This window comes from Paenibacillus sp. J31P190 (assembly GCF_059692075.1).
The window spans coordinates 461,371-519,041 of record NZ_JCAUAS010000002.1 but is presented as its reverse complement, the minus strand read 5'-3'; the positions used below and the strand labels follow the sequence as shown (position 1 = coordinate 519,041).

General features: G+C 44.8%; 60 protein-coding genes (2 of these 60 only partly in view). 42 read left to right on the top strand and 18 right to left on the bottom strand.

Annotation, left to right across the window (positions count from 1 at the left end):
• The 13 genes from AC58U0_RS05830 to AC58U0_RS05770 all read left to right on the top strand — a co-directional run.
• Positions 1–207, top strand: the 3' end of a protein-coding gene (locus AC58U0_RS05830) for a polysaccharide deacetylase family protein (RefSeq protein WP_497378055.1). The gene continues 663 nt to the left of window position 1, outside the view; only the last 207 of its 870 coding nucleotides appear in the window; its start codon lies beyond the left edge, outside the window; it ends in the stop codon at positions 205–207.
• 418 nt (positions 208–625) lie between these two features.
• On the top strand, positions 626–1,207 hold the full coding sequence (locus tag AC58U0_RS05825) for an RNA polymerase sigma factor (protein ID WP_047674226.1): 582 nt from the start codon (positions 626–628) through the stop codon (positions 1,205–1,207).
• A gap of 6 nt (positions 1,208–1,213) precedes the next feature.
• Positions 1,214–1,843: an anti-sigma factor family protein gene (locus tag AC58U0_RS05820; RefSeq protein WP_057301792.1), complete on the top strand. Its 630-nt coding sequence runs from the start codon at positions 1,214–1,216 to the stop codon at positions 1,841–1,843.
• Between the two features lie 51 nt (positions 1,844–1,894).
• Positions 1,895–2,476 (top strand): histidine phosphatase family protein, encoded by a 582-nt coding sequence (locus AC58U0_RS05815; protein WP_497378054.1) that lies wholly within the window; start codon positions 1,895–1,897, stop codon positions 2,474–2,476.
• A 141-nt stretch (positions 2,477–2,617) separates the two neighbouring features.
• On the top strand, positions 2,618–3,772 hold the full coding sequence (locus AC58U0_RS05810) for a hypothetical protein (RefSeq protein ID WP_497378259.1): 1,155 nt from the start codon (positions 2,618–2,620) through the stop codon (positions 3,770–3,772).
• A gap of 178 nt (positions 3,773–3,950) precedes the next feature.
• The gene (locus AC58U0_RS05805) at positions 3,951–4,139 is read left to right on the top strand and encodes an IDEAL domain-containing protein (protein WP_047674234.1); all 189 of its coding nucleotides are present in this window, start codon (positions 3,951–3,953) and stop codon (positions 4,137–4,139) included.
• A gap of 156 nt (positions 4,140–4,295) precedes the next feature.
• Positions 4,296–5,327, top strand: coding sequence for an LCP family protein (locus tag AC58U0_RS05800; protein WP_497378053.1), 1,032 nt, complete (start codon positions 4,296–4,298; stop codon positions 5,325–5,327).
• Between the two features lie 70 nt (positions 5,328–5,397).
• Positions 5,398–5,829 (top strand): DUF2487 family protein, encoded by a 432-nt coding sequence (locus AC58U0_RS05795; RefSeq protein ID WP_497378052.1) that lies wholly within the window; start codon positions 5,398–5,400, stop codon positions 5,827–5,829.
• A 282-nt stretch (positions 5,830–6,111) separates the two neighbouring features.
• Positions 6,112–6,657: a QcrA and Rieske domain-containing protein gene (locus AC58U0_RS05790; RefSeq protein ID WP_057301788.1), complete on the top strand. Its 546-nt coding sequence runs from the start codon at positions 6,112–6,114 to the stop codon at positions 6,655–6,657.
• A gap of 17 nt (positions 6,658–6,674) precedes the next feature.
• Positions 6,675–7,346, top strand: coding sequence for a menaquinol-cytochrome c reductase cytochrome b subunit (gene qcrB, locus AC58U0_RS05785; RefSeq protein ID WP_029193037.1), 672 nt, complete (start codon positions 6,675–6,677; stop codon positions 7,344–7,346).
• A 19-nt stretch (positions 7,347–7,365) separates the two neighbouring features.
• Positions 7,366–8,253 carry a c-type cytochrome gene (locus AC58U0_RS05780; RefSeq protein WP_497378051.1) on the top strand — a complete coding sequence of 296 codons (888 nt, stop codon included), beginning with the start codon at positions 7,366–7,368 and terminating at the stop codon, positions 8,251–8,253.
• 68 nt (positions 8,254–8,321) lie between these two features.
• Positions 8,322–8,981: a DUF1405 domain-containing protein gene (locus AC58U0_RS05775; protein WP_497378050.1), complete on the top strand. Its 660-nt coding sequence runs from the start codon at positions 8,322–8,324 to the stop codon at positions 8,979–8,981.
• A gap of 66 nt (positions 8,982–9,047) precedes the next feature.
• Positions 9,048–9,926 carry a sporulation protein YpjB gene (locus AC58U0_RS05770; RefSeq protein WP_497378049.1) on the top strand — a complete coding sequence of 293 codons (879 nt, stop codon included), beginning with the start codon at positions 9,048–9,050 and terminating at the stop codon, positions 9,924–9,926.
• A gap of 54 nt (positions 9,927–9,980) precedes the next feature.
• On the opposite strand, the gene AC58U0_RS05765 is transcribed toward AC58U0_RS05770, so the two are convergent.
• Positions 9,981–10,853 (bottom strand): YitT family protein, encoded by an 873-nt coding sequence (locus AC58U0_RS05765; RefSeq protein WP_497378048.1) that lies wholly within the window; start codon positions 10,851–10,853, stop codon positions 9,981–9,983.
• 111 nt (positions 10,854–10,964) lie between these two features.
• On the opposite strand from AC58U0_RS05765, the gene AC58U0_RS05760 reads away from it, so the two are divergent.
• The 14 genes from AC58U0_RS05760 (at position 10,965) to AC58U0_RS05695 (ending at position 24,509) form a co-directional block, all read left to right on the top strand.
• Entirely contained in the window at positions 10,965–11,303 is a 339-nt protein-coding gene (locus AC58U0_RS05760) for a nucleotide pyrophosphohydrolase (RefSeq protein WP_057301784.1), read from the top strand.
• 64 nt (positions 11,304–11,367) lie between these two features.
• Entirely contained in the window at positions 11,368–11,871 is a 504-nt protein-coding gene (locus AC58U0_RS05755; RefSeq protein ID WP_497378047.1) for a tetratricopeptide repeat protein, read from the top strand.
• Positions 11,872–11,903: 32 nt separating this feature from the next.
• Positions 11,904–12,707: a 4-hydroxy-tetrahydrodipicolinate reductase gene (gene dapB, locus AC58U0_RS05750; RefSeq protein ID WP_497378046.1), complete on the top strand. Its 804-nt coding sequence runs from the start codon at positions 11,904–11,906 to the stop codon at positions 12,705–12,707.
• A 26-nt stretch (positions 12,708–12,733) separates the two neighbouring features.
• Positions 12,734–13,153 carry a methylglyoxal synthase gene (locus tag AC58U0_RS05745; RefSeq protein ID WP_057301781.1) on the top strand — a complete coding sequence of 140 codons (420 nt, stop codon included), beginning with the start codon at positions 12,734–12,736 and terminating at the stop codon, positions 13,151–13,153.
• A 1-nt stretch (position 13,154) separates the two neighbouring features.
• Positions 13,155–13,847 (top strand): bacillithiol biosynthesis deacetylase BshB1, encoded by a 693-nt coding sequence (bshB1, locus tag AC58U0_RS05740; protein ID WP_497378045.1) that lies wholly within the window; start codon positions 13,155–13,157, stop codon positions 13,845–13,847.
• An 18-nt stretch (positions 13,848–13,865) separates the two neighbouring features.
• Entirely contained in the window at positions 13,866–15,038 is a 1,173-nt protein-coding gene (gene bshA / locus AC58U0_RS05735) for an N-acetyl-alpha-D-glucosaminyl L-malate synthase BshA (protein ID WP_497378044.1), read from the top strand.
• Positions 15,039–15,064: 26 nt separating this feature from the next.
• Entirely contained in the window at positions 15,065–16,384 is a 1,320-nt protein-coding gene (locus AC58U0_RS05730) for a CCA tRNA nucleotidyltransferase (RefSeq protein ID WP_497378043.1), read from the top strand.
• Between the two features lie 535 nt (positions 16,385–16,919).
• Positions 16,920–17,888 carry a biotin--[acetyl-CoA-carboxylase] ligase gene (locus tag AC58U0_RS05725; protein WP_497378042.1) on the top strand — a complete coding sequence of 323 codons (969 nt, stop codon included), beginning with the start codon at positions 16,920–16,922 and terminating at the stop codon, positions 17,886–17,888.
• Positions 17,889–18,132: 244 nt separating this feature from the next.
• The gene (panB, locus tag AC58U0_RS05720; protein WP_497378041.1) at positions 18,133–18,990 is read left to right on the top strand and encodes a 3-methyl-2-oxobutanoate hydroxymethyltransferase; all 858 of its coding nucleotides are present in this window, start codon (positions 18,133–18,135) and stop codon (positions 18,988–18,990) included.
• Between the two features lie 23 nt (positions 18,991–19,013).
• A complete protein-coding gene (gene panC, locus AC58U0_RS05715; RefSeq protein WP_497378258.1) occupies positions 19,014–19,877 on the top strand; it encodes a pantoate--beta-alanine ligase in 864 nt (287 codons plus the stop codon).
• A 5-nt stretch (positions 19,878–19,882) separates the two neighbouring features.
• On the top strand, positions 19,883–20,266 hold the full coding sequence (panD, locus tag AC58U0_RS05710; protein WP_497378040.1) for an aspartate 1-decarboxylase: 384 nt from the start codon (positions 19,883–19,885) through the stop codon (positions 20,264–20,266).
• Between the two features lie 80 nt (positions 20,267–20,346).
• Entirely contained in the window at positions 20,347–20,940 is a 594-nt protein-coding gene (locus AC58U0_RS05705; RefSeq protein WP_497378039.1) for a tetratricopeptide repeat protein, read from the top strand.
• Between the two features lie 90 nt (positions 20,941–21,030).
• The gene (gene dinG / locus AC58U0_RS05700) at positions 21,031–23,886 is read left to right on the top strand and encodes an ATP-dependent DNA helicase DinG (RefSeq protein ID WP_497378038.1); all 2,856 of its coding nucleotides are present in this window, start codon (positions 21,031–21,033) and stop codon (positions 23,884–23,886) included.
• 2 nt (positions 23,887–23,888) lie between these two features.
• Positions 23,889–24,509 (top strand): redox-sensing transcriptional repressor Rex, encoded by a 621-nt coding sequence (locus tag AC58U0_RS05695; RefSeq protein ID WP_029193054.1) that lies wholly within the window; start codon positions 23,889–23,891, stop codon positions 24,507–24,509.
• A gap of 41 nt (positions 24,510–24,550) precedes the next feature.
• Here AC58U0_RS05695 and AC58U0_RS05690 read toward each other — a convergent pair whose 3' ends face one another.
• Positions 24,551–25,552, bottom strand: coding sequence for an inorganic phosphate transporter (locus AC58U0_RS05690; RefSeq protein ID WP_497378037.1), 1,002 nt, complete (start codon positions 25,550–25,552; stop codon positions 24,551–24,553).
• A 64-nt stretch (positions 25,553–25,616) separates the two neighbouring features.
• Entirely contained in the window at positions 25,617–26,243 is a 627-nt protein-coding gene (locus tag AC58U0_RS05685) for a DUF47 domain-containing protein (protein ID WP_497378036.1), read from the bottom strand.
• 245 nt (positions 26,244–26,488) lie between these two features.
• On the opposite strand from AC58U0_RS05685, the gene AC58U0_RS05680 reads away from it, so the two are divergent.
• From AC58U0_RS05680 to AC58U0_RS05645, 8 genes are all read left to right on the top strand, one after another.
• Positions 26,489–27,784 (top strand): amidohydrolase, encoded by a 1,296-nt coding sequence (locus AC58U0_RS05680; RefSeq protein ID WP_497378035.1) that lies wholly within the window; start codon positions 26,489–26,491, stop codon positions 27,782–27,784.
• A 42-nt stretch (positions 27,785–27,826) separates the two neighbouring features.
• Positions 27,827–28,321, top strand: a complete 495-nt coding sequence (locus AC58U0_RS05675) for a cell wall elongation regulator TseB-like domain-containing protein (RefSeq protein ID WP_497378034.1) — start codon at positions 27,827–27,829, stop codon at positions 28,319–28,321.
• A gap of 114 nt (positions 28,322–28,435) precedes the next feature.
• Complete coding sequence (locus tag AC58U0_RS05670) at positions 28,436–28,966, top strand: hypothetical protein (RefSeq protein WP_497378033.1); 531 nt, start codon at positions 28,436–28,438, stop codon at positions 28,964–28,966.
• Positions 28,959–30,464, top strand: coding sequence for an AAA family ATPase (locus tag AC58U0_RS05665; protein WP_497378032.1), 1,506 nt, complete (start codon positions 28,959–28,961; stop codon positions 30,462–30,464). Before AC58U0_RS05670 ends, AC58U0_RS05665 begins: the two co-directional genes overlap by 8 nt.
• 322 nt (positions 30,465–30,786) lie before the next feature.
• On the top strand, positions 30,787–31,659 hold the full coding sequence (locus AC58U0_RS05660) for a 3-hydroxyacyl-CoA dehydrogenase family protein (protein ID WP_497378031.1): 873 nt from the start codon (positions 30,787–30,789) through the stop codon (positions 31,657–31,659).
• Positions 31,656–32,864 carry an acetate/propionate family kinase gene (locus AC58U0_RS05655; RefSeq protein ID WP_497378030.1) on the top strand — a complete coding sequence of 403 codons (1,209 nt, stop codon included), beginning with the start codon at positions 31,656–31,658 and terminating at the stop codon, positions 32,862–32,864. Before AC58U0_RS05660 ends, AC58U0_RS05655 begins: the two co-directional genes overlap by 4 nt.
• A 143-nt stretch (positions 32,865–33,007) precedes the next feature.
• Entirely contained in the window at positions 33,008–34,297 is a 1,290-nt protein-coding gene (gene asnS, locus AC58U0_RS05650; RefSeq protein WP_497378029.1) for an asparagine--tRNA ligase, read from the top strand.
• Positions 34,298–34,339: 42 nt separating this feature from the next.
• Positions 34,340–35,014: a DnaD domain-containing protein gene (locus AC58U0_RS05645; protein WP_497378028.1), complete on the top strand. Its 675-nt coding sequence runs from the start codon at positions 34,340–34,342 to the stop codon at positions 35,012–35,014.
• Positions 35,015–35,071: 57 nt separating this feature from the next.
• On the opposite strand, the gene AC58U0_RS05640 is transcribed toward AC58U0_RS05645, so the two are convergent.
• The 9 genes from AC58U0_RS05640 to AC58U0_RS05600 all read right to left on the bottom strand — a co-directional run bounded on the left by AC58U0_RS05640 (position 35,072) and on the right by AC58U0_RS05600 (position 45,391).
• Positions 35,072–35,581, bottom strand: a complete 510-nt coding sequence (locus tag AC58U0_RS05640; protein WP_497378027.1) for a hypothetical protein — start codon at positions 35,579–35,581, stop codon at positions 35,072–35,074.
• Positions 35,582–36,189: 608 nt separating this feature from the next.
• The gene (mtnB, locus tag AC58U0_RS05635) at positions 36,190–36,831 is read right to left on the bottom strand and encodes a methylthioribulose 1-phosphate dehydratase (protein WP_497378026.1); all 642 of its coding nucleotides are present in this window, start codon (positions 36,829–36,831) and stop codon (positions 36,190–36,192) included.
• On the bottom strand, positions 36,828–37,490 hold the full coding sequence (locus AC58U0_RS05630) for a 2-hydroxy-3-keto-5-methylthiopentenyl-1-phosphate phosphatase (RefSeq protein ID WP_497378025.1): 663 nt from the start codon (positions 37,488–37,490) through the stop codon (positions 36,828–36,830). Before AC58U0_RS05630 ends, mtnB begins: the two co-directional genes overlap by 4 nt.
• The gene (locus tag AC58U0_RS05625; RefSeq protein WP_497378024.1) at positions 37,487–38,755 is read right to left on the bottom strand and encodes a 2,3-diketo-5-methylthiopentyl-1-phosphate enolase; all 1,269 of its coding nucleotides are present in this window, start codon (positions 38,753–38,755) and stop codon (positions 37,487–37,489) included. Before AC58U0_RS05625 ends, AC58U0_RS05630 begins: the two co-directional genes overlap by 4 nt.
• Positions 38,756–38,798: 43 nt before the next feature.
• On the bottom strand, positions 38,799–39,668 hold the full coding sequence (gene proC, locus AC58U0_RS05620) for a pyrroline-5-carboxylate reductase (protein WP_497378023.1): 870 nt from the start codon (positions 39,666–39,668) through the stop codon (positions 38,799–38,801).
• 28 nt (positions 39,669–39,696) lie between these two features.
• The gene (locus AC58U0_RS05615) at positions 39,697–40,944 is read right to left on the bottom strand and encodes a glutamate-5-semialdehyde dehydrogenase (RefSeq protein ID WP_497378022.1); all 1,248 of its coding nucleotides are present in this window, start codon (positions 40,942–40,944) and stop codon (positions 39,697–39,699) included.
• On the bottom strand, positions 40,937–42,676 hold the full coding sequence (locus AC58U0_RS05610; RefSeq protein ID WP_497378021.1) for a proline--tRNA ligase: 1,740 nt from the start codon (positions 42,674–42,676) through the stop codon (positions 40,937–40,939). The genes AC58U0_RS05615 and AC58U0_RS05610 overlap by 8 nt, the downstream gene beginning before the upstream one ends.
• A 25-nt stretch (positions 42,677–42,701) precedes the next feature.
• Complete coding sequence (proB, locus tag AC58U0_RS05605) at positions 42,702–43,802, bottom strand: glutamate 5-kinase (protein ID WP_497378020.1); 1,101 nt, start codon at positions 43,800–43,802, stop codon at positions 42,702–42,704.
• A 386-nt stretch (positions 43,803–44,188) separates the two neighbouring features.
• Entirely contained in the window at positions 44,189–45,391 is a 1,203-nt protein-coding gene (locus AC58U0_RS05600; protein WP_497378019.1) for a pyridoxal phosphate-dependent aminotransferase, read from the bottom strand.
• 154 nt (positions 45,392–45,545) lie between these two features.
• On the opposite strand from AC58U0_RS05600, the gene AC58U0_RS05595 reads away from it, so the two are divergent.
• The 3 genes from AC58U0_RS05595 to AC58U0_RS05585 all read left to right on the top strand — a co-directional run bounded on the left by AC58U0_RS05595 (position 45,546) and on the right by AC58U0_RS05585 (position 48,704).
• Positions 45,546–46,073, top strand: coding sequence for a DUF1572 family protein (locus tag AC58U0_RS05595; protein ID WP_497378018.1), 528 nt, complete (start codon positions 45,546–45,548; stop codon positions 46,071–46,073).
• A 79-nt stretch (positions 46,074–46,152) separates the two neighbouring features.
• On the top strand, positions 46,153–46,953 hold the full coding sequence (locus tag AC58U0_RS05590; protein ID WP_497378017.1) for a carbon-nitrogen family hydrolase: 801 nt from the start codon (positions 46,153–46,155) through the stop codon (positions 46,951–46,953).
• A 368-nt stretch (positions 46,954–47,321) separates the two neighbouring features.
• On the top strand, positions 47,322–48,704 hold the full coding sequence (locus AC58U0_RS05585) for a glycine--tRNA ligase (protein ID WP_057301750.1): 1,383 nt from the start codon (positions 47,322–47,324) through the stop codon (positions 48,702–48,704).
• A gap of 62 nt (positions 48,705–48,766) precedes the next feature.
• On the opposite strand, the gene AC58U0_RS05580 is transcribed toward AC58U0_RS05585, so the two are convergent.
• Both AC58U0_RS05580 and AC58U0_RS05575 read right to left on the bottom strand, forming a co-directional pair.
• Positions 48,767–49,258: a cysteine dioxygenase gene (locus tag AC58U0_RS05580; RefSeq protein WP_497378016.1), complete on the bottom strand. Its 492-nt coding sequence runs from the start codon at positions 49,256–49,258 to the stop codon at positions 48,767–48,769.
• Positions 49,259–49,592: 334 nt separating this feature from the next.
• Positions 49,593–49,751, bottom strand: coding sequence for a hypothetical protein (locus AC58U0_RS05575; protein ID WP_497378015.1), 159 nt, complete (start codon positions 49,749–49,751; stop codon positions 49,593–49,595).
• 81 nt (positions 49,752–49,832) lie between these two features.
• Here AC58U0_RS05575 and AC58U0_RS05570 point away from each other — a divergent pair, with 81 nt between their 5' ends.
• The gene (locus AC58U0_RS05570) at positions 49,833–50,270 is read left to right on the top strand and encodes an SgcJ/EcaC family oxidoreductase (protein WP_497378014.1); all 438 of its coding nucleotides are present in this window, start codon (positions 49,833–49,835) and stop codon (positions 50,268–50,270) included.
• Positions 50,271–50,285: 15 nt separating this feature from the next.
• Here AC58U0_RS05570 and AC58U0_RS05565 read toward each other — a convergent pair whose 3' ends face one another.
• From AC58U0_RS05565 to AC58U0_RS05550, 4 genes are all read right to left on the bottom strand, one after another.
• Positions 50,286–51,158, bottom strand: a complete 873-nt coding sequence (locus AC58U0_RS05565) for an SDR family NAD(P)-dependent oxidoreductase (protein WP_497378013.1) — start codon at positions 51,156–51,158, stop codon at positions 50,286–50,288.
• Between the two features lie 422 nt (positions 51,159–51,580).
• On the bottom strand, positions 51,581–52,549 hold the full coding sequence (locus AC58U0_RS05560) for a helix-turn-helix transcriptional regulator (RefSeq protein ID WP_497378012.1): 969 nt from the start codon (positions 52,547–52,549) through the stop codon (positions 51,581–51,583).
• A gap of 21 nt (positions 52,550–52,570) precedes the next feature.
• The gene (locus AC58U0_RS05555; protein WP_497378011.1) at positions 52,571–53,464 is read right to left on the bottom strand and encodes a LysR family transcriptional regulator; all 894 of its coding nucleotides are present in this window, start codon (positions 53,462–53,464) and stop codon (positions 52,571–52,573) included.
• 227 nt (positions 53,465–53,691) lie between these two features.
• Positions 53,692–53,838: a lmo0937 family membrane protein gene (locus AC58U0_RS05550; RefSeq protein WP_156389871.1), complete on the bottom strand. Its 147-nt coding sequence runs from the start codon at positions 53,836–53,838 to the stop codon at positions 53,692–53,694.
• A gap of 201 nt (positions 53,839–54,039) precedes the next feature.
• Here AC58U0_RS05550 and leuC point away from each other — a divergent pair, with 201 nt between their 5' ends.
• The 3 genes from leuC to AC58U0_RS05535 all read left to right on the top strand — a co-directional run.
• Positions 54,040–55,461, top strand: a complete 1,422-nt coding sequence (gene leuC, locus AC58U0_RS05545; RefSeq protein WP_057301746.1) for a 3-isopropylmalate dehydratase large subunit — start codon at positions 54,040–54,042, stop codon at positions 55,459–55,461.
• A gap of 69 nt (positions 55,462–55,530) precedes the next feature.
• Positions 55,531–56,136, top strand: a complete 606-nt coding sequence (gene leuD / locus AC58U0_RS05540) for a 3-isopropylmalate dehydratase small subunit (RefSeq protein ID WP_056838865.1) — start codon at positions 55,531–55,533, stop codon at positions 56,134–56,136.
• A 296-nt stretch (positions 56,137–56,432) separates the two neighbouring features.
• Positions 56,433–57,671 carry the 5' portion of an N-acetylmuramoyl-L-alanine amidase family protein gene (locus AC58U0_RS05535; protein WP_497378010.1) on the top strand. It continues 198 nt past the right edge of the window, so 1,239 of the gene's 1,437 nt are visible here — the first part of the coding sequence; the start codon lies at positions 56,433–56,435; its stop codon lies beyond the right edge, outside the window.

Here is a 57,671-nt window from a genome sequence, read left to right as displayed (position 1 = left end):
GGAAGCTATGATGATGTTACGATTTCATATCTTCAGGAAGCTGGAGTTAAGTTTGCCTTTACAACTAAACCAGGTATAACTATGAAGGATACGGATCCTATGCAAATCCCACGAATCAATGCAGGCAGTCCATTCATTCGACCACATTCCATAAATAATTTGATTAAGCAAGCCATGAGGCATCAAATACAACCCCTTCAATCCTAAAAAAATGAGTTAGTAAACGTTTTCAAAATAAGTATTGACAGAATGAAACCGTATACATATAATAAAAGTACAGTATGGTTTCTCTCCACTCCTATCCGATAATCGCACCATAAGTGCAACCGCCGATTCGGCGGTTTTTTTTTGTGCTTATGTACCATATTTTTCTGATTTTATTATATAATGGGAAGGACAGTCTGTTGTTTGCATCAGACACGCTGCAAATTGAACTTTATCCAACAATTTGTCGAATCTAGCAGGAATTTCGTGATGAATCAAGAAGGTTTTATAGGCTCGGATTTTATTCATACATAAATTCATAATTTTTTTACAAATAACCGCAACTTTTCACTCCTGCCGCAGTACAACATGTATGAGCAGTTGGAGTGGTACCCGGGATCGTTAGGAGGGCCGCCACGTAATGACCGATTCCCAATTGATCAGAGAAATCAAGGATGGAAATGTTCAACTTTACAATGAACTTATGCGTCGTTACGAGCGTAAAATCCTTGCATTTATATTTCATATGTTAAAGAATACGCAGATGGAAGCCATCGCTGAAGATCTGTGTAACGAAACTTTTTATAAAGCGTATCGCAGTTTGCATTCTTTCCGTGAAATCGAGGCATCCTTTTCAACTTGGTTATACACCATTGCCCGGAATACGGTTCTGAGTGAGCTGCGCAAAAATAAAAGCGTTCAAGTCTCGTTGGAACAAAGTGGACTTACGCCACATGCATCTTTTGATGCCATGCCAGAGCAAGCTATGCTGCGTAATGAGAAAGTGTCTATGGTTCGCGAAGCGATTAACAGTTTACCAGAGAAACAACGATCGGCTTTGATACTTAGAGAGTACGATCAGATGGATTATCAGGAAATCGCGAACATTTTAGGCCAAACGGTAAGCTCGGTGAAGTCACTCTTGTTTAGAGCAAGGGCATCCGTTAAATTACAACTGGATCCTTATTTCAGTGAACCGATATTCGAAGAATCGAAGGGATGAAAGAGCATGAAGTGTAGTGAGATCCAGGAATTATTTGGGGTATATTGGGATTTGCCGAATGATGACCTGCGTCGTGCCGCGGTAGATGAGCATATAACAACTTGTGCCGAATGTGCAGAAGAATTTCAAATATGGGAAGAAAGTACGATACTCATTCGGACTGCGGCGATTGAGAGTGAGCTGCCTGATTATGAGCCAATGGTTTCGGGCAAGGTTATGAATCGAATTTATGAAAATGAGTCATGGCGAATTCCAGTATCTGAACGTATGTATGCCATCTCTTACACACTTAGACGGAATCTTACCGCTGTTATTGCTTTTTGTTTAGCCTTATTCGTATTCAGCTTCTTATTTGCAATCGTATACGATGGAACGCCACAATCTTCAATAGCAACTGCGGATAATTCCTTGTTTGATCTTCAAGCGCCGCAAGCCCTGAAGACCAGCGGTGCTGAATCGATGAATGGCCATAAGATGGGGGACGCGGTAGCGAGTCTGAATCCTAGTTTCATGGAACCTTTGCGCTTCCACGTAGGACCTATTCACTCCTATCCGCATTACTTACTGGTCGTTTCGATACTAGGTCTAATTGCTACAATCATTATTATGAATTGGTTGTCACGAACAAAAGCATAATGCTCCTGTAGGAGCATTTTTTATTTTATAGAGATGGTGGAGGGCAAGCGAATGACAACAATCGGATTCATACGTCATGGGAGTACAGAATGGAATCGACTTGGAAAGCTGCAGGGGCAGCTTGATACAGAATTAACCGGGGAAGGCAGAGAGCAAGCTCGGTTGCTTGGACTAAGATTAGCTAAAGAATCCTGGGATGGCATCATAAGCAGTGATCTAACGAGAGCAAGAGAAACTGCGCAAATCGTTTCGGATCTGTCTGGGATCCCCTTTATAGGCACGGACAAGAGGCTAAGGGAGCGTAAATATGGGCAGGTAGAAGGAACTACCGTTGCAGAAAGAGAAGAGCGCTGGGGACCCAATTGGAAGCTTCAGGAACTAGGTCAAGAGTCAGATGAAGATCTATGGAAAAGATGGACAGAGCTAGAAGCAGAATTGATTCAGGCATATCCGAGCGGGAAAATATTATTGATTTCTCATGGAGGTTTTATCGTACAGATTCTTAGGGTTCTTCGCATGGATAGTGAAGATTTTCTGCAGAATACATCGCTGACCATTCTACTTCGTCAAAATGAGGGATGGGAGCTTCAATTGTATAACTGTTTAACTCACTTACAATCTATAACTGAATAATAGCAATAAAGTAAAACATGACTTTTTTGAAAGAGTCATGTTTTTTTATTTCGATTGGAATATTTTTGGTGAAAAATCCCATAATGGTTACTAGAAACCTCGGAGCTGAAAGCTTCGCTAAATGGGGGATGTAGGATGGAAATGAACCTAGCGGATATGCTCAGTTATGCCGATATCCATGAATTAGGCCGAATTGCTCATACCTACGAGTGTGAGTGTAATGGACATTCGAAGAATGAATTGATTCAATCGATTTTGAGCACAGCTCTGCGCAGAGAGATTTTCGAGAAGCATATTCAAGGCCTAGCCTTGGAGGATATTCGATTTTTGAATTCACTGCTTTTCGATCCTCGCAATGCTTTCAGTATTGAAGAACTTGTCGCTAGAGTTCAACAATCACGATTTCAGAAGGAGGATTCGGAAGAATGGAATCCTCGGGATATGATCATTAAATTCAAGAAACTTGGATGGCTGTTCAACGGCTATTCACAACAGACTAAATTTTTATTTCATGTTCCGCAAGATTTGAAGCGTAGATTTCGCGATGTTCTAACTGGTCAGTTCAAACAAAGCCTGAAAACAACAAGTGAACCTAATGTATACCGGGATGAGCAATTACTTATCGTCGATGACATCTTTCATTTCTTGACGTTCGTCTCACAAGAGCAGGAGATACCGCTCACAGCGGAAGGTTCTATGTACAAACGACAGCTTCAACAAATTCTCAATCGATTATCGGTTCAAGAAGAGATGGTATCCAAAGGGACATGGCGCTTCGGCTATGGCCGCATGTTTAAAGAGTATCCGAACCGGTTTTCATTCATCTATGATTATTGCTACTACAGGCAACTGATTAGTGAGCATTCACAAACTCTTCGCTTAACAGAAGATGGAAAAGCAAGGCTGGTAGAGGGCAAGAAAGAAAACCTAGCAGAAGTTTATAAGTTCTGGTTGAGGCTTTATAAAAATCCGATTCCGAATGTCCAAAGCATTGTAGCCTGGATTGATCGCCTAGGTGGGCAATGGGTAACCATGGCATCGCTAGGAGATGTGCTGTGTAAGCTTGTTAAACCCTTCTATTATGATAGTTCTGAATCGATCGTAGAACAACGTATTCTACAAATGATGATGCATTTGGGCTTGATTCGGATCGGGGAAGATCAGGAGAATGGAGTTGTCATTCAAGTCACCAAGCTGGGAACGAAAGTGATTCAAGGAACATTTGTTGCTGAAGAAGATAAGGTCGTCCTCTTTCTGGATAAAGAAAGTATGCGTTTCAAAGAAGACATCAAGTAGATAGGTAAAGACACATTCCTATTGAATCGGGCGATTGAATGAAGCGCAGGTGTGCTGAGTGAATATGATGGAGTAGGGGCATACACAAGGGATTGGCATACACCAAGAAACAGACTTACATGTTTTTGCGAAAAAGAAGCTCCTGACAAACCGCGGACAACATTTGGAGGTAGGTCTCATGGGAAAAATGAATGTATCTAACGATGCGCTGCTGGCACTTTTCGCGGAAATGGTTTGGGATAATGCCATACGCAAATATAAAGAAGAAAATCTTTATAAAGAGATTGACCGCGCTTTAGCCAAAGGAGATCAAACTACGTTTCTGGCTCTTACATCAGAGCTTAAAACGTTACAATCTTTGGGTTAATTACTTATTTGGTGGCGGGCATAAACACGTAAAAGAGGGCATGTGAATCCTATTCACGTGTCTTTTTTTGCTGCATATCGGGTGGAAAAAGAACTTATTCGTCGCCTCATGCGTCTCTTTAAATGAGCATTATATCCAAACATAAGGAGACTACGAATGAAAAAAATGATAAAAAACCCCCGAATTCGTAAAGTAATGACGTCCGTTCTTTTAATCACAGGTCTAATTGCAGGAGCTGCGTCTGTGTATGCAGCTTTTCTATATAACAAGGTGAATCAGACGCTGGATCATATTGCTGCGCCTGGAGCCACTACAGCATCAAATCTAAATGGCGAAAGCTTTGCGCCTGTTACGCAAGCAACCAATTCCATTGAAAGGCCGCTAACGTTCCTCCTAACAGCAATAGATGAACGAGAAGGTAATGAGGGATCACGGAATACGGATGTCATGATGCTTTTCCGCATTAATCCGAAAACCCATCAAGGAACTGTGGTATCCATTCCAAGGGATCTGGAGATTGAAGCTGATAAGTCGGGATTAGACGGTTCTCATAAAGCTAATTATTTTTATGCTTATTATTACAATAAAAATAGAGACACAGCCCTAAATGAAACCAAAAAGCTGTTCAGCGATGTATATCAAGTTCCAATTGATTATATGGCTGTTATTAATTTTGATGGCTTTCGGAAGCTCATCGATCAATTAGGGGGAATGACCGTCGAAGTTGATATGGATATGCGCTATCAGGATGAAAGTGATGGAACGGATATTCATTTGAACAAAGGAAAACAGCAGTTGAATGGCAAACAAGTATTAGATTTTATCCGTTACCGGAAATCCAATTTAGGCACGGCAGAATCCTCAGATATGGAACGGAATCAAAGAGAACAGCTAGTACTTAATCAGTTACTAGATCAATTAACCACATTGAATGGTTTGACCGCTTGGGCGGGTGTGCTTGATATCATTGGAGGATCAATTAAAACAGATATACCAGCCGATGAGCTTCGTACATTGACGAAATCCTACCGTGACTTGAAGCCGGCGACCGTTCGCTATATTCAATTAAAAGGCGAATGGGAGAGCCCCTATCTGGTTGTGAAGCAGCAGGATCTGGAGGAAGCGCTTGGGGCGTTGCGCGGTCAGCAATCGGGTGAGCAGATTGACAGTCAGATAAGGACGGATTAAAGTACAAGATGAGATTCGTGACATTACATAGCAAACGTACATTTGGCAAACAATAGGGGAGGACAATTCATTGAAGTTTAATGATATATCAGCACAAGATTGGTTTGAATTGAAACCGTATTTGGACACCTGTTTACTTCCAATAACGGGGTTGACGGGGTTTGAAGATCCTGCACAAGTGACACTCGCGTTAGAACAGCTTCGAGATGCTCTGGAAACGATTGAAATTCCTTACAAGGGCAGAGTAGTAACCTATCCAGCTCTTCACTACATAACGGGTACGGATATGAGAGAACAGTTGAATACCATCTCACTTCATTTGAAAAGAATGGGGTTCCGTTATGTCATCGGTCTTACCATACATACAGAAGCAGCTCTTTGGAAAGCAGAGCAAACGGACTTGCTGATTGTTGTCGATATGGAGCAGTGGACAAGCCAATCCGAATTAATCAAATCAAGTATTTCCAAACAAGTACAAGAACTATGGCAGCAGAACGATTAACTTTAAACGAACAGCGTATTAATGGAAAAAAAGTTGTGCAGGATAAGGGGAGAAATTAATTTCTTTAGCTGCCAAAAAGTTGTGACAATTTCGTTAAAATTTGTCCAATGGCCGAGATTTCAACCGACGAAAAGGAGTTATGGATTCTTGACGACCTAGTAGACGTAGGCTATTATTAGTAATGTCCTAGTTATGTAGTGTAATGTCGAACGACACGTGATAGAGGTAACTGACGTCTGAGAGGGTTCGGACATCGGCCAATGTAGGAGGGTAGACCTGAGAATGAGTGATCATAACAATCACAAAGAAGAACAGCATGGGAAGAAACCCGGGACCAAACGCGAAATGTCTCGTCGACAATTTCTTTCTTACACCCTTGGTGGCGCTGGAGGATTTATGGGAGCCGGTATTATTATACCGATGATACGGTTTGCAATTGATCCTGTCCTTCAAAAGAAGAGTGCTTCGGATTGGGTTAAAGTTGTCGAAGAAAGTAAAATTACAAATGTTCCACAAGCGTTTACGTTCCAAGTCCATCAGGTTGACGGCTGGTACGAAAGCGATGCTGAACTGGTTGCATGGATTTCCAAAGACAGCGGCGGCAAGCTCTTTGCATTGAATCCAACTTGTAAGCATCTTGGATGTACAGTCAACTGGAACGATAATCCTGCTTACAAAGATCAGTATTTCTGTCCTTGTCACGGTGCTCATTATACGCAAGATGGTAAGAACCTTGCTGTAGCACCAAAGCCTTTGGATGAATACACGACCAAAGTAGAGAATGGTTTCGTTTATGTGGGACAACTACATGCTAACACAAGAGTATAAGGAGGCGTCAGCATCAGATGTTTAAAAACGTATACAACTGGATTGACGAACGTCTTGATATTACGCCAATGTGGAGGGATGTAGCAGACCACGAGGTTCCAGAGCACGTAAACCCTGCTCATCATTTTTCCGCTTTCGTATATTGCTTCGGCGGATTGACGTTTTTCATTACAGTTATTCAAATTTTGTCAGGTATGTTCTTAACCATGTACTACACACCTGATATTATCAACGCGTATGCCAGTGTTGACTACTTACAACATAAAGTGGCTTTCGGTGTTATTGTCAGAGGTATGCACCACTGGGGAGCCAGCTTAGTAATCGTCATGATGTTCTTACATACCCTGCGCGTGTTCTTCACAGGCTCTTATAAAGCCCCCCGTGAAATGAACTGGGTTGTAGGCATGCTCATTTTCTTCGTTATGTTAGGTCTTGGTTTTACCGGGTACCTGCTCCCATGGGATAACAAAGCGTATTTCGCAACACAAGTAGGTATGAAGATCGCAGCAGCGGTACCGTTCGCGGGACCATATATTGAAACATTGCTGCAAGGTGGAAGCATTGTTGGCGCTCAAACATTGACTCGTTTCTTTGCCATCCACGTATTCTTCCTGCCGGGCGTTCTGCTAGCTTTGCTTGCTGGACATTTCTTCATGATTCGCAAACAAGGTATTTCCGGACCGCTATAATTGAAAGGAGGGTCAATGCGTGGCGCATGGTCATAAGTCTGACGAAAAAATCGTTTATGTGGGAGATTCCCGCGTAATAAAGAAATCACAAGAGCAACGACTGATTCCTAAAGATTATTCTGCATATCCGGGGAAATCAGAAGCGTTCATACCAAACTTCTTGTTGAAAGAATGGATGGTTGGTGTAGTCGTATTGGTCGGTATGTTAGTACTGGTCATGTCGGATCCAGCTCCGCTTGGATATCCTGCGGATCCTAAGAACACAGCGTTCATTCCAATGCCGGATTGGTATTTCTTATTCATGTATCAATTGTTGAAATACCCATATACATCAGGAGATTACGTTGTTCTTGGTGCGGTTGTAGTACCTGGTTTACTGTTCGGCGGCTTACTGCTTGCTCCTTTCTTGGACACAGGTAAAGAGCGTCGTTTCTACAGAAGACCTATCGCTTCAAGCTTGATGATTTTATCTCTTATCGCTTGTACGTACTTGACGTATACATCTTGGTCTCATTACCAAGTAGAATTGAAAGAGAAAAACATCGTTCCAGAGCACATTAAGCGTGAGGAAGAGATGCACGCGAAAAAAGGTGCAGCTGATGGCGGCGGTGCGAAAGAGACGAAGAAATCTGCTGCAATCGTTGCAGCGGATGATCCAGGTGCAGAGATTTACAAGAAAGCAACTTGCTTATCTTGTCACGGTGCTGGACTTAAAGGGATGCCTGCTTCTGGTGTGCCTGCCTTACTTGGTGTTGGTGATAAACATCCTCAAGATGAGATTCTTGGCATTATCAAGAACGGTAAAGGCAATATGGGTAAGCAATATCAAGCTAACATTGATAAAGGCTTAAGCGATGCTGATATTAATAAACTTGCTGAATGGTTATCCAAACAAAAAGCTCAATAAAAAAGGAAACCTGATCGCGAGAGCGGTCAGGTTTTTTTAGATAAGTTGGCACAAGAGGAGGAGCTTACTTGCAGCATGGGTTGTCCGTTTCCTATTTTTGGAGCAAGGATTTTCTGCTCAGCAAAAAGATGTTGTGGGCGTTTTTCATTTCAAACCTTTTAGGAACCGTTTATGGCTATGAGTGGTACTGGGCACAAATGGTCGATACGATTGCTAATTACCCTCTTTGGTACGTATATTTTGTTCCAGACAGCCCAACAGCCAGCTTGTTTTTTACTCTATCAATCGGCTTCCTGCTTTTTGACCGTTCTTCGGATCAACAACCTAATAAGCTTTATCGAGCTATTCGCGGGTTTGTTGAAGCATTCGCATTGATTACTTCGTTTAAATATGGCATCTGGGCGGTTGCCATGATTTGGACAGGTGCGTGGCAGGGAGTTCCCGTCGGTTGGGATGGTTGGATGCTGACAGGTTCCCATTTGGCAATGGCTGTGGAAGCACTGCTATTTGTTCGATGGTATAGATACTGGCTAACAGCTATTATCATTGTCGCCATCTGGACATTTTGGAACGATTTCATGGATTATGAAAGAGGAATTTTTCCGCGATTACCTCGAGAACTTGAAGACAATCTACATACAATAGAATGGTTCACAGTAGGGTTAAGTATGACTGGCATATTGATTGCAGTCATATGCCTGCTTACCCGTAAGAAAAGAAGTACATAACCGCATAGCTGCTGGTCTAAATTGGGACAAACCTCCATATGATGATGGTGAAGGAGGGGATGTCCCATGTTTAATTATTCCGGTATGAAATGGTTAACGACCACACTTCTGCTGGCAGCCGTTATAGTTATAAGCTCAGCTTGTGGAGTTAGCACGAGTACAAACGGACAAGCCGCTAAGCCTATAGATCCTGAACAACTAGAGCGAATAGCGTTTTTGAACCAAATTGCCGATGATATGTACAAACAAACCATGGATGGTCAAGTCACAGAGGCGAGAAATAAACTGCTGCAAATGTCTGATCAAATTCCTAAGATTCATTTTGAGGGGATTACATCTGTTGAGGGTTTAAATGCTTTAACGGAGACGATTACACAAGCGAAAAGGGTCTATAATGCCGCAGCCTATTCACCGGAAGAAGGGCAGATCGCTGTCGCCAAAATTCGTTTAGCCACGGATGCACTAACACATAAGAACCAGCCTATGTGGCTGCAATACTATAAAGTACTGCAAAATGATACGAATAACCTGAACCAGGACGTTAAAGCGAATAAACAGAAGGAGGCGTTGGCGAATTTCGGTAAGCTGTCGCAGCATATTGCCATTATTCATCCTTCCTTGCTGATTAGCCGAGATGCCGCTTCCGTCGAAAAGCTTGATTCACTGCTTACTTTTATCCGAACGAATGTGAATAGTCAGCCTATGTCGACTCGACAATTGGAGTCGGGACTTGACCATCTAAACCAAGTTTTGGATGATTTGTTTCAAAAGAACAAGGATGCGATCGCTTTCGTACCGATTACGGATCCTAAACAGCCAATTATCTGGTCGTTAGGTATTGGTCTCATTATTGTCAGTGTGCTATCCTTCGTTGGATGGAGAATGTACCAATCAGGACGACACATTGTGCAGGTGAAGCAATCAAGAGAAAGCGAAAATAGGTAAAACATAAAAGTGGGTTGAGCAAGCTTATATAGCTGCTTAACCCACTTTTATGTTTTACTGTGTTTTGAATCCTTCACCAATAACATCATGTACATCACCAATGATGATGAATGCCCTAGGATCCATTGCATGAATGAGCTCTCGAAGTCTTCTGGTTTCGTGACGGTAGACGACACAATAAACAACTTCCTTATTATTACCGGAGTAGGCCCCCCTAGCTGGGAATAAAGTCACTCCTCTGTCTAGTTCTGTCGTAATGGCTTGTGCTAATTGACTAGGTTGATCACTAATAATGGTAAATGCTTTGGCCGCGTATGCGCCCTCGGAAATATAATCGATGAGACGAGAGCTTACGAAGACGGCAACAAGTGAATATAAGACCTTCTCTTTTGGTAAATAAATTAACGAAGAGCCAATGACGATGACATCAATAATGAGGATAACTTGGCCAACACTCCAACCTCTCTTCTTATTGCCGATATGAGCCAAGATATCAGAGCCGCCCGTAGTACCTCCGAAACGGAAGACAAGTCCCAGTCCAGTCCCGAGTGTAATACCCGCATATAGAGTTGCTAGAAAGTAATCCTGAGAGGTGTGAAAAGGGATCAGCCATTCTTTTTGAATGAGCAACTCCATGATCCATAGAAAGAAAGATAAAGCCACGACACCGAAGATGGTGTATAGCATCCGTCCTTTACCGAAATTTTTCCAACCGATATAAAACAATGGAATATTAATCAATAGGGTAGATATGGAAGGCGGGACGTTTAGTACGTATTTGAGCAGCAAGGAGACCCCAGTAACACCGCCCTCCATTAACTCATTGGAAATAACAAAATAGTGCAAACCAAACGCATAAATAGCCGTGCCGATCATAATTGCAACAACATTCGTAAATCGATCAGCAAATCGTTCCTTAAATCTCATTCCTGTTCCTCCAAATACTTGATGGTATCGCCAAAAAAATTTGTCAACTTTTCTTCAATAGTTTAACATAGTAATGATAGCTCGGTGAAGATGATGGAAAGAAGGGTGAACATGTCCGAACGTACTCTTAAAGATATACAATTAGAGGTTGACACTTATATTTCCCAGTTTAAGGAAGGTTATTTCAGTCCTTTATCTATGCTGGCCAGAATGTCAGAGGAAGTTGGTGAATTAGCCCGAGAAGTGAATCATACATACGGTGAAAAGCCCAAAAAAAGCACGGAAGAAGACAATTCTATTGAGCTCGAATTAGGTGATATTCTTTTTATTACCATCTGTTTCGCGAACTCTTTGGGCATTGATTTGACGGAAGCACACGATAAAATCATGCATAAATTCAACACGCGGGATGCGGGTCGATGGACCAAAATTAACACCGAAACTACATAAGCTTCATAAACTATACCATCCCCAATAACGGGAGACTCGATTTCGGGTGGAGGAGGATGGGCAGATGAATGGAGAAACTCAAATACAGAAAGCGTACGAATCCATACTTGGTCATGATTTTGAAAAAGCCATTGAATGGTTTGAAAAAGCGATAGCTGAAGAACCAAACAATGCTGCCTATCACTACAAGCTATCGATTACTTTCGCAAGAAGTAACAAATTGTTAAAAGCCATAGAGCATGCTTCTAGGGCACTTGAGTTGGTTAAAGATAATGAAGTTTACCGTTATCATTTGCAAGTGCTGCATGCAAGAGAATTAGTTGAACAAGCACAAAAACAGCTGAGTACCCAGTCTGTGCATTCGGAAAGAGCGATTTTCTTATTAAAGGAAGCGATAACTCTTGATCCTTTGGCTATTGAAGCGTATCTTATTCTAGGAGAAGCATTTGCTTTTCGAAAGGATTATGGGAGAGCTTATCAAACCGTGATGGAAGCGGTTCGTTTGGAGCCTCACCATGAAATTGCGAAACAGCATGCGGCGCTATATAAACAAAAGATGAAATTATAGGCTTGAAACATACAAAAGGAGATTTGCTCAACATGGATCGTAAAATTCGAGTAGCCGTTATTGGTGCAAGTGGAAGAATGGGGCGAGAGGTCGTGAAGACCGTTCTCACAGAGTCCGATATGGAACTGGTGGCGGGGGTTAACCGCTCCTCTGGCCCAATTGATTTGGGAAGAATGGTAGGATTTGAAGAATGTGGGGTTAAAATGAGCAATGACTTGGAACAGGCTCTCACAGAATCCAGACCAGATGTTTTAGTAGATTTTACAGGTCCGCAAACAGCGGTTTCACATACAAACCTGGCTATTCGCCTAGGAATTCGCCCAGTAATGGGAACAACGGGATTTACGCCGCAAGCTATTGCTGAATTGGACAAGCAGTGCCAAGAAAGTGGAATTGGCGGAATAATAGCTCCGAATTTCTCAATAGGGGCAATACTTATGATGAAATTTGCTGCTCAAGCGTCTAAATACTTCCCTAATCTAGAAATCATTGAGTATCATGGGGATCAGAAGCTGGACGCGCCTTCAGGAACGGCAGTGAAAACCGCGGAACTTATCTCCGAAGTTAGAGGAGAATTGCGTCAAGGTAATCCGAAAGAAGAGGAAACAATTGAAGGTTCGCGCGGTGGGTATTACAATGGATTTAGAATACATAGCGTTCGTCTGCCAGGAATTTTTGCTCAACAGGAAGTGATTATGGCGGAGCAAGGCCAAGCGCTCAAAATTAGACATGACTCCTATGATCGTGCAGCCTATATGCCGGGCGTTGCGATTGCTATACGTAAAGTGATGACATATAGCGGAATGATTTATGGATTCGAGCATTTTATAGATTAAAGAGCCCTAGGGGAGTGGAAGACAAGATGTTAAAGATAGCGTTAATTGCCCATGATCGTAAAAAAGATGAAATGGTGAACTTCGTTACAGCGTATGAACATGTATTCGAGGGTCATAAGTTATATGGAACAGGTACGACAGCACAGCGGATTATGGATGGCACCAAATTAGACGTACATCGATTTATGTCAGGTCCTCTTGGGGGAGACCAGCAAATTGGCGCACTGGTAGCTGAAAATGAGATGGATTTTATTATTTTTCTTCGAGATCCATTGATGGCTCAACCACATGAACCGGACATTATTGCTCTGCTGCGTCTGTGTGATGTTCAGGGAATTCCTTGCGCAACGAATGTAGCAACAGCAGAACTTCTTGTCAGAGCGCTTGATCGCGGTGATTTCGGTTGGAGAGAGTTAGTACATAAATATAAGCCAGGTATTGAATAAGATGAGCAAATCTCTCGATATTCTTATATTTGGCGCACATGCAGATGATGCTGAGATTGGCATGGGGGCCACCATTGCCAAACATACGAAGTCTGGGCTTAAGGTTGGACTTTGTGATTTAACCTATGCCGAAATGTCTTCTAATGGCACCGTAGAGACAAGGATCGAGGAAGCTGAACAAGCAGCTAGTATTCTGGGCGTGAAGGTTCGTACGAATCTGGGACTACCGGATCGAGGATTATTTGCCACACAGGCGAATATTGAGCGAATTACACAAGAAATTCGTAAATTTAAGCCGAGAATCGTGTTTGCACCCTACTGGCAGGACCGGCATCCAGACCATGTGGCCTGTTCGGGGTTGGTTCAGGAAGCTGTTTTTAACGCTAAGCTTCGCAAGTATTTACCTGATTCTGAGCCTGTGAACGTAGAGCAGATGTATTTTTATTTTATAAATGACGTTTACGAAGCTGATCTTATGGTGGATGTAACCGATTGTTATGATGAAAAAATTGCAGCACTGAGCGCGTATCGCTCACAATTTATATCGGGTCAAGGTTCGGTAGCCACGCCCTTAAATCAGGGCTACATCGAACGAGTTGAAGCTCGAGACCGTTTATTTGGTCAAAAACGCTTGTTAACTTATGCAGAAGGTTTCGTTTCTAAGCTGCCCTTGGTGGTAGATCGATTCGTTTGATCGGAAAAGAGGTGTACGATGAAAGATAAACTCAAGATTGGAATTACCTGTTATCCAACTTTAGGTGGTTCAGGTGTTGTTGCTACTGAACTTGGCAAGCTGCTTGCTGAAAAAGGACACGAGGTTCATTTTATTACACACAGTATGCCTTTTCGTTTGGGTAAATTTCATAAAAATATTTTTTATCATGAAGTGGAAGTCAGTCAATATTATGTTTTTCGGTATCCGCCTTATGACCTTTCTCTCGCCAGTAAATTAGCGCAGGTCGCCAAGATGGAAGAGTTGGATTTGCTGCATGTTCATTATGCCATTCCTCATGCCGTGTGTGCACTTTTGGCGAAACAGATGGTTGGTAGTAAGCTCAAGGTTGTCACGACACTCCATGGAACGGATATAACTGTACTTGGACAGGATCAATCGATTTCCGACTTAATTCGCTATGCGATTAATGAAAGCGATGCGGTTACAGCGGTCTCGAAAGATTTAATTAAAGAAACAAGAGAATTATTGGACATCGACCGTGATATAGATCTAACTTATAATTTCGTCGATAAACGGGTGTATTACCCGCGTGATATTTCAAAGCTTAGAGGCGAGTTTGCCCGGCCGGAAGAGAAGATTCTTATTCATATTTCTAATTTCAGACCTGTTAAACGTGTGCAGGATGTTATTGATATTTTTGCAAAAGTCAGCCAGGAGATTCCGTCGCGTCTCTTGTTCGTGGGAGAAGGTCCCGATTTATCCAAAATGATTTCTAAGGTAAAGGAACTTGGCCTTTCTGATAAGGTAACGTTCTGTGGTAAACAAGATGATGTAGCGCAGGTGATTTCCCTTGCCGATGTGATGCTGCTTCCTTCGGAAAAAGAGAGCTTCGGTCTAGTCGCCCTAGAAGCGATGGCATGTGGGGTGCCAACGGTAGGCTCCAATGCCGGCGGGATTCCCGAGCTCATTACGCACGGTGAAACCGGTTATTTAGCAGATGTTGGGGATACGGATAAAATGGCCGAACATGTCGTAAACTTGCTTAGTAATCAAGTATTGTACGAACAAGTGGCACAAAATTGCTTAACTCGTGCTCGGCATACATTTTGTAATGACATAACGACGGTTCAATATGAGGAAATTTATTATCGTGTGCTGGGAAGAGAGCTTCCAGAATCTCATCGCATTACAGCTTCGTCCTGTCAATAAGAGGATGTTAGCAGGTTAGGAGTAACATGTCGGATGTTGTTAATTTAAAAGTAATAGATCGTGGAGCTTCCTTAGTTCTCTCTAAGCTTACAGAAGCAGGGTATGAGGCTTATCTTGTAGGTGGCTGTGTTCGTGACGCTGTGCTTGGTCGACCGATTAAGGACATCGACATTGCGACGTCTGCATTGCCGGAGCAGGTGATGTCCTGCTTCCCGCGGACGGCGCCGACAGGGTTGCAGCACGGTACCGTAACCGTGATCCTGTCACAGGGGACCTATGAGGTGACGACGTTCCGAAAGGAAACGGAATATGAGGGCTTCCGCCGCCCGACATCCGTCGAATACATTTCGGATTTGACGGAGGATTTGAAGCGGCGCGATTTTACAATGAACGCTATGGCGATGGACGCGGCGGGCGTTGTATTGGATCCTTTTTCAGGGCAAAAGGATCTTGTGGACGGGGTGCTCCGCTGCGTAGGGGCTGCGGAGGAGCGATTCGGCGAAGATGCGCTGCGCATGCTTCGCTGTGTTCGTTTTGCCTCGACCTACGGACTGGAGGTCGAGTCGAGCACGTGGCAAGCGCTGCTGGCGCAAGCCCCGCTGCTGCGCCACATCGCAATGGAGCGCGTGCGAAGCGAGCTGCAGCGCATGATCGAAGGCCCAGCCCCAGCGCGGGCTGTGCGGTTGGTGCTGGCGAGCCGTCTCACGGCGCACCTCAAAAAGCAGCTGCCGCTGCCTTTTGAGCGCTGGCTCGCATGGGATGACGCGCTGGACGCTGTCAGCGCGCTGGAAGGGCAGCATGACCGCTGGGCCATGCTGCTGATGCTTCTGGAGATGCCGGCGGACACGGTCCGCACGGCGCTCCAGGAGCTGACCTTCTCCCGCGCCGATTGCGAAGCGGTCGTGGCTGTGCTGGCCCTGCGCGAGGCTGTGGCCGCGCAGCTAACGAGCGGCGCTTCGCAGGACGCCGCAATGGTACAGGACCCGGCTCCGCTGGAGCGGGTCTGGAAGCTTGGCGCGGTGCGCAGCGGTGAAGCCGCTGCCCGCGCTCTGCTGCGGCTGCTGAGCGTGCTGCCGCAATGCTCTCAGCAGCGCGGCGAGCTCGCGCGCTTCCTGCAAACTACCGCGCCGGAGCTGCTGTGGCGCGGAGAGGCTTGGCTGAAGGAGGTTCCCTGCTTTAGCCTGAAGGAACTCGCCATATCCGGCACGGATTTGGCGGAAGAGCTTGGCCGGCAGCCGGGCCCATGGATGGGCAAACTGCTGCAGCAGCTGCTTGAACGAACCGCGCTCGGTGAAATCTTGAACGAGCGAGAATCACTTTTACTTGCCGCGCGTGCTGCTAAGTAGCAGCGCAGCGCGGTTTTTTTAATAATTTGAATGATGATATCATGGGAGTAAGCCTGTTTTTCATCGCAAAAGTTACTTAATGAGCAGAAATGTCAGTTAACGCTATTTCCAATCTTACAGATAAGGTTACCAGGCAGTTTCTGAGGTAACAGGGGCAAAGATGTTGTAAAATGTACAACAATTACTGCCTAGATCTAGCTTTTGTACTTCAGTTGTTGCATGATGTACAACAATTGGGTCCGAAAAAGGCCATTTCTCAACAAAAGGGTTAAAAATGTTGTACGATCTGCAACTTCAACTTGCAAAATAGCCAAGGGAGGATGAATTGTTGTAGTAATTACAACATTCTGTATCCACAATAGCCTATCTACCTTCACAGCGTTGCTGAATAACTCTAAAATCGAATTTTGGAGTTAATCTTACCGGTTGTGAGGAGGCATTTATCCCCGAAAAGATTCACGAACTACAACAACTGCAGCATGATCAGAAGAATCGACATCAAAATAAATTCCCGATAGATCGTGAGTGAAATCGTATGAACAAACGTATATTAGAGCTGTTCCAAGAGTCCCCGGAAGCTTACGTTTCCGGCGAGGAAATCAGCCGGCGTCTTAACGTTAGCCGTACCGCGATCTGGAAGCATATTGAAGAGCTTCGATCAGCAGGCTATGAATTTGAAGCTGCGCCTCGTAAAGGGTATCGATTGTTGAGCAAGCCTAATTCATGGCAAGTGAACGAACTGTTGAGCGGATTGAAAACCAAGGTTCTTGGTCAGAAAATTCATGTTTACGGGGAAGTCGAATCTACACAAACGATTGCACACGCTCTCATTGCATCAGGTGCTCCTGAAGGCACGATTGTGCTGGCAGAGGCACAGACAGCGGGAAGAGGCCGAATGGGGCGCACGTGGCATTCTCCGGCCGGTAAAGGGATCTGGATGAGTCTAGTGTTAAAGCCGCGCATTCCTGTCTATTTTATGCCTCAATTAACGCTGCTTAGTGCGGTGGCGCTATGCCGCTCCATCCAGAAAGTTTGTCAGGTAGACATCGGCATTAAGTGGCCTAATGATCTTCTAATTAAAGGCAAGAAGGTAAGCGGCATCTTACTTGAAAGCAGTGGGGAAGATGAACGGCTCAAGTATGTGATTGCAGGGATTGGTATCAGTGTGAATTTGAAGAGGGAGGATTATCCTGAGGAATTACGGGATATTGCGACCTCTCTTGCAATTGAATCGGGCGCTGACATCCCAAGAGAAAGTTTGGTACAAGCTTTTCTTTTAGAGTTTGAAGATCTCTATGCGCTATATATGGAGAAAGGCTTCGCTCCAATCCGTTTGCTATGGGAGGCTCTTAGTGTAACTTTGAAGCGTCCAATCCGCACGCATACACCTTCAGGTGTCATTGAAGGTCTCGCTGATTCGTTGGATGATTCCGGTGCTTTAACGGTAATAACGCAAGCTGGAGAGAAAATAAAGATCTATTCCGGAGATATTGAACTGAAGTAGAGGTATCAAATGGAAGCAACATTTGGTATAATAGCAAGACAAGGCGGTATCCTTAAAGGAACTGCACTTGCAGCTTGACGGTGGTAGTTTATTTACAAAGGAATAGGACTTGAAACAAGATGTTGGATTCTGCTCTGAGCCTTATGGGACCGAGACAGAGGGATCATTGGATTCTTTCTGCATGCGATCCTTTTAGCTCTTAGCTAAAAGGTTTTTTATTTTATATGAGGAAGCTGGGATAACAATGGAACAACGTAAGCCGCTTACGACAGCTAAGATGAGAAAAATGAAGCAAGATGGCGTTCCCATTACGATGGTAACTGCTTATGATTATCCCTCAGCCCGCTTGGCGGAAGAGGCAGGCATTGATGTTATCCTTGTAGGAGATTCTCTAGGGAATGTCGTACTAGGCTACGATTCAACCCTGCCGGTCACACTGGATGATATGGTTTACCAGACGCGAGCCGCGGTGCGTGGAGCTTCGAATACGTTCATTGTAGCGGATATGCCTTTCTTGACTTACCATGGAAGCTTGGACTCTACTTTTCGTGGCGTTGCCCGATTAATGCAAGAGGGTGGAGCCAAAGCGGTTAAGCTGGAAGGCGGATCTGAGATTGCGGCAACCGTCAAAGCGATCACGGAGGCTGGTGTGCCGGTCGTCGGACATCTGGGTTTAACTCCGCAATCTGTTCATCAACTTGGTGGATTCCGTGTACAAGGACGAAGTTCCGAACAAGCGGAGAAATTGCTCAGTGATGCTAAAGCACTTGAGGAAGCGGGAGCTTTCGCGGTGGTCTTAGAACTGGTAACTGATGAGCTGGCCGAATGGATAACGAAGCAGCTATCGATTCCTACGATTGGAATTGGTTCTGGGGTTCATTGCGATGGCCAGGTGCTTGTTTATCATGATCTTCTCCAGTATGGTTCTGACAGTGCTGCCAGAAAGTTCGTAAAAGCATACGCGAATATAGGGGAAACTATTCGTGCAGGCATAGGGGAATATGTGAAAGAAGTGAAAGCACGGGCATTCCCTGCACCAGAGCATACGTTTCATATGGACAACGATGTTGTTGAATACTTATATGGCGATAAGGAGAAGTGAGAGGCATGGAAGCGATCCAGACAATGGAAGTGATTCATTCAATTGCTGATTTGCGTTCTCGCATAAGAGACTATCGACGCAAGAACGACCAATCTGTTGGGTTTGTACCCACAATGGGCTATTTACACGAAGGTCATGCTAGTTTGCTACGCAAAGCACGTGCTCAAAGTGGACTTGTCGTGCTAAGTATATTTGTTAATCCGCTCCAGTTCGGTCCAGGTGAGGATTTCGAGCGATACCCGCGCAATACGGAGCGGGACTTGCAATTAGCCGAAGCCGCGGGCGTTGACCTAGTGTTCATGCCATCTGTAAGCGAAATGTATCCATCACCGACGCGCACTACGGTCAGTGTAACTGGTCTTACCTCCAGACTGTGCGGAGCATCACGTCCTGGACATTTTGATGGGGTCGCAACTGTCGTTAGCAAGTTGTTTCATATTGTGCAGCCTGATCAAGCCTTTTTTGGCCTTAAGGATGCCCAGCAGGTTGCTGTCATTGAGCAAATGGTGCAAGATCTCAACCTAGGCATCGAGATTGTTCCCTGTCCTATTTTGCGTGAAGCAGACGGGCTGGCCATGAGCTCGCGCAATGTGTATCTTTCTGAGGAAGAGCGTAAGCAAGCTTTAGTTCTGTCTCAATCCTTGCAAAAAGCAAAGTCATTTGTGGAATCACATCCAACTTTCACACCGCAGGAGCTTGAAACCTTGGTCAGCCAACATATTGCTACTTCACCTTTAGCCGTCATTGACTATGTAGAGGTACTAGCTTATCCGACATTAGAACCTTTTGAAAAAAGCCATCATACCGATTCTATTATTATTGCTTTGGCTGTCAAATTCGGTAAAACGCGTTTGATCGATAATTTAATTTTACAAGTAGGGAAGTGACTTCCATGTTTCGAACCATGATGAAAGCTAAAATCCACCGGGCAACTGTTACGGAAGCGAATTTGAATTATATCGGAAGCATTACGATTGATGAAGATTTGATCGATTTAGTTGGTATGCTGCCGAATGAGAAAGTGCAAATTGTGAACAACAATAATGGTGCACGTCTCGAAACTTATATTATTCCCGGGCCGCGCGGCACAGGTGTGATTTGTTTAAATGGGGCTGCAGCTAGGTTAGTTCAGACTGGTGATACGGTTATTATTATTTCTTATGCGATGATGACCGATGAAGAAGCGAAGAACCATCAACCAACGATTGCCATTATGGGTGAAAATAATAAAGTTGCGCAGCTTCTCAAGGCAGAAGAGCATTCCACCGTCCTTTAAGAGGTATCACTTCCATGCATGAAATCGGCGCTGTTTACAAAGAATGAGGATAAGCTTTCGAAGCAAAGGTGGGATGCCAAATGTTTAAGCATTTATTTTCCACAATGAACGAGGTTTTGGAAGAAATCCAAAAAGAATATCCGAATAGTGACGTGGAAAAAAAGGCGGAGCTCGACGAACAATTGCAGGTGTTGAAAACGATGAGCGATGAGTTCATCGAAGCGTGGCTGCTTTTTGAGGAGAAGTTGGGAAAGTTTTATGGGGCCGTACCGATGAGTACCCAAACCCTTCATGATGAGCTGATGGATCTAGATGTGACAGGGAAGCAGACGGATGAATTCATGCGGGGCCAGGGATTTTACAAACTTTATATGTACGATCAAGCGATCAAAGAATTCGAAGTTCTGATTCAAAGGCAGCCAGATTTCTTGCTAGCTCGGGTGTATTTAGCGATGGGTCATTTGCGCAAAGGGGAGTTTGGAGAAGCGTACCAACACTTCAAGTTCCTTCTGCCCTTGACCGACAATTCCAAGATGAAGGCCATTTCCTACAACGCAATGGGCTGCATACAAGTACAAAATCAGAATATGGAAAAAGCTTTTGAATATTTTCAAAAAGCGTATCATACCGATCCTTCTTGCATGGAGCCGCTGATCAATTTGGACGAATCCTAAAACGGAAGCGGCTAACTGGGTATTCCCTTTTCCTAATAAGATTTGGTATGCTAGGAGAAGTGCAGGACGAAAGGATTGAAGATACACGTCATGAAATTTGCAGTTTTGGATTTTGAAACGACAGGAAGTCAGCCTGCGGATGAAATTATTCAGGTTGGACTCGTCATTATAGATCAATTTCAAATTACTCACAGGTATACTTCTCTGGTCAAACCAGGGATAAGTATACCTTCTTCGATTACAACACTTACAGGGATAACGGAAGACATGGTTGCGGATGCTCCCTCGCTTGACCAAGTCATGGCGGATATGTTTCCGCTGTTGTTTGATTGTGTGCTTGTGGCGCACCATGCGGCTTTTGATTTATCCTTTTTGCAAAAAGGACTAACGAAAACAGGATACCCGCCTTTCTCAGGACGTGTGCTGGATACGATGGATTTGCTGCGCATCTTATTTCCATCTATTTCGAGTCTTCAGCTTAGCATGGTGGCTGGATTGTTCGGTATTGATCATGAAAGGCCACACCAAGCGGATAGTGATGCAGAAGTAACGGCAGCCATTTGGATTATTTGTATGGAACGCTTGCTGGGGCTGCCGCTTCTTACCGTTCAACGCTTGCAGCATATTTTCGAAAACGGCAACAGTGATTTGGGCTGGTTCCTCGATGAAATATGTGTTTACAAAGAGTCTATAACCAGTGTGGATATGGATACGAATCGATATTTTCGGCAATTTACACTTAATGTCACTGATTGGGGCGATGAGGAAGATACGCGCAGCGACTCCGATGCGGATGGTTTAGGTTCTTCCTTTACGGAGTTTCATCAAGGTTTGAAAACAGCCTTACGTGAAAAATTCGAGATCTTTGAAGACCGTGAATCCCAAGAGCAGATGATCCGGGAAGTTGAAAAGTCACTAAGGGCTGATCAACATTTGATGATTGAAGCGGGAACAGGAACAGGGAAGTCGCTAGGGTATTTAATACCATCCATTTATTATGGCATCAAGTATGAGAAGAAAGTGATTGTCTCTACACACACGATTAACTTACAAGAACAGCTCCGTGAGCGGGACATTCCTCTCTTGAAGGAGATTTTCCCTATCCCTTTCAAAGCTGCTGTACTTAAAGGCAGAAGTCATTACTTATGCCTTCGTAAATTCGAGACAAAGCTAACAACACGTGATTACGAGAATGGCAAGGAAGATCCGATCACGGCAGCACAGATGGTTGTATGGCTTAGTGAGACGGAGCATGGAGATGAAGAGGAGCTGCATTTTGGCAATAAGGGTGCGCAATTTTGGTATTCGGTTGCAAGTGACACTGATTCTTGTTTAAATCGCATGTGTCCTTGGTACAAAAAATGCTTCTATCATCGCGCTAGGAATGATGCCAATACGGCCGATGTGATTATTACGAACCATTCCCTCCTCTTCACGGATATGAAGGCTGAGAACCGCCTTCTACCGTCTTACAAGCACCTTGTCATTGATGAGGCGCACCACTTTGAAGAAGTGGCCAGTAAGCATCTTGGAATTGAGCTGCATTCTTCCGCATTTTATCATTCGTTGCTATGGCTATATAAAGATAATCGCAGCGGCCAATTACCAATGCTGCGGTTTCGATTGCAGAAATCGGATGAGCAGCAGGAACGCGCGGCCGCTTGGAGTCAAACGATCGATGGGCTATTTCCCAAAATCGTGCAAATCAAAGAGGATTGGGATCGGCTTAGTGAAGCGCTCTATGAGCTGTTATCTTCTAGGAGCGATCCTTCGCAATCGGAAAACTCACAATACGTACTGCGGATGAAGCCTGAAACGCTTCCACCCGAGTGGCGAGAGCTTCTGATCATGGAAGACAATATTTATTTGAATGCGAATGATTTACTGCGCACGCTTGATAAATTGTTAAATGAAGTGAAGGACATGCAGGAAGTTTTTGGGGTCCAAGGTTTAGTCACTGATTTGAATGGCACGGTAAAGGAGCTGTATAACCATCGAGATGCCCTGCACTTTTTTATGAAAATGGCTGATGAGGGTTATGTGTATTGGATGGAAGCGGGTACCTATGCTAAATCGAAGTCACTGCAGCTCGTATCGGTGCCTACGGATGTAAGTGGCTTGCTGCAGCAGCATTTCTTTGAGACCAAAGACAGTATTATCCTGACCTCCGCGACGTTGTCTGTTAATAAATCTTTTCAATATTCAGCGGATCAATTAGGGTTAGTCATCCCTGAGGATGAAGAATCGGGCAAGCTGAAAACTGTTCAATTGCCATCTCCTTTTAATTATAGAGAACAGGCTCTCGTCGTCATTCCTCGGAACTTCCCAACAATCAAAGGTGCTGGTGATCCTGTTTTTATCAACGCACTTATTGAGTCGCTTAGCGATGTTGCGCGAATTACCAAAGGACGAATGTTGATTTTGTGCACTTCGAATCGTATGCTTAAGCAAATTTATGCCGGCATGAAGGATCTCTTGAAGCCACATGGGATCACCGTGCTCGGGCAGGGGGTAGACAGCGGTAATCGGAGTAAACTGACCCGGATGTTCCAAGATAACAAAATGTGCGTCCTACTGGGCACCAGCTCGTTCTGGGAGGGTGTCGATATTCCAGGAGATGCGCTAAGCTGTCTTGCTATTATAAGATTGCCGTTTCAACCGCCAAATCACCCTCTTGTTGAGGCTAAATGTGAAAATATTAAGAAGCGCAACGAAAATCCATTTATGAAATTTTCTGTGCCGCAGGCGGTCATTCGATTTAAGCAGGGCTTTGGCCGACTTGTTAGACGTGCAACCGATAAAGGCATCGTTATCATCTATGATACTCGTGTCATTGATACGTATTATGGCAAGCACTTCCTTTATTCATTGCCTGGTCCGAAGATTGAACATATGACGACCGAGCAAATGTTACCTAGGATTGAAGAGTGGATGGGGGAGGCATAGAGTTGAAAACACAAAAAATATCGGAAGCCGTCGTTCGAAGGCTGCCCATTTATTTACGCTTTCTGAATGAACTTGCAATGAAAAATGTATCGACGGTATCTTCGCAGGATTTGGGTCAAAAGCTCGATCTGAATCCGGCACAGATTCGTAAGGATTTGGCTTATTTCGGGGAATTTGGCAAAAAGGGAATTGGCTACGACATTGCTTACTTGATCGAGAAGATTAGACAGATCCTGAAGTTGGATCGACATATTCAAGTTGCTCTTGTTGGAGCGGGTAACCTAGGCCGTGCTTTATGCAATTATAATACTTACTTACGAAATGATATGAAGATTGTCGCTGTTTTTGATGCAATGCCAAGTAAGGCAGGGGAGTCGATTAACAATCTAATCGTTCAACCGATGCATGAGATGAAGAAGGTTTTATCCGAATTAGGCGTTCGTATCGGCATCATTACCGTTCCTGCGAACGAAGCTCAAAATGTAGCCAATCAATTCGTGGACTGCGGGATCGAAGCGATATTGAATTTTGCTCCGGTCATCATTAAAGTTCCTCCTGAGGTGCGTGTGCATCATGCGGATTTTACAACAGAATTGCAAAGTTTAGCTTATTATTTGGATTAGAAAAAGGCACGACCCAATTTACCTTGGGTCGTGCCTTTATTTTAGAAAATCAATCTGAACAATACGAAGTAGATCGAGAATGCGAGCGCGATGCTGATTGGAATTGTAATAACCCAAGTGATTAACATGCGGCCAACCGTGCCCCATTGAACTTCATGGAAACGCATGACACTGCCTGTCCCGATAATCGCGGAGGAAATAACATGCGTTGTGGACAATGGTTTACCCAAATGGGTAGAGAATTGAATAACGAGTGATGACGTCAAATCTGAGGCAAAGCCATTGATCGGCTCGATTTTAACAATCTTACCAGAAACGGTTTTAATAATTCGCCATCCACCGATGGATGTTCCAAGTCCCATGGCCAAAGCGGCAGCAATTTTCACCCACAGCGGCACTTCCAAGTCTGTTTGAACACCAGCTGCGACTAAACCAAACACGATAATGCCCATTGCTTTTTGTGCGTCGTTTCCACCATGGGAGTATGAAAGCAATCCCGCGGATAAAATTTGCAAGGTACGGAATACGCGATTTAGCTTCGATCTGGATGTATTCCCAGACCATAGAATGATGTACTTAATCAAGATCATAATTAAGTAACCTAGTCCGAAAGCAATAATGGGCGATAAAACCAAAATGATAATAATTTGAGTAAAACCACTCCAATTTACCGCATGAACCCCAGCGCCAGCGATAACAGCTCCAGCTAGAGAACCAAGGAGTGTATGCGAAGAAGAGGAAGGAATCGCCAGATACCAAGTCAACAGATTCCAAATGATAGCCGCAAGTAACGCAGCGATGACGATTTCAACGCCGTTTTCAATTTTGGCAGGATTGGCTATGCTTCCTCCAACGGTTTTGGCTACCTTAGAGGAAACCATGGCTCCGACGAAATTGAGTGTGGCTGCCATGGCGATGGCTACACGTGGACTTAAGGCACGTGTGGAGATCGAAGTTGCAATCGCATTAGCCGTATCGTGAAATCCATTAATAAAATCAAAAAGTAAGGCAAGTACAACGATAACGATTAAATAAGTTAACATGATTTCCTCCTAAGAGTTTTCCATTTGGAAAACTTTCTTCGTAGACATAGGACACGAGTGTGCCTTATGAATAGCGAAGTACAACGCTATCAAGGATATTGGCTACATCTTCACAAGCATCCGTTGTTTCTTCCAAACGCTCATAGATTTCTTTTAGTTTAAAATCTTCGTACGGGTCTTTACGTGTGATGAAAATTTGCCGAATCCCTTCACGCATCAAACGGTCTCCGTCATTCTCGAGGGAATTAATAGCAACCGTATGCTCGGGAATTTGCATATATTTTTTCTTAGCCAGAAGCTTGAAAGCATCCAGCATATGCTGGCAAGAGTCTACTATGACAGCCGAAAACTCTTTCATATAAGAATCTGTATGGGATACAGCAAGATAGTCGAAACGAGCAATTGTAGCTTCAATACCATCTGTTACATCATCAACTTTGGAGGCTAGAACCATAATGTCTTCACGATCAATCGGTGTAATAAATACTTTGTTTAAACCTTTAAAAATTTCGTGAGTAATGGAATCGCCTGCATGCTCTAAATCATTGATGGCTTTTACATACTCAATCGGCGGTTTATCACCCATCATAGCTGTGCGAAATAATTGAGCAGTTTGCAAGGCGTTCTCTGCAGCACGGATGAGAAGTTGCAAGAAATCAACTTCATTCTTTTTCGTGAATAACGTTGTCATATAATCCTCCTATATTTTGCTATATGTACTAAGTTTTGATCGAATATATAAGATAAACAGACCAAATGGTAGAAAAAACTCACAAAGTTAAAAGTATCATAACAATTGCATCGAAAGCAACGAAAATTCCGTGACATTTAACAATTTCTTAACATCTCTTGGCTTCCTTGATTTTACAAGCCCGAAGATGTAAAGTTTATAAAGCAATGTCATTAATAGAATGAGCATAGAGAGGGTTTTTTAGTATGAAAAAAACATTAATTATGAACGGTATTTTTATCTCAAATAATGAAGCGAAATCGTCCATCAAAGGCTGTATGGTTATAGAGGGCAGCCAAATTACATACATCGGTGAGGCAATACCTGAACCTCGGGAAAATTATGACGAAGTGATTGACGGCACGAACAAGCTTTATATGCCTGGTCTTGTGAATACGCATGGTCACGCAGCGATGTCACTTTTACGCGGATACGGTGACGATCTTGCGCTCCAAATTTGGTTAGAAGAGAAAATGTGGCCAATGGAAGCCAAATTCAGCGCCCAAGATGTGAAGTGGGGGACGCAGTTATCTATTCTAGAAATGATTAAAGGCGGTACGACGACTTTTGTAGATATGTATGACCATATGAACGAAGTTGCTAAGTCCGTTGAAGAGTCTGGTATGCGCGGTGTTCTGACTCGAGGAATTATTGGTCTTTGTCCACCGGACGTACAAGATGCTAAATTGAAAGAAGCCACCGAGTTCGCAAAAAACTGGCATGGCGGTGCGAATGGAAGAATCACAACCATGATGTCTCCACATGCACCCTATACATGTCCACCTGACTATATAGAGCGGATTGTTCAAGTGGCCCATGATTTAAACCTGCCCATTCATACCCATATGTCGGAGACAAGTCGTGAAGTCCAAGGAAATGTTGATCAATACGGTTTGAGACCCGTTGCACATTTAGAAAAGCATGGCGTATTCAGCAGACCGACGCTCATCGCGCATGGTGTTCATCTCACCGATGAAGAAATTAATATCCTTAAGCAATACGATGTTCGTATTTCCCACAACCCAGGAAGCAATCTGAAGCTTGCTAGCGGTGTTGCCCGAGTTCCTGAACTTCTTCGTGCAGGCGTGAAGGTTTCGCTTGGAACGGACGGAGCAGCCTCCAATAATAACTTGGATATGTTCGAAGAAATGAGACTTGCCGCGCTGATTCACAAAGGTGTTTCTGGCGATCCACTGGCTGTTCCTGCTGCAGAAGCGCTTCTAATGGGAACCAAAATGGGCGCAGAATCAGTATGGTTAGATAATGTAGGCCTACTTCAGGCGGGCATGAAGGCAGACTTTATCGCACTGGATATTGACCAACCGCATTTCCTACCGAAAACGGACTTCGTGTCCCATATTGTTTACTCTGCATGTGCAAAAGATGTAGTTGATGTGTGTGTAGACGGAAATTGGATTGTCCGCAAGGGTGAATGTTTAACACTTGATGAAGAAAAAATTAAGCGTGAGTTTGAACAAAGCTTTGATAAGCTCATTGGCTAAGTGATTTCCTTGTAAGTTCGTCTGGGGAGGTGAGCGGCGTTCATGAATGCAAAGCGAACAAGGATCATAACGTTCGGTGTGTTTATTATTTTGACACTTGGTGTAGTGCTTAGCCGCTTTTATTTAAATGTTCAGAATGAGCACTGGGACAATAAGCGCAAAGCGGTAGAAACAGCATATGAGAAAAGTATTATGACGAAAGCTACCAAGGTGGATTTCTTCTATGGAGATGAACCACTCCAAATCGTATATGGTGAAGATAAGTTGGGTCAAGGTGTTATCGTTTGGGTTTCAGACAAAGGTATACATGCTGAGATGACTGCTGAAGCTTTCACCGAATCGCAAGTACGTGACACCGTGTTAAAAAAAGCTCCAGAGATTGAAATAGAACGTGTGCTGCCAGGTAAGCTTGGCAATGATTATGTCTGGGAAGTCTTCTATAAAAAGAAAGAAAGCAGTAGCACTCGTTATTTCTATGATTATTACAAATTCAAAGATGGACTCTATATGGATACGTACCGGCTCAGCCTTCATTAGGCTGAGTTTTGTTGTTTCCACTCATTTCATAAAGCTAATGTATGTATCGCGTGATATACTCATCGTATAGCAATTGAGGCAACAAAATACGTATAGAAAGGGGGACGTTGACTGATGAAGCTGCGTCTCTTACCTGTCGTCCTGAGTGTTATTATCTCTGCTGGAGTTCTATTCGGAGGTTGGTTCGCTTACACAAGTTTAGCTATGGAGAATCCATTATCTGATATCATTAGCAAAGTTCCCGGTGTGACAAGCTCAACGATGAAACTGGACAATAACCAAGTTGACATACAAGTTAGTCTAAATCCAGAGGCGAATTTAAGAAATGTTGTCGAACGTATTCATACAGACGGTGCATCCATTATCGGTAAGCGTACTGTAAATATAGATGTGAAGAGCAACCCTTCCGAGAAGCTGGATCAGTGGTGGTCTAAAGCATTATTTGATGTAGCACAAGCGATGGAAACGAAGCATTATGCAGATATTCCAACAACCCTGCAAAAATATGCTGAGGGAGTTCCAACGATGAAAGTAGATAGCGAAATGGATCAAAATTATGTATATATTCGTTTAACAGATGGTGATGCCACTAAATTCATCATGCTACCTAGAACTTCCCAGATAGGAGTGTGGCCGAATGAGTAAAATATATAAAGAAATTGGGATTGGATTTATTCCGGTTCTCTTGATCTTTTTAGTTTTTCTAGGTGTGAATGTAATACCTATCTTGTTTGTTAGTGTATTGGGTGTTTCCTTGTTTTACATGATTAAAGGCCGCGGCGGTGCCGGGATATCTGCGGGCGGCAGTGATCGTAAAAGCAAAAATCGTACGCCCTCGTATTTGACGTTCGATGAGATCGGTGGACAAGATCGCGCTAAGAAAGAATTGATGGAAGCACTTGATTTTCTGATCAAGCATGAAGAAATTAAGAAATTAGGGATTCGTCCACTCAAAGGGATTCTGCTTACGGGTCCTCCAGGAACAGGGAAAACGTTAATGGCGAAAGCGGCCGCGCATTACACGAATTCTGTTTATATGGCTGCTTCAGGAAGTGAATTTGTTGAAATGTACGTCGGTGTCGGTGCAAGCCGTGTGCGTGACCTTTTTAAAGAAGCTCGAACACGCGCTGTTAAAGAAGGCAAAGACAATGCGATTATTTTTATTGATGAGATTGATGTTATCGGTGGTAAACGTGATGGAGGTCAACATCGTGAGTACGATCAGACGTTGAACCAGCTATTAACTGAAATGGATGGTATTCATACGAATGATGCTCCCCGTATTTTGATCATTGCAGCAACAAACCGCAAAGAAATTCTCGACAGTGCTTTATTGCGTCCTGGACGTTTTGACCGTCATATTGAAGTTGACTTACCGGATAAAAAAGGCCGTCTATCCATTCTTGATATTCATGTGAAAAACAAACCGCTGGCTCAAGGCGTTTCTTTGGATTTGATTGCTGATCAAACCTTCGGTTTCTCTGGTGCACAGCTTGAAGGCGTTCTGAATGAGGCCGCCATTTATGCCATGCGAGAAGATAAACTGGCTATCGAACAGCACCATCTAGCTTCCGCGATTGATAAAGTGATGATGGGGGAAAGAACGGATAAAGAAACGGCGCAAGAGGAAAAAGAGCGCGTCGCATATCACGAATTGGGCCACGCGATTGTTGCTGAAATTGTTCGCCCTGGCTCTGTTTCTCAGGTTACCGTTAGTCCGCGGGGGAAAGCGCTGGGATATGTGCGTCATAATCCGCCTAAAGATCATTATTTGTACACCAAGGATTATATTGAGCAGCAAATCATGATTGCTCTCGGTGGCGCCGCGGCTGAAGAAATCTTCTATGGTGGACGCAGTACAGGTTCGCGTAACGATTTCGAGCAATCACTTTCCATGGTTCGTAATATGATGGATTCCGGACTTACTTCCCTCGGTATCATTGACCGTGATATGGTGACGAAGGATCAGCTCATGAAAGAGAATACGATCATCCTTGATGCGCTGATGATTCGCACAAAGGAGCTTTTAGAGCAGCAGCGTAGTGTATTCGAACATTCCTTTGCGATTTTGATGAAAGAAGAAGTTCTTTCAGGTGACACGTTCCGCAATCTGTTTGATGCTTCTGTTTCGAAGAGTGCATAAGTTGACCGTTGGCCTTGTGGCCAGCGGTTTTTTCGTATTTTTACCATTGGGAGGAATTGATGTATTTTTTGCAACATTCGCGGGGAAAACGCGGTTCTGAAGGGTTCTAGACATAATTTGATCGCATCCCAACCCTACATGCCTGAATTGTGTCAAAGCTGAGATAATCTCGCGAATGTTTTGTGTATACTAATGAAATCGGAGAACAAAAATTGTATGATATGATTGAGTTTTCAAGACGAGGTTGAATTGATAATTCATTGAGAATGAGAATAATAAGTAGTTGGTAGTGAACGCAGCGTGGGAGAAGGAGAAACTTGTTATGGTATTCAAAACAATAGGTGTAATCGGTGGGGGAACGATGGGACAGGGGATTGCAGAAATGCTCGCTGCCCGTGGTTTGGACGTATTACTCGTTGAAAAAACAACAGATAAGCTCGATCGAGCCATGGAACAGATTACGGTCAGCTTAGATAAGCAAATAGAACGTTGGTCATTGACAGAGACTGAGAAGAAGCTGATTTTAGCCAAAATCAGAAAAGCCGATTCGCTGGAAGACATGGCCGCTTGTGATATGGTCATAGAGACAATTTCGGAAGACTTGAATGCTAAAAAGCATGTATTTTTCCAACTGAATCAAATTTGTTCGCCAGCCATAATTTTAGCAACGAATACATCCACCCTTAGCGTGACTGAGATTGCCGCGGTCACCACGAATCCCGAACGTGTGATTGGACTTCATTTTTTGCATCCCGTGGCGAAAATTAACCTCGTCGAAATTATTCGAGCGATGAAAACGTCAGACGAAACCTTCAATCGAACACGCCGTTTCGTGGACGAACTCCTTTTAAAGAAAAGTATTAAAGTCACGGAATCGCCTGGCTTCATTACAACGAGGCTTATCTGCACATTGATTAATGAGGCGCTGCACACACTGTCCGAAGGTGTGGCTTCCGCTGAGGATATCGATAACGCCATGCGGATCGGCTATGATTTCAAATATGGTCCTCTGGAAATGTGTGACCGATTCGGGTTAGATTCGGTACATGCAGCCCTAGAAGGTATGTTCCGCGATTATGGGGACATGAAGTACCGTCCATCCTTCCTATTGAAACAAATGGTACGAGCGGGGCACCTAGGAGTCAAAACAGGAGAAGGCTTTTTCCGTTATGACAAGGATGGTGATCGCTTGTGAATATTCTCGTTATAAATGCAGGGAGCTCTTCGCTTAAATACCAACTCTTCCAAATGGAAAATGAATCCGTTCTCGCCAAAGGCAAGGTAGAGCGAATCGGGATGGAAACGGCTATATTAACACATGAACCGACGGGAAAAGCGGAAGTTCATGAGGTTAGAGAGATTCTCGAGCATACGAAAGCTATTCGCAAGGTGCTGGAGCTGCTGGTGCACCCTGAACACGGCGTGCTGGCGTCAACGTCGGAAATCGACGCCGTCGGCCACCGAGTCGTTCACGGCGGCGAATCCTTCAAGGGCTCCGTCCTCGTTACTGACGAGGTGAAGAAGGAGATCAAGCGGCTCTTTGATTTGGCGCCGCTCCACAATCCGGCGCATATGCTCGGCATCTCAGCGGTGGAGGCGAACATGCCCGGCGTGCCGCAGGCCGTCGTCTTTGACACCGCCTACCATCAGTCGATGCCGGCGCACGCCTACCTATACCCGGTGCCGATGGCGCTGTACCGGAAGCACAAGGTGCGCCGCTATGGCTTCCACGGCACCTCGCACAACTACGTGAGCGAACGTGCCGCAGCCTTCCTAGGCCGCCCGCTGGAGCAGCTGAAGCTCGTTACCTGTCACATTGGTAACGGAGCTTCCTGCGCCGCCGTGATGGGCGGCAAGTCCGTGGATACGAGCATGGGGATGACCCCGCTCGAAGGGCTGATGATGGGCACGCGCAGCGGCGATCTCGATCCAGCCATCGTGCCCTATGCGATGAGCAAGGAGGATTTGACGCTGGGCGAGATCAGCTCCATGCTGAATAAGCACAGCGGGCTGCAGGCGATCTCGGGAATCTCCAGCGATATGCGGGAGATTGTCGAAGCATTGGAGGCGGGTGATAAGAACGCCGCGCTTGCTTTTGAGATGTATGAGTATCGGCTGCGCAAATACATAGGCGCATACGCCGCAGCGATGAATGGCATCGATGCGATTGTTTTTACAGCTGGCGTCGGAGAAAATTCCGAGCTGCTTCGTCAAACGGTGTGCGAACGGCTGACATTCCTTGGTGTGGAATTCGATGAAGAAGCGAACCGCAAGGGGAGAGGTCTGGAGCGGCGGATTACGAAGCAAGGATCCAAAGTGGAAGTGCTTGTGATCCCAACCAATGAGGAGTGGGTGATCGCTCGAGATACATTTGGACTCGTTCAGTCACAAACCATCTGATTTTTGAATGCCTTGATAGAGGTTTTCTTATGGAAATAGTGTACAATAAAGAAGTATTCAATAGGCTCGAGGTATCGGAATTTATTGAATAAAATGACGAAGTCTAGATTTTCACGAAAACTTTAAGGAGGTTCTAAAGCAGAATGAAAAGTACGATAAGCGAAGTTAAACATCATGTCGGCGAGTCGGTTACCATTGGCTGTTGGCTAAACAAGAAACGTTCAAGTGGTAAAATTCAGTTTTTACAACTAAGAGACGGTTCCGGATATATACAAGGTGTCGTGGTCAAAAGTGACGTAGGAGAAGACGTTTGGGAAGCTGCTTCTAAGCTGACGCAGGAAAGCTCACTTTACATAACTGGCAAAGTGAAAGAGGATACGAGGAGTAAAGGCGGCTATGAGCTTGATGTCCTAGGCATTGAAATCATCCAAGTGACGGAAGAATATCCGATAACTCCGAAAGAACATGGCGTTGATTTCTTAATGGATAACCGCCACTTGTGGATTCGAAGTCCGCGTCAGCGTGCTGTGCTCGTGATTCGCGCTCAAATTATTCAGGCCGTTCAGCAATTTTTCAATGAGCGTGGCTTCCATTTGGTCGATCCTCCGATTCTAACCCCTTCCTCATGTGAAGGAACAACGAATTTGTTTCATACCAAATACTTTGATGAGGATGCCTTCCTTACACAAAGCGGACAGCTCTATATGGAAGCAGCTGCGATGGCACTTGGCCGTGTGTACTCTTTCGGTCCTACATTCCGTGCAGAGAAGTCCAAAACACGCAGACATCTTATCGAGTTCTGGATGATTGAACCGGAAATGGCTTTTGTCGATCATGTTGAGAACCTGGAAGTGCAGGAGCAATTCGTTTCTTATATCGTTCAAACCGTGCTCAAAAATTGCGGAGCAGAGCTGGAAACCTTAGAAAGAGACACAACGAAGTTGGAGAAAATTCAAGGCAGCTTCCCGCGGATTACGTATGATGAAGCGGTAGACTATCTACAAAAGAATGGTCATGAATTCCAATGGGGCGAGGATTTCGGTGCTCCGCATGAAACAGCGATTGCTGCTCAATATGAAACACCGGTTTTCATTACGCATTGGCCGACAGAAATTAAAGCATTCTATATGAAGCCTGATCCTAGCCGCCCGGAAGTTGTGCTTTGCGCCGATATGATTGCGCCTGAGGGGTATGGAGAAATCATTGGAGGCAGCCAAAGGATTGATGATCCTGAGCTAATGGAGCAACGCTTCCAGGAGCATGAGTTATCGAAAGAAGCCTATCAATGGTACCTTGATCTTCGGAAATATGGCACCGTGCCGCATTCCGGTTTCGGACTTGGTCTGGAACGTACGGTTGCTTGGATTTGTGGTTTGGATCACGTGCGCGAAACGATTCCATTTCCTCGTCTCTTATACCGTCTGTACCCGTAAACGGGTTTATCGACCATGGGTAGAAAGGGGATCGGATGAGTAATGCAATCTAGTACACAACAGCAGATAGAAGCCGCCCTTGTGGCCGGCTTTCTGGAAGGGAATGTCGGAGTCCCAAGCCTTCTTCTCAAGAATTACCGCGCCCTTCAGTTGACCGAAATTGAAGTCATGACATTGATTCATTTGATATCATTTCTAGAAAAAGAAAAGAACGATTTTCCGACCACGGATGAGATTCAATTCCGCATGTCAGCTTCACCAGATCTGGTCATTGCCAGTCTGCAGAAATTGATTCATGAGCAGTTCATCGCAATTGATGAGGATACAGCAGAAATAACGGGGATACGCAGTGAGCGATACAATCTTACGCCGTTATACCAAAAATTAGCCAAACGGGTGGCTGAGCAGCAGATGGCAGAGTTAAGCACGATCCGCGCATCCATCCCGTCTGACGAGAGTGCTAAAAATATTTATACAACATTCGAAAAAGAATTTGCACGTCCATTAACGCCTATGGAACTGGAAACAATCAGCGGTTGGTTGGATAAGGATATGTACAAAGAAGAGCTCATTATGACGGCTCTCAAAGAAGCTGTATTTGCAGGTAAAGTGCATTTCCGTTACATTGACCGAATATTATTGGAATGGAGCCGCAATCGAGTTGCGACTGTGGACCAAGCCAAGGAATATTCACAACGGTTTCGACAATCTAGATAGTAAGAAAAACGTCCTATTCTTCTCACAGTTCTCAACTGGAGAAAATGGGACGTTTTTTCATTGGGGCTGCCAGTTTTTGTAATGCTTTTTAGCCAGACTATATAAGAGTGTGTTCAAACCAAAGGTTAAGAGATAGACAGGAAATGAGTAGATTAGCTGCCACCCATAATATTGAAACACCGAAAAGGTGACAGCAAGAGCTTCAAAGCCAACTGACGCAACCGACCAAACGAGGATATGTATAAACTGAAAAGGAGCACGAATTGGATACTTGTCATAAAAATACGCATAAAAATAACCAACTAGAGGAAAAGGAATCGTGTAAAGCAGAAAATCGAACAAATCATAGTCCGGGGTATCCATGATATCATACACATTATAAGGGTAAGAGGAAGACAAGATATTATCGACGGCTCGTCCCAAATAGGAGTCGAAAATCATCATGAGCAGTGCGATGGGAAGCGGAATTCGCTTAGGGAGCATGCAATACAGCAGGATCATTGCGATCATAATGATCGTAGCAAAGCCTTCGTTTGCGTCAAAAGTAATCGGTGGAATTAAGATCATACAGGTTGTTTGCCCCTACCTTTCAACCAACGAAGTGCGTACATGAGTCCCACAGTAGAAACGATAAAAGTTAACCATACTACAAAAGACCACCAAAATTTCCATTGCACGATATATACATAACCGGCAAGCTCCATAACAATAGGCATACTTGCTAAAATAAGGGTATAAATAATAGTCAGAATCGTGCGCAGCCCCTTATGATGCAATTTTAAATAAAAATGCAGAAACCAAATCATAGACATAGGAAATAGTAATAAATAATAGAACATAGTATCCCAAAATATTTGGTAAGTGCGATAAGGCACAATCAGGTGTAAATTCGTTACTACAATTTCAGAAAAATCTTCACCGAACAATGAGACCCAAAACCAATAGACTAAGACCTCGAAGAGATTCATGTTTTTTTTGACATATACATAAGAGATGAATAGAAGTAGAAATAAACTTGTATTAATGACTGAGAACATAGGCGTATTTGTATTCCTTTGCATACGGATTTAACAAGTAAAAGTAGTTTTACCCATCTTGCGTGATTCTATGAGACAAAAAAAGTCAGAGCCTCGCCCATTTGGGCAAGGACCTGACTTTTTATTCGTATACAGCTATTAAATGCCTTTATGCAGCAAGTGCGTGCGGTAAACATATTCGAAAAGGAACTCGAACGCTTCGAGATGGCGCTTAGCTTCAAAAGCATTCGCTCCCCAGGCATAAATGCCATGCTTACGCAGCACGATACCAGGAATTCGCGGAACAATCGCACCTTCCACCAGCTCTGCGATGCGAGGGATTTCAGCATAATTGGGCAAAATGGGAATTTCGATCTGAGCTTCTTCATCCCAAATATTGAACGCCTTAATAAGCTCAACACCGTCTACAGGTATGCTTTTACGTTCCCAATACAGTTCAGAGATCAAATTATTGAATATCGTATGTACATGAAAAATGGCGCCTGCACCTGTTAAGCGGTAGATTTCACTATGAATCAAGGTTTCTGCCGATGGCTTCAGGCTAGTAGCTTCCGTCGGTTGACCTTTCTCATTCACGAGTAGAAAATCCTCAGGTGTTTGTACGGATTTATCTCTACCGCTTGATGTGATAGCGAATGTGAATGCGTCAGGCTCGAAGCCGCCCACACGAACAGACAGATTGCCGCTTGTTGCAGGAAACCATCCTCTGGCCGCCAAGTTTGCTTTAATATCACGCAAATCAGCGAATGCACGCTGTTTGTCTTCCAGTAAAATACTCATACTACAGGTTCAGCCTCCAATTGCTTCATAATATCAAAGAAAGTCTCGAATGGGTAATACGGATAGTCAAGCTGCTTACACATATCGATGAGATGAGAACGAGCAAAGATCGTATCGACTAGTTTAGCGCCCTCGAAATCCGTTATACTATCACCGATGATAATTCGCTCATATCGATTAGCGTCATAAGAGCGAATAATGCTTGTTTTGCACATCCCACAGTCTGTTGTACAATGCTCGTCACATCGGTTTGGCCACAAAATCTCAATCGTGTTTCCTTCAAATGTGCTGGCATTGCAGTAGATATGCTCACTTGGGATTGCAAAAGGCTTCAGCAGTGGATAGATAAAAAAATCAATGCCTCCGCTCGTAATCAAAAGCTTGATATTCTGTTCTTTGCAATAATCTACGAATTCTTTGAATCCATCACGAATCACAGCGTTATTGATCGCATATTCGACAATCTCATCCTTACGGGAAGTAGGGAGGAGGGCGAACATTTCACCAACACCTTGACGTATCGAGATGCTTTTATCTAAAATTCGTTCCACGATGGCTTCCCAACCAGCTGGGTTGAAATGCTTCATGATGGCAACGATGTTATCGTTCACGGTAATAGTACCGTCAAAGTCGCAAAAAATAATGCGTTCCTTACTCATTCTCTGATCCCCCAAGTGTCAATAGCTGATTGTAACTCTGGATGTGTTCGGGCGTAGTCTTGAAGTGTAATTCCTTGCATAGTTGCATCAATCGCCTGACGGAAGGCTTGCCCACCTGCAATCGTTCCAAGCGGATGTCCATGGATGCCGCCACCTGCATTAACGATGACATCCTTGCCAAAATCACGCAGAATAAGCGGGACAAGTCCAGGGTGAATGCCTGCCGACGGGACAGGAAAGCATGAAGCTAATTTCAATTGTACATCGGCAGGAGCGTTATAGGTGTAATCTTTACGTAAATCAACTGTTAGAAGCGCGTGCTTAATCGCCATATTCTCTTCCCTAGGCATAACGACAGAGCCATAAGGAGAAGGGAATAGCACTAAATCTGCTCCGGCCAAACGCATAAGCTTGCCAAGCAGCACAGAAGCGGATATCCCATAGTGCGGTGACGGATAAGTAGCGCCTGCCATGGCTGGATGAGCCATGATCGGAATCGTTATCTCCGGGTCGGAGCTTAATTCATAAAGCGTATCGAAACCGTAAGCTAATACATTAAATAGTAAAGCGTTAGCTCCAGCACCGATTGCTTTCTTGGCTTGAGATGCAAGCTTGGATGTTGGTCCTGTTAAATTGACAGCATAGAGCAGCTTTTGACCTGTTTCTTGGGTAGCTTGTGCAGCAGCTTGCAGGCAAATCTCGATCCGTTTTTCCAATGGTGTTAATGGATTTTCAAAAAGAATCTCATCGTCTTTAATGAGATCCACACCGCCAGCTGCTTGCAAATAAAATTGTTCGCGTAATGCTGGAAGCTCATACCCAACTACCGATTTAAAGATGCTCATTAATAAAGGGCGATCATGCACACCAAGGAGATCTCGCACACCTTGCATACCGAATTTGGGACCGGAGAAGGCAGATAAGAAGTCAGATGAGAAAGATAAGTCAATTAGCTTTATTTTCCCGTCCATCGACAGTTTACCGAATACGGTGACCAACAAGGCAGGGATGTCCCTGCTGAAGTTCACATCTGGATATGCGATGGTGATATCTGCATAGCGATTTGAAATAGGTTCTCCCTGAGCGGGTTCATGGACTTCAACCGAAATCACTTTCCCTAAATGCTTCTCCATTTGCGCTTTTTGCGCTTCTGGCAGTTCGGTCCAGCTGCCAACCGTAAGGCCGACAGCGATGCTTGTTGCTTTTTTATGAAAATCGGCTTTCTCGTCGAAACTCCGATAGGTGGCTAGACAATATGCGTTCATCGTAAACATTCACCTGCTTTAGATAGAATTAGACCTCATGAAATTAGGAGGATTTCACTGCGGGGCTTGGCGCAGCTATTTGTTCGCCCATTTCTTTAGCTCGCTCTGCAGAACGGAATACAGCTTGTGAGATAGCTTCGCTAAACTGAAAACGATCCAACGCTTCAATAGAAGCTTGCGTAGCCCCATTGGGCGATGTAACCTTACGGCGAAGCTCAGCAGGATTTTCTTGTGTGAGCTGAACCATATGCGCGGCTCCGAGCACCGTTTGAAGTGTCAATTGATGGGCATCTTCTGCGGAAAGACCACCCTCAATACCAGCTTTGATCATAGCTTCCATGAAATAGTAGACATAAGCAGGACCGCTCCCAGACACGCCTGTCAGAATTTCTAATTTCTCTTCTTCCACGATCGTTACGATACCAACGGCTTCAAACATTTGGGTAGCAACTTGTTTGAATGTAGCATTGACCTTGGAGGAGAAGCTCATCCCTGTAGCGCCTAGACCAATTGTGCTGGACGTGTTCGGCATCGTGCGAACAATCGGCATATTGGTTTGCAGCAGAGCTTCTGTTTTCGCGATAGAGAGCCCTGCGATTACCGAAACAAGAAGCTGCTGTTCGTTCAAAAGCGGCTGCAGCTCGGCGAAGGCATTCTCCACATCCTTAGGCTTCATGCAGAGAACGACGACATCGGCTTCACGCAGATAGGTTTCCTTTGTTAACGGGTCTGACGTTGCTTGCAGACCGTATTCCGATCGCAGAAAAGCTAACCTGTCTTGATCCGAGCGATTCATCACATATATATTTTGGGGATCAGCGACTTTTGTTTCAATGAGTCCGCGGATGATCGCTTCCGCCATCGAACCAGCGCCGACAAAGGCAATTTTGGTTTGGGATAAAGTAGTGGACATCGTACATTCCTCCTTGAATATTGAATCGTTATTCGCGTATTTGTCCGCTTCCATAAACGCGGTATTTGGTTGAAGTTAATGCGGGTAGACCCATCGGTCCGCGAGCGTGAAGCTTTTGGGTGGAGATGCCGATTTCCGCGCCGAAGCCGAATTCAAAACCATCGGTGAAGCGAGTCGAAGCATTGTGATAAACAGCCGCTGCATCCACTTCTTGTAAGAATCTTTCGGCATTGGCCGCATCTTCCGTCACGATACACTCGGAATGCATCGTGCCGTATTCACGAATGTGAGCAAGGGCTTCATCGAGATCTTTCACAACTTTGATGTTAAGAATGTAGTCCCCATATTCGGTTTTCCAGTCTTCGATTTCGGCAGCTTGCATACTAGGCACTAACTCACGAGCTCGCTCGTTACCTTTGAGCGCTACATGAGCACCTTTGAAAGCTTCTGCTATGGCACTCAAATGCTTTTCTGCAATAGACTCATGCACAAGTAATGTTTCCATGCTATTGCAAACAGAAGGACGCTGAGCTTTGGCATTGATACCGATGCGAACGGCCATATCGAGCTGTGCACTTTCATCTATAAAAGTATGACATACACCCGCACCTGTTTCAATGACAGGAACAGAGGCGTTATTGACAACATTTTGAATAAGCGAATGTCCGCCTCTTGGAATGAGTACATCGATGAGTCCATTCAATTTCAGCATTTCATCAACGGAACTGCGGTCTGAGCTTAGAATCAATTGAAGCGCATCAGCGGGAATGGCAGAACGGCTTAATGCACCGTGCAGAACTTCAACGATTTTCTCATTGGAAAATAGAGCTGAAGAACCGCCACGCAGAACGACTGCGTTGCCTGTCTTAAGACACAAACCAGCGGCATCAACGGTGACGTTAGGTCTTGCTTCATATATAATGCCAACTACACCAAGGGGCACACGGATTTTGCGAATGCGGAGTCCGTTTGGACGTTCAAATGCTTCTAAAGTATCCCCAACAGGATCGGGGAGATCGGCGATTTGGCGCAGACCTTCAGCGATCGCTGCAATGCGGGATTCATTTAGGGCTAGACGGTCGAGCAGGGAAGCGCTTGTGCCTATTTCTTTGCCTCGCTGCAAATCTTTGGCGTTCGCTTCGATAATCGCCTGCTGCTCCGTTACAAGGCTATCCGCCATAAGGAGCAGTGCTGCATTCTTTTGTTCAGTTGTAAGATTACCCATGATCTGGGCAGCTTGTTTGGCTAATTTAGATTTTTGAACGACTTCACTCATGGGAAGATCGACCTCCTGTTTGGAATAAGGAATGACAATGCGTAAGTATATGCTCGACAGATCGTTCATATTGACTGCCATCTCGGCGTTCTTTACATTCTACAACTCGCTCACTTGCTTTCTTGCCGACAGTTATTCGCAAAGGGAAGCCGAGCAAGTCCGAATCATTGAATTTAACGCCAGGACGCTCATCTCGATCATCCCATAGGACAGAGTAACCTGCCCTAATTAACGTCGTATAAATCTCTTCGGATAATCTCATTTGAACTTCATCCTGAACATGAACGGTCAGAAGATGAATAGTAAAAGGTGTAATGGACTCAGGCCATATAATGCCTCGTTCATCATAGTTTTGTTCGATAATGGCAGCCAGCACACGTGAGACACCGATGCCATAGCAGCCCATAATGATGGGCTCGGAAACCCCGTTCTCGTCGCTGAACGTTGCGCCAAGAGAACGGCTGTATTTGGTACCAAGCTTAAATACGTGGCCAAGTTCTATCCCTTTCGCAAAAGAGAGCTCGTGCCCGCAATGGGAACATAACTCACCTTGGGCGACATTGCGCACATCATGATAAGATATCGTTCCTAAATCGCGTTCAACCTCCACATGCATCAAATGGAAATCAGACTCATTGGCTCCAACGACAGTATCCTTCATGCCCTTAATAGAGGAATCAGCGATGATTCTCACATTCTGGAGTCCAATGGGACCGATAAATCCGGCAATGGATCCTAGCTTCTCTATGTCATCTTCGGAAAGCATGGAAACCTCGTTATTAGTGCCAATGGCTTGCTTCAGCTTGATCTCATTTAATTCATAATCGCCTCGCAGGAGGACAATAACAGGCAATCCATCTGCTTGTAAGGCAACCGATTTAATGATTTGATTGGCGTCTATTTGCAGAAATTGACTAAGCTGCTTGATGCTTGTCACTTGCGGTGTGTGAACTTTCAATGGTTGCGAAGCTGGTAAAATGTTATTCACTCGCTCGGATATCTGTTGTTCCGGTACCGTTCCGATTGCTTTTTCAATATTCGCTGCATATTGACAGGAGGTGCAGTGGACGATTGTATCCTCACCAACATCAGCCAGGGCCATGAATTCATGGGTATCTGTCCCGCCGATTGCGCCGGAATCGGCCTCAACCGCTCGGAATTGCAATCCGCAGCGTGTGAAAATGTTAACATAAGCGTTAAACATACTTTGATAGCTAGCATCAAGTCCGCTTTCCGAACGGTCAAAGGAATAGGCATCCTTCATAAGGAATTCTCGTCCGCGGAGCAGACCGAATCGCGGTCTGCGTTCATCGCGATACTTCGTTTGAATCTGATATAGCGTGACAGGCAGCTTCTTGTAGGAATGAATCTCGTCCTTCACGATCGTCGTGATGACTTCCTCATGGGTTGCTCCTAGTGCAAACTCTCGGCCGTTCCGATCTTCCAGACGCATCAGCTCGGGACCATAGACATCCCATCTACCTGAGGCCTTCCACAGTTCGGAAGGGTGAAGAGCTGGCATTAGCATTTCCTGTGCACCGGCTGCATCCATTTCCTCTCGGACAATTTGTTGTATGTTTTGCAGGGCTTTAAGACCTAAGGGTAAGTAGGAGTAGATGCCACTGGAGAGCTGTCGTATTAATCCTGCACGCAGCATCAGTCGATGGCTAGCGGCTTCTGCATCTCCCGGAACGTCACGCAGGGTTGGGTTAAGCAATCGTTGTTGTCTCATAGCCCAGAGAGCCTCGCTTTCTTCATTAGGTTAAAGGAACCCATTCGTCACGGTGAATGACTTCGATTCGAGCAACTTCCACACGCTTCTGGACCTCATCGGTCGATAGACCTGCGGCGGCTTGCACTTGCCAAGCCGCGTAATTGACGACGCCGCGTCCTAGCAGCGTGCCTTCAATGCTGATCACCTCGACAACGTCGCCGGGGTGGAAGTCTCCTGCAGCGCCTGTGATGCCGGCAGGAAGCAAGCTCTTGCCTCCGCTGAGCAGGGCCGCCTTCGCGCCTTGGTCAACGATGATTTGCCCTTGGGGCAGCGAGTGGAAGCCGACCCATTGTTTCTTCACCGGCAGGTTGTTCAGCGCCGTGTCGAAGTACGTGCCCTTGCCGCTGCCATCCACGGCATGCGGCAAATCACCGGGCTCGAGTACGCGCCCGATGAATACCGGCACGCCCCCGCGCATCGCGATGCGGGCGGCCTCAACCTTCGAGCGCATGCCGCCGGTGCCGACCGCGCTCCCAGAGCCTCCAGCGAAGCTGAACAGCTCATCGCTGATGGCGTCCACGCGATCGATACGCTGTGCGTTCGCGTTTTTGCGGGGATCGTCCGTGTACAAGCCGTCCATGTCCGTAATGATGATCAATTTGTTCGCTTTGACCAAATTGCCAACCAAGGCTGACAAGGTATCATTGTCGCCGAATTTCAGTTCATCCACCGCGACGGTGTCGTTCTCGTTAATGATCGGCACGACGCCGCGCTGCAGCAGTTCGTCGACGGTCATTAGCGCGTTCTGCACGCGCTTGCGGTTAGAGAAGTCGTACCTAGTGAGCAAAATTTGCGCCACACTAATGCCGTGGGCCGCAAATGCTTCGTGGTACGCCTGCATGAGAAGCGCTTGTCCGACAGCGGCTGCGGCCTGCTTCTCGTGCAGTACCTTGGGCCGCGTACGGTAGCCAAGGGAGGTGAAGCCTGCGGCAACTGCGCCGGAGGTAACCAGCAGGACTTGATGGCCGTCCTGTTTCAATTGCGCCAGCTCCGATGCGAAAAAGCGTATTTTATCCGGGTTGAGGCCCCCGGTATCTGAAGTTAAAGAGCTGCTGCCGATTTTGACGACGATTCGCTGAGTCATATCGATCCCATCCTTTGATTTACATGTATGTAGATACAAAAAAGACTCCCGTCCTCAACACATAAGGACGAAAGTCTGTAGCTTCCGCGGTACCACCTTAGATTGGCGCACACCGATAGCGGCTGCACCCAACTCTAGATTCCCTAAATAACAGCAGGGCACTGTTCAACTCATCGTTGACTGTTCAGGGGCGGGTTCGGAGTCGGTTCACGGCAAGCTCTCTCAGACTATGGAGCTTACTCTCTGGTTACGTGCTTAACGGTTCCTACTATTCCCATCATAACGTTGCGATATAGAAGTTTTTGAGGACTTCCTTTTTTGATTCTATCTAGAATAGCACGCTGCACAAGCGTTTGTAAAGTAGCAGAAGCCTCTATATTTTATGCTTATCCAAATAGATTCAGCTTACCGATTCGTTGCACGGCTTCTGCTAATCGTTCTTCGGAGGATAAGAGGCCAAGCCTTACATAGCCTTCTCCGTGCATTCCAAAGCCAACGCCTGGTGCGACGACAACCTTCGCTTCTTGCAGAAGCAAATCGGCAAGACTCTGTGAGGTGTGTCCTTTTGGAACGGGCAGCCAAGAGAAGAAAGACCCTTGTGAAGGGCGTGCATGCCAGCCGATATTGGAAAGAGCTGCATAAAGGGCATTGCGGCGGCTCTCGTAAACATCACGAAGCTCAGTAACACAATCTTGTGAGGCTGTGAGAGCTGTTGCGGCTGCCGCTTGGATACCGCCGAACAGTGAGCAGTAGTAATGATCCTGCATCAAGTTAATAAGGCGGATAACTTCTTTGTTCCCTAGGGCAAAGCCTACACGCCAGCCAGCCATGTTGTACGTTTTGGAGAGGGTATAGAACTCGATACCGACTTCTTTGGCACCTGGTGTCTGCAGGAAGCTGACCGGCTTCTGACCGTCGAAGCCTATGGCACCATAGGCGAAATCACTTGCGACGACAACACCATGCTGGTGCGCGAATTCGACCGTTTCTTCATAAAAGGAAGCAGGAGCCGTAGCACCTGTCGGGTTGTTCGGATAATTAATGAACATCAGCTTCGCGCGGTTCAAATCGGATTCTTTGAGCTGTGAGTAGTCAGGCAGAAAGTTGTTTTCTTCGCGCAAAGGCATGAACGCCATTTCGGCGCCGGCAAGAGCAACCCCTGACCAATAATCCGGGTAGCCAGGATCAGGAACCAGACAAACATCGCCGGGATTTAGTAAACATTGAGCTATCTCAATCAGTCCTGTTTTACCGCCAAAAAGAATCGCAACTTCCGTTTCAGGATCAAGATCTACGTTGTGATCCTCCTTGTACCTTTGAGCAATGGCTTGTTTCAAAAATGGAAATCCGCTGAAGGGCGGATATTTATGATACAACGGATTAGCAGCAGCTTCTTGTATGGATGACACGATATGCGGAGGCGTAGGGCGGTCAGGATTCCCTTGGCCGAGATTAATGACGTCATGACCCGCAGCAATTTGCTCATTTGCTTTGCGTACGAGTGTTGCAAAAAATTGAGTTGGAAGTCCATTCATACGTTCAGCAGGCTGTATCGTAAATGGGCTTGTAGTTTGGGATGTTTTTGTCACGATTTAATTCACACTCCGGAGGTCGGGATTTTAATTAATAACCTTAATGTAACATGATTAATCTTTTTTTCATAGTGATGAAAATAATCGATTTTACATCGAGCGGTCAATATCATAAAGTTAGTTCATTAGTTACGGAAAGGTGCTGAAGGCCATGTCGGACAACACATTAGTGGCGCAAGTTTTTTTGCAGGAATCCATACGTGCATTTGAAAATATGAAGAAGTTGGCGGATAAAGCTTTCGCGCAAACGGAAGATGCTCATTTTTACCTAACGTTAGATGAAGAGTCGAATTCGTTAGAATTGTTGATTAAGCACATGCACGGGAACATGTTGTCACGGTGGACAGATTTTTTAACAACGGATGGGGAAAAGGAAACGCGCCAGCGTGACAGTGAATTTGAAAGCAGCCAATACACACGGGAAGAGCTTATTTCCTTATGGGAGGAAGGCTGGAAGGTTCTGTTTGATACACTGCACGCACTCACTCCGGATGATGTTCTTAGGACCGTCCAAATTAGAGGAGAAGGGCATTCTGTGCTTCAAGCTATTCAGCGACAAGTGTCTCATTATGGCTACCATGTGGGGCAAATCGTTCTGCTCAGTAAACATTGGGCCAATCATCATTGGGAGACTTTAAGTATAGCAAGAGGACAGTCCAAAGCGTTCAAACCTTCATGAGTTCCATTGAGTTCAAACTTAAATTAGACTACTATAGAGAGATATTGGTAATCTGCCGCCCGAAAGGAGTCATCTTAGTATGTCCGAATCACAATTACTTCACATTGCACTAATTCAAATGGATATTCAGATCGGTGAACCTGATACGAACTTTGCTCAATTGGAGAAGCTTTTACATCAAGCGGTGAGTGGAGATCAAAAGCCTGATGTGATCGTATTTCCAGAGATGTGGAATACAGGTTATGCCTTAACTGAGATTCAGCAGTTGGCTGATTCTAACGGTGTTAGGACGAAAGCCTTTTTGAGTGAGTTTGCCCGGACTCATCGTGTCAATATCATCGGCGGATCCATTGCTGATAAAAGAGACGATCGTGTTCTGAACACGATTTATGCGTTTGATCGTGAAGGCGCGGAAACAGCCGAGTATTCCAAAATTCACTTATTCCGGCTTATGGACGAGGAAAAGTTTCTACATAGCGGTGATCAGCTTGGCCAATTTGAGCTTGAAGGCGTTCCGGCTGGCGCGATGATTTGCTATGACATTCGTTTTCCTGAGCTTGCGCGCAAATTAGCGCTGGATGGGGCAAGGATTTTGTTCGTACCTGCGGAATGGCCACACCCGCGTTTGCACCACTGGCGTACGCTGCTCATGGCCAGAGCCATTGAGAATCAGATGTACGTCGTTTCCTGTAATCGTGTTGGGACTAGCGGAACGACGAATTTCTTTGGGCACTCGATGGTTATTGATCCTTGGGGCGAAGTGTTGGTGGAAGGCGATGAGAGCGAAGCGATTTTGCATGCAACCATCGACCTGACTGAAGTTGTGCGTGTTCGCGCTAAAATTCCGGTCTTTGAAGACCGCCGTCCACATTTGTATTAGTCTAAAATAAAATATACCTGCACCTATTTGATTTTTTGTCGGTTTTTCTGTAAACTAAAGCCAATTGAATGATCAATTGTGGCTGTGAAGGATGAATAGTACTTGAACAACTTCAAGTTCAGCGAGCTGGGGACGGTGAAAGCCCAGATTGAAGCTCAAGGAAAAGGCTATCCGGAGCCAATACGATAAAGGGGATACGCTGCTTTACGAGTGTATCAACTAGGGTGGAACCGCGGGTGCGTAAGGCTCTCGTCCCTAGGCATTATTTGATGCCTTTGGATGTTGAGCTTTTTTGGCGTCTGCTCATATCCAAATGGTCGTCAAAGGTCATTGACCTATAAACGAGAAGCTGAAGGAGCGAATGAACAATGAGCGTTACTATGGATCAAGTTGTAGCATTAGCGAAGCACAGAGGTTTTGTATTCCCAGGTTCAGAAGTGTATGGCGGTTTGGCTAACACATGGGATTACGGTCCGCTTGGTGTCGAGCTGAAAAACAACATCAAGCGTGCTTGGTGGAAAAAATTTATTCAAGAATCCCCCTATAACGTGGGTCTTGACGCAGCAATTCTGATGAACCCGCAAGCTTGGGTAGCATCCGGTCACGTAGGTAATTTCAACGATCCAATGATCGATTGCAAAAGCTGTAAAGCTCGTCACCGTGCGGATAAATTGATTGAAAATAAACTGGCGGAGAAAGATATCGAAATCATCGTTGATGGCATGACGTTTGACGATATGATGAAGCTTATCGTTGAGCACAACATCGTATGTCCGGATTGCGGCAGCAAGGATTTCACGGAAATTCGTCAGTTCAACCTGATGTTCAAAACCTTCCAAGGCGTAACAGAAGCTAGCTCTAACGTCGTTTACTTGCGTCCGGAAACCGCACAAGGGATTTTCGTCAATTTCAAGAACGTTCAACGCACGATGCGCAAAAAGATGCCATTCGGTATCGGCCAAATCGGTAAAAGCTTCCGTAATGAAATCACACCTGGTAACTTTACATTCCGTACTCGTGAATTTGAACAAATGGAGCTTGAGTTTTTCTGTAAGCCCGGCGAGGACATGAAGTGGTTCGAATACTGGAGAAGCTTCTGCCATAACTGGCTGTTGTCCCTAGGTGCCAAAGCGGATAACCTTCGCCTTCGCGATCACAACGACGATGAGTTGTCCCATTACAGCAATGCGACGACGGATATCGAGTACAAATTTCCGTTCGGCTGGGGCGAGCTCTGGGGTATCGCGGATCGTACGGATTTTGACTTGAAGCAGCATATGGAGCACTCTGGTGCAGACTTCAACTATATTGATCCAGAAACAAACGAGCGTTACATTCCATACTGCATCGAGCCTTCGCTTGGCGCAGACCGTGTTACGTTAGCGCTTCTGATTGATGCTTTCGAAGAGCAAAAGCTGGAAGGTGACGACAGTCGTACAGTTCTGCATTTCCATCCTGCACTGGCACCGATTAAAGCGGCTATTTTCCCGCTTTCCAAAAAGTTGAATGAAGGCGCGCAGGCTGTATTCGCCGATCTAGCGAAGCATTTCATGGTGGATTATGATGATACGGGTTCTATTGGTAAAAGATACCGCCGTCATGATGAAATCGGCACACCGTTCTGTATCACATACGACTTTGAGTCCGAAACAGATGGTCAAGTAACGGTGCGTGACCGTGATACCATGGAACAAAAACGGATCCCAATTTCTGAATTGAAAGCATTCATTGAGAATTCACTTCAATTCTAATACCAATTTAACCCAAGCCCCCTGTGAGAACGTCGATGGACGTGATTACAGGGGGCTTTTTTTTAGATGACATAATCCAAGATTTCGCTGTAAGGTAAGTAGCGTGTTACTCCCTGGAGAGGCGGGCTATATACATGGATGGAAACAGCAGGCTCATGAAAAGGGTTGCTTAACTGATGAATTTGCTCGCAAGGTGCTTCAAAATATTCACCTGACCCAATATAGTCATCTGTCTGAGCGACGGGATAACCCTCTGCGTCCAAACGATACTTGGTATTGACTAACGTTCCCTTAACTAAACAAGCGGAACCGATGGACGAGCCATGGTTATGAATCGCCGTTGCCTCAGATGCAGGAATGTGAATCACAATAACTTCCAGATCTTTCGTGTTATAAACGACATTCCGACCATAGGGTAGTTGTTTGGGCTCTGTTTTATATACAGGCACCTCATGAAGTAAGTTGTCTAAGGATTGTAGGGCTGTTTTCAGCTGTTCTAATGAAGGTTCTTGCAATTTACAGAATGTCTGCTCAATTGCTCTTAATAATGTCATGGTTTCCGCCTCCTAGGCTAATGCTATCTTTTTATCATTTATTATTGGGGAATGGATAAGTTTTATTTATATATCGTATGCTTTCTGAGGTCAAAAGGTTAGAGCGATCTGTGGAATTTTAATCAATATGGTATGTAATCGGTCTGTGGACGGGGATAATTTCCTACCCTAGTGCGATTTCTTGAAGAGGTTTTTATGTCAAAATTGAGCTGTGTGGTGGGACGCTTATTTAGCGGAACCAGAAGGCGCTATTTCTTAAGAAATGCTCGTTTTTCTCGCCAGAGGGAACCACGAGTCGTTATTTAGCCAAAACGGGGTGAAAATACTTCGGTTTTTAAAGAATAGCGGAATGACGTTCCGCATTGATGCCGAATTCGAGCAAAACGAAACAAATAGCGGAATGACGTTCCGCGAAAGCGCCATAATCCGGTAAATCGAGACCAATAACGGATTGATGTCCCGCAAAAGTGCTTAAACGGGTAAAACGAAACAAAGGAATGACGTTCCCTCCGTATGCAAAAGTTTCAATAAACCGCGAAAATAACACTACATTTAAGAGAGGATGAGGCTACTGATGGTGGATGTTAAAGAACAAGACACGAAAGCGATACTCGCCATTTTCGAGGAGCTTGGCAAAGCTTGGAATGAGCATAATGGGCAAGCGTTCGGCCAATGTTTTACAGTAGATGCGGATTATGTGACCTTCAACGGACAGCATATAAAGGGGCGAAAAGATATTGCGGAAATTCATCAGAAGCTGTTTGATGGTGTGTTAAGAGGTTCGTCAATGGTGGATGGCGGTTCAATCCAGATCCGATTTCTATCTCCCGACATGGCTGTTGCTCATTGTGTTGGTGCTATTAAACTCAGATGGCAGAAAAAAGCGCCAAAGAACAGGGATTCCATCAATACCAATGTGATTGTCAAAGAAAAAGGCGATTGGAAAATTGCGGCTTTTCACAACTGCCGCATCCAACCGCCGAATTTTATTCAAAAATGGTTTATTAAATAATCACATTTGCACAGCTTAAACCCGGAACGGAGGCAACCGTCTGCCATCGATATCCGTGAAGCCATACTGCTCCGCTAGGGTACCTACCTCGAGAAGCTGACCTGCCTTTATACTTACAAGAGGATCGGTTGTCAAAGCGACAACTGCGCGACCGATATATTCCACAGATTCCGTCGTATGAAGTGCTTCCACTTTCATGAAATCAGGATCACCTGGTTCTAAGCCATAATGTTTATAAACGGCTTCCGTTCGCATCCAGCCAGGTGCTAAAGTAAGCGCGGTTACATCGATATGGTTTGCTTTCAGATTTTGAGACATGGCGCGCGTCATATTCGCAACCGCTCGTTTAACTGTGTCATAAAAAACGTTGATAGGGTAGTCGCCGCCAATGTCAGAGTAGACGCCTGTATTAATCAGAAGACCACGATTTTGCTCTAGAAAAAAGGTGGACATCGCATATCGGCTTGAAACCATCTGAGCACGCAGCCCAGCTTCGAACATTTTGTCCCAACGCGACATCGGCTGCTCCCAAAAGGGAACGGAGAAATCGACATCATCATAACCCTCGTAACCGCCCCAGGCATTATTGACCACAAGATCAAGTGTTCCTTGTTCTTGTTGAATACGTTCGTACAAAGTTTTGACATCTGCGTCGATGGTATGGTCACAACGAACGGCGATTCCTAATCCACCGCGCTTTGTAACAGCTTCAGCGGTATCTTCAATTGTACCCGTGAGATCTGTTCTCGTGGACTTCGTTCTCGTACTGCGTCCAGTCACATAGACAGTGGCCCCAGCCTCCCCAAGTGCTAAGGCAATGCCGCGGCCGCCGCCTCGACTGGAACCGGTAACCAAGGCAACTCGACCTTGCAGGTTTTTTGTATGCATCGTTGTACCTCCTTAGAGTTTTTCGCCAGAAGAACTGGCAGCATCATTCGCTTCGTGAGCTCAGTTTTAATGTTACATCGAATCCTTGACAATTCTTGTCATAGTATTTAAAGCGTAGTAGAGAGATGTACCTCTTAAATCAGGGAGAGGATGTTTAAAGTGAGTAGGCAAATAGAAGATCTCGGATAAGAGGGAGATGTAAAAAGTACATCAAAAAATGGTTGAATGATCGTTTATTGCAGAATTGATGCATTTTGTGCATCTAATATGTCCGTTATCGAGGGAATTTTAATATATTCGTTCATTTATATGTACTTTTTGCATGCATTCTCTTGAATACGCCTAAATGGTGGGAAATAGTTGCGCTTTTTGCAACAAAATGTATGGTGCCTACTATTGCAACGGTAAAAATAAATCCGCATTCAAGTCAATTCATTCCCATATGCATGCTGCATAGCACGAATTTGCTCACGAATCCAATTCACCATCTCCAAGGGCTCTTCGACTAGGGCGTCCGCACCCAAACTGAGGAAATATTTCGAAAAATACATTAAATTGCTTCTATGCATGTCTGTCACTAATCGTGCACTGCCATCGTCATGCAGTTTCAAGTTACTGTCCATTCCATTATTGCGTTCATAAGTTCTAACACCAGCTGGAGACAGCTTCACCCGAAGCCTCATGGTCATAGGGCCTGCCTCACGCTCTTGCCCTGCTAACAGCCAATCGCCAATTGTGTAGTGTTTGAAGTTTTTGCTCGAATGAGAGGATTCGGCTCGTTCCAAGCGGTGTATGCGATCAGCGCGAAATAAGAGGAATCCTTCTTTTTGAAAGCAATAGGAGGGGAAATACCAGAAACCATTAGACGCGTAAATGCCAATTGGCTGCACGACTCTCTCTGTGGTTCCATCTTGAGACGCGTAGGTTAAGCGTAAAGGTATTTCATCAATTGACGCTTCCAACAACTGCTCCAAGAAGGGGGAACCTTGCGTACGCGTTGGCGTCCAGAAGGATACCCGATCTTTAAGTGCATCGATTCTCACCTTCGTATCCGTAGGGAGATAGTGATAGAACTTATTAAGAGCAGATGTCGATTCCGCGGCAAAAGGGAGCGCTCCATAATATTGGAGCGACTGAAAGGCGAAGAACATCGCAACAGCCTCTTGTTCGGAGAATAGAATCGGAGGGAGCATCCGCTTCTTTAATAAGCGATATCCCCCGTGTGGGCCAAATTCGGTATAAAGCGGCATACCAAGCTCACTCAACTCTTGTAAATCGCGGTGCATCGTGCGTTCCGAGACGCCGAATTCATCGGCCATCTCTTTTGTAGTGAACTGCATACGTTCGTTTACTGCCATCATCAACTGAATAAACCGTTGAGTTTTATTCATTGCTGGGTTTACCTCCTTATGCTAACTGATTGTTCGCATAACTTCTTTCATTGTGGAAACGAAAGCTTCGGCAGCTTTGGAGATGTATCTGCCTTTACGATAGGCAATAACGAGTGTACGAGTAGGTCGACCTTCAAGGGGAAGGTGAATCGGAGATAACTCACTGAAGCTTCTTTTTGAAATTAAATAAGGGACGAAACCGATTCCCATGCCTGCAGCGACGAGGGACTGAACCGTTTCCATATTGCTGGATTCGAAGACAATATTGGGGGTAATGCCAGCTTTTTGACATAGTTCAAGTGTTAGCTTGCGAAACCCTTGTCCTTTTTTCAAAGCGATGAAAGCTTCCTTCTCTAATTGTTCGATTCGAATTGGTTCTTTACTTGCTGCTAATCGATGCAATGGAGGTACCGCGAGGACGATTTCTTCCTCCAGCAAAGTCTCATAAACGAGAGAATCCTCTCGTAATGGTAATGAGAGCAGCGAGATATCGGTTTGTCCATTCATCGTAAGTGTTTCTAAGTTAGAGGATGTCTCTTCGACGAGTGTAATTTCAATATCCGGATATGCCGCTTGAAAGACAGGAACAACGAAAGGCAGGATCGTTGAACCCGTAATTGGCATACTGCCTACGACAAGGCGACCCTTTTTCATTTGTGAAATGTCTTCCATTTCTTTCTTCAGCTGTTCGACCATGTCGAGGATTTTTTGTGATTTTTCAACAAAAAGGGACCCGGCGTGAGTAAGCTCAACGGAATTGGTGCTGCGCTGGAAAAGAAGGACGCCGATCTCTTTCTCTAGCTTGGATAGCTGCTGGCTAAGGGAAGGCTGTGCAATATGAAGCTTCTCCGCGGCCCGCGAGAAATTTCGTTCGATCGCAATTTGAATCGCATATTGAAGTTGACGTAGTTCCATAGTGGGGCTCATCTCCTGGAATGTAATAATCATAGCTTGTTTTATTGATACAGCCTATAAAGCATAAAGATAATATACCAGATTTTAAGCTTTGATATGAGAAAAACTCGTTTGGTACTCTCAATAGATGAGCATCCGTGTTTAGAGGTAAAAGCAAAAGCAGCCTGCGGACAAAATCCACTGACTGCTTTTTGGAAATAAAGTATAGGATCATCAGTTAAGTAATGTTAACTACCTCTTCTGCCTGTAACCAAATTGAATACCAAAGAGATGACGGCCAAAACGAGCAGTAGATGGATTAAATTTCCTCCGATATCAAAACCGATTCCTAAAGCCCACAAGACAAGAATCACTACAAAAATGGTCCAAAGCATAAGTAACACATCCTTTTCAAAATGTCATAATTGCTTATGCAAGATACTAACCACCTTTTTCAAATTCGAATCATCCTATAGGAATAATCTATGAAGCTTATAGTTATTATATCTTGGAGCTATGACGTTATCCGTGCTAAACTACGTTATGAGGGTAAGACGTTAACAATTAGAGCGGATAATGACAAGAGGTGACTGGATATGAGTAAAAAGACAATGTTTCAGAAGATTTGGGATAATCACGTTATTAACCAGGAAGAAGGCAAGCCCAGCGTAATCTATATTGATTTGCATCTTGTGCATGAAGTAACATCACCGCAAGCTTTTGAAGGCCTTCGTTTATCGGGTCGCAAAGTTCGCAGACCAGATCTAACGTTTGCAACGATGGATCATAACGTGCCAACTAAAGATCGTTTCAACATCACAGATCCTATTTCCAAACAACAAATTGATACACTTTCCCAAAACTGTCGTGATTTCGGCGTTACGTTGTTCGACCTAGACAGCCTTGACCAAGGTGTTGTACACGTTATGGGACCTGAGCTGGGACTTACACATCCAGGTAAAACAATCGTTTGCGGCGATAGCCACACATCGACTCATGGCGCATTCGGCGCACTTGCTTTCGGTATTGGAACAAGTGAAGTGGAGCACGTTCTTGCTACACAAACGCTGCAACAATCCAGAGCAAAATCATTGGAAGTACGCATTACAGGCAATCTGAAACCAGGCGTAACTGCAAAAGATTTGATTCTTGGCGTTATTGCTAAGTACGGTACAGATTTTGCAACGGGCTATGTTATTGAATATACCGGTGAAGCGATTCGTGGACTTTCCATGGAAGAGCGTATGACGGTTTGTAACATGTCCATTGAAGGTGGAGCGAGAGCAGGTCTTATTGCACCTGACGAAACAACATTTAACTACCTGCGTGGTCGTGAATACGTTCCACAAGGTGCTGACTTTGACGCTGCAGTTGCAGAATGGTCTAGCCTTGTTACAGATGAAGGCGCTGTGTATGACTGGGTGCTGGAGTTTGACGCTGATTCCTTGATTCCGCAAGTAACCTGGGGAACTAGCCCGGGGATGGGGACAAGTATTACAGCATTAGTTCCGGATCCGCAAAGCTTCGAAACAGAAAATGAACGTAAAGCTGCTGAAAAAGCGCTTGAATATATGGATTTAACACCAGGAACGCCAATGACAGAACTGAAAGTTGATTATGTTTTCATCGGTTCTTGCACAAACGGACGAATTGAAGATCTTCGTGCTGCAGCTAAAATTGCACAAGGTTACACAGTAGATCCAAGCGTTACAGCTATCGTAGTTCCAGGTTCCGGACGCGTTAAAATTCAAGCTGAAAAAGAAGGCTTGGACAAAATTTTTGAGGGTGCTGGCTTCGAATGGCGTGATGCGGGCTGCAGTATGTGTTTGGCTATGAACCCAGACGTGCTGCAACCAGGTCAACGCTGTGCATCGACATCCAACCGTAACTTCGAAGGTCGTCAAGGCCGCGGTGGACGTACGCATCTCGTGTCTCCAGCAATGGCTGTTGCAGCAGCAATCAAAGGTCATTTCTACGATGTTCGTGATTGGGAAATCAAAGAATACCAACAAGCTTAATTTGGGCTGATTAAGGCAATGCTTACGATGCTAGTTTTGCTTAAGCAAAACTTTAAGGAGAATGAAAATATGGAAGCTTTTAAACAACATACAGGCCTAGTCGGTCCTGTGGATCGCGTGAATGTAGATACAGATGCCATTATTCCTAAGCAATTTCTAAAAAGAATTGAGCGTTCCGGTTTCGGTCAATTCCTCTTCTTCGAATGGAGATGGGATGAGGCGGGCAACGTTATCGAGAACTTCCCATTAAACCAAGATCGTTATCAAGGGGCTTCCGTTCTGCTTTCCAGAGCGAACTTCGGCTGCGGATCTTCCCGTGAGCATGCACCTTGGGCGATTCAAGATTTCGGCTTCCGTGTTATTATCGCGCCGTCTTATGCTGACATTTTCTACAACAACTGCTTCAAAAACAGCATTCTGCCAATCAAGCTATCGGAAGAGCAAGTGGATGATTTGTTCGCCCGTACAGCGAAGCATGAAGGCTACAAGCTGAATGTCGATCTTGAGAACAAGACACTCACAGATGAATACGGCTTGAAAATTCAGTTTGATTTGGATGAGCACCGTCGTCAGTTCCTGCTGCAAGGCTTGGATGACATCGGCTTGACACTTCAACATGAAGAGAAAATCACAGCCTATGAGCAAGCTCACCAAAAACGTTTGGCATATAAATAAAAATGTGATCATAAAAGACGCAATCCAATGAGTTTTTACATGGATTGCGTCTTTTTTTGTTCTTGTTGTAACAGCTCTGACCTAGCCAATGGCTAGGTTTTTTTATTCTTCTTTTTTTGCAACTTTTGGCAGTTTTCCGCGTCTAATAGATTACTAGATTGTCGATTGAACGGAGGTTTTGCTGTCGGGCATATGATTATTTTGATACAATGGACACCTTGCTGCTAGTTTTTAAAAGATAGATTTTAAGAGTTTGAAATTACAACCCCAATTCCGACATTACATAGAGGTGAATGATGAAATTTCCTGCATTTTGTTTAATGCTGCTAGTTTGCATGCTGCTTCTCCCTACTTATGCAATGGGAGCCGAATCCCCAAGTGTAATTAAGCTCTATATGAATGAAAAAAAACTGGAAGCTAACGAAGTTCAGCCCCGTATAGTTAGTGGCAATACGATTGTTCCTGTAAGGATTATCGTTGAAGAAATTGGTGCCAAGGTGAGTTGGGATGAACCCACACGCAAGGTAACCATCGTCAAAGGCGATATGAACATTCAATTGGTCATCGACAGTAAAACGGCCTTGATTAAAGGCAAGAAAGAAAGTTTGGAAGTAGCGCCAATCATCGAAAAGGGCAACACGATGCTCCCACTTCGTTTCATTGGCCAACTTATGGGTATTGAATTTAAATGGGACTCTTTAACCTCTTCCGTTCATATGTTCAAAAAAGATGATTCGGATTCCAAACCTGTTACAGGACCCATCGATGTTGTAGATGGCCACAATCCTGGCGAAGTAACACCTCCAAAACCGTCAGTACCGGGTACAGGTACAGATCCAGGAACGAAAACACCCGATGCTAATGCCCACTTGTTGACTTCGATTGTGCTCTCTGAGAAGGAGTTAGCGGTAGCCGCGAAAGACGGCTCTTTAGTTCCGACTATGATGAAATTATCGAACCCGAATCGCATCGTATTTGATTTCCCGAACACATCTTTAGATCCTTCTCTCCAAAAATTGCTTGTAAATAATGCGGGGGAGCTGCCCTCTAAGCATCCTCTGGTTGAGAAAGTGCGCTTTTCTAACTTTGCAGATAATCCGGCTACCGTGAGAATTATTTTGGATTTGAAAGGTTCAGCTGACTATCGCGTACAGCCTTCTAAGCTTACGAATCAATGGACAGCCGCGATTGTGGAGCATCAGTTAACCGTGGTGATTGATGCAGGACACGGGGATAATGATCCAGGTGCATTATCCATAACTGGCAAGCATGAGAAGGATTTTACACTCGCTACAGCGAAGAAGGTAGAGAAGCTGCTTGTTCAGGACAAGCGTATTAACGTCCTTATGACTCGCTCTGACGATACGTTCATTCCACTGGATGGCCGGGTTTCTTTTGCAAACGACATTCAAACAGATCTTTTCCTATCGATTCACGGGAATAGCGCCAAAGCTACGGTATCGGGAACAGAAACGTATTATAACAGGCCGGAAAGCATAGCTTTTGCTAATACAATCCACAAAAATGTGGTTGCC

Excerpts from the sequence above, each read along its gene's own strand:
- AC58U0_RS05705 (WP_497378039.1), top strand. The coding sequence starts at position 20,347 with ATGTTTAAGCATTTATTTTCCACAATGAACGAGGTTTTGGAAGAAATC.
- proB (WP_497378020.1), bottom strand. The coding sequence starts at position 43,802 with ATGACTCAGCGAATCGTCGTCAAAATCGGCAGCAGCTCTTTAACTTCA.
- AC58U0_RS05825 (WP_047674226.1), top strand. The coding sequence starts at position 626 with ATGACCGATTCCCAATTGATCAGAGAAATCAAGGATGGAAATGTTCAA.
- AC58U0_RS05690 (WP_497378037.1), bottom strand. The coding sequence starts at position 25,552 with ATGTTAACTTATTTAATCGTTATCGTTGTACTTGCCTTACTTTTTGAT.
- asnS (WP_497378029.1), top strand. The coding sequence starts at position 33,008 with ATGAAAAGTACGATAAGCGAAGTTAAACATCATGTCGGCGAGTCGGTT.
- AC58U0_RS05625 (WP_497378024.1), bottom strand. The coding sequence starts at position 38,755 with ATGAACGCATATTGTCTAGCCACCTATCGGAGTTTCGACGAGAAAGCC.
- AC58U0_RS05550 (WP_156389871.1), bottom strand. The coding sequence starts at position 53,838 with ATGCTTTGGACCATTTTTGTAGTGATTCTTGTCTTGTGGGCTTTAGGA.
- AC58U0_RS05670 (WP_497378033.1), top strand. The coding sequence starts at position 28,436 with ATGAAGCTGCGTCTCTTACCTGTCGTCCTGAGTGTTATTATCTCTGCT.
- AC58U0_RS05765 (WP_497378048.1), bottom strand. The coding sequence starts at position 10,853 with ATGAGATTTAAGGAACGATTTGCTGATCGATTTACGAATGTTGTTGCA.
- AC58U0_RS05580 (WP_497378016.1), bottom strand. The coding sequence starts at position 49,258 with ATGACATTATTAAGAGCAATTGAGCAGACATTCTGTAAATTGCAAGAA.
- AC58U0_RS05645 (WP_497378028.1), top strand. The coding sequence starts at position 34,340 with ATGCAATCTAGTACACAACAGCAGATAGAAGCCGCCCTTGTGGCCGGC.
- AC58U0_RS05755 (WP_497378047.1), top strand. The coding sequence starts at position 11,368 with ATGAATGGAGAAACTCAAATACAGAAAGCGTACGAATCCATACTTGGT.
- AC58U0_RS05585 (WP_057301750.1), top strand. The coding sequence starts at position 47,322 with ATGAGCGTTACTATGGATCAAGTTGTAGCATTAGCGAAGCACAGAGGT.
- panD (WP_497378040.1), top strand. The coding sequence starts at position 19,883 with ATGTTTCGAACCATGATGAAAGCTAAAATCCACCGGGCAACTGTTACG.
- AC58U0_RS05630 (WP_497378025.1), bottom strand. The coding sequence starts at position 37,490 with ATGAGTAAGGAACGCATTATTTTTTGCGACTTTGACGGTACTATTACC.
- AC58U0_RS05815 (WP_497378054.1), top strand. The coding sequence starts at position 1,895 with ATGACAACAATCGGATTCATACGTCATGGGAGTACAGAATGGAATCGA.
- bshA (WP_497378044.1), top strand. The coding sequence starts at position 13,866 with ATGAAAGATAAACTCAAGATTGGAATTACCTGTTATCCAACTTTAGGT.
- AC58U0_RS05565 (WP_497378013.1), bottom strand. The coding sequence starts at position 51,158 with ATGCATACAAAAAACCTGCAAGGTCGAGTTGCCTTGGTTACCGGTTCC.
- panC (WP_497378258.1), top strand. The coding sequence starts at position 19,014 with ATGGAAGTGATTCATTCAATTGCTGATTTGCGTTCTCGCATAAGAGAC.
- leuD (WP_056838865.1), top strand. The coding sequence starts at position 55,531 with ATGGAAGCTTTTAAACAACATACAGGCCTAGTCGGTCCTGTGGATCGC.
- leuC (WP_057301746.1), top strand. The coding sequence starts at position 54,040 with ATGAGTAAAAAGACAATGTTTCAGAAGATTTGGGATAATCACGTTATT.
- dapB (WP_497378046.1), top strand. The coding sequence starts at position 11,904 with ATGGATCGTAAAATTCGAGTAGCCGTTATTGGTGCAAGTGGAAGAATG.
- AC58U0_RS05675 (WP_497378034.1), top strand. The coding sequence starts at position 27,827 with ATGAATGCAAAGCGAACAAGGATCATAACGTTCGGTGTGTTTATTATT.
- AC58U0_RS05555 (WP_497378011.1), bottom strand. The coding sequence starts at position 53,464 with ATGGAACTACGTCAACTTCAATATGCGATTCAAATTGCGATCGAACGA.
- AC58U0_RS05660 (WP_497378031.1), top strand. The coding sequence starts at position 30,787 with ATGGTATTCAAAACAATAGGTGTAATCGGTGGGGGAACGATGGGACAG.
- qcrB (WP_029193037.1), top strand. The coding sequence starts at position 6,675 with ATGTTTAAAAACGTATACAACTGGATTGACGAACGTCTTGATATTACG.
- AC58U0_RS05615 (WP_497378022.1), bottom strand. The coding sequence starts at position 40,944 with ATGAGTGAAGTCGTTCAAAAATCTAAATTAGCCAAACAAGCTGCCCAG.
- AC58U0_RS05770 (WP_497378049.1), top strand. The coding sequence starts at position 9,048 with ATGTTTAATTATTCCGGTATGAAATGGTTAACGACCACACTTCTGCTG.
- AC58U0_RS05590 (WP_497378017.1), top strand. The coding sequence starts at position 46,153 with ATGTCCGAATCACAATTACTTCACATTGCACTAATTCAAATGGATATT.
- AC58U0_RS05680 (WP_497378035.1), top strand. The coding sequence starts at position 26,489 with ATGAAAAAAACATTAATTATGAACGGTATTTTTATCTCAAATAATGAA.
- AC58U0_RS05805 (WP_047674234.1), top strand. The coding sequence starts at position 3,951 with ATGGGAAAAATGAATGTATCTAACGATGCGCTGCTGGCACTTTTCGCG.
- AC58U0_RS05570 (WP_497378014.1), top strand. The coding sequence starts at position 49,833 with ATGGTGGATGTTAAAGAACAAGACACGAAAGCGATACTCGCCATTTTC.
- dinG (WP_497378038.1), top strand. The coding sequence starts at position 21,031 with ATGAAATTTGCAGTTTTGGATTTTGAAACGACAGGAAGTCAGCCTGCG.
- bshB1 (WP_497378045.1), top strand. The coding sequence starts at position 13,155 with ATGAGCAAATCTCTCGATATTCTTATATTTGGCGCACATGCAGATGAT.
- AC58U0_RS05790 (WP_057301788.1), top strand. The coding sequence starts at position 6,112 with ATGAGTGATCATAACAATCACAAAGAAGAACAGCATGGGAAGAAACCC.
- AC58U0_RS05810 (WP_497378259.1), top strand. The coding sequence starts at position 2,618 with ATGAACCTAGCGGATATGCTCAGTTATGCCGATATCCATGAATTAGGC.
- AC58U0_RS05610 (WP_497378021.1), bottom strand. The coding sequence starts at position 42,676 with ATGAGACAACAACGATTGCTTAACCCAACCCTGCGTGACGTTCCGGGA.
- AC58U0_RS05665 (WP_497378032.1), top strand. The coding sequence starts at position 28,959 with ATGAGTAAAATATATAAAGAAATTGGGATTGGATTTATTCCGGTTCTC.
- AC58U0_RS05760 (WP_057301784.1), top strand. The coding sequence starts at position 10,965 with ATGTCCGAACGTACTCTTAAAGATATACAATTAGAGGTTGACACTTAT.
- AC58U0_RS05730 (WP_497378043.1), top strand. The coding sequence starts at position 15,065 with ATGTCGGATGTTGTTAATTTAAAAGTAATAGATCGTGGAGCTTCCTTA.
- AC58U0_RS05820 (WP_057301792.1), top strand. The coding sequence starts at position 1,214 with ATGAAGTGTAGTGAGATCCAGGAATTATTTGGGGTATATTGGGATTTG.
- mtnB (WP_497378026.1), bottom strand. The coding sequence starts at position 36,831 with ATGAGTATTTTACTGGAAGACAAACAGCGTGCATTCGCTGATTTGCGT.
- AC58U0_RS05745 (WP_057301781.1), top strand. The coding sequence starts at position 12,734 with ATGTTAAAGATAGCGTTAATTGCCCATGATCGTAAAAAAGATGAAATG.
- AC58U0_RS05560 (WP_497378012.1), bottom strand. The coding sequence starts at position 52,549 with ATGAATAAAACTCAACGGTTTATTCAGTTGATGATGGCAGTAAACGAA.
- AC58U0_RS05595 (WP_497378018.1), top strand. The coding sequence starts at position 45,546 with ATGTCGGACAACACATTAGTGGCGCAAGTTTTTTTGCAGGAATCCATA.
- AC58U0_RS05800 (WP_497378053.1), top strand. The coding sequence starts at position 4,296 with ATGAAAAAAATGATAAAAAACCCCCGAATTCGTAAAGTAATGACGTCC.
- AC58U0_RS05725 (WP_497378042.1), top strand. The coding sequence starts at position 16,920 with ATGAACAAACGTATATTAGAGCTGTTCCAAGAGTCCCCGGAAGCTTAC.
- proC (WP_497378023.1), bottom strand. The coding sequence starts at position 39,668 with ATGTCCACTACTTTATCCCAAACCAAAATTGCCTTTGTCGGCGCTGGT.
- AC58U0_RS05685 (WP_497378036.1), bottom strand. The coding sequence starts at position 26,243 with ATGACAACGTTATTCACGAAAAAGAATGAAGTTGATTTCTTGCAACTT.
- panB (WP_497378041.1), top strand. The coding sequence starts at position 18,133 with ATGGAACAACGTAAGCCGCTTACGACAGCTAAGATGAGAAAAATGAAG.
- AC58U0_RS05640 (WP_497378027.1), bottom strand. The coding sequence starts at position 35,581 with ATGATCTTAATTCCACCGATTACTTTTGACGCAAACGAAGGCTTTGCT.